Genomic DNA, 57,671 nt, shown 5'->3' with positions numbered 1-57,671 from the left:
CCGCACAACATGAACGGACGCAGCCGCAGCCATGGCAGCCTGAGTATCCAACCGCCATGTTACAGGCGATTGTGGGCATTGAAATCACCATCACCGAGGTGCGCGGCAAATTCAAGTTGAACCAGAACCGTTCGGTGGCCGACATGCAAGGGGTGATCGAGCACTTGGATCCGGTTAATGACGCTGAATTGTTGGCTGCCATGCAACAGGCTTTGCGCGATAAACAAGCAGCCCCTTAAGCGATGGTTCAAGCCAGGCGCAACTTAAACCCTTCGTGACTGGCCACAAACCCCAGTGATTCATAGAAACGGATGGCTGCCGGTCGCTGTTTGTCCGAAGTGAGTTGCACCAGCTGGCAACCCCGCTCCCGGGCCCGTTCAAAGGCCCAATGAAACAACTGTTGTCCCCAGCCCTGACCGCGGTGGTTGCGGTGGATGCGCACCCCTTCTATCAGGCAGCGCCAGGACCCCAAGTGGGTCAGGTATGGAATGAAGGTCAGTTGCAGCATGCCGATGACCCTTTGGTCTTGTTCAACCACCACCAATTCCTGGTTGGGGTCGCGGTCGATGTGTTCAAAGGCGGTCACATAGGCGGGGTCCAGCGGCAGCGCGGGATTTTCTCGTTGGGCGCCCAAAGGGTCGTCGGCCAACATGTGTACCAAGGCCGGTAAGTCGCTGGCTTGGGCTGTTCTGAAGTGGCTCATAAAGGTCTGTTAATACCAACTGAATGACCACTGTACAGGCTCCAATGGTCACAATCAAGCAGTCGCCCTTCAGTTGCCCAGTTTTTCCTGCAGCAGGCTGTTGATCCCGGGCCATTCATGTTGGGATATGCTGAACACCACCGAATCGCGGATGCGGCCGTCGGCCATCACCATGTGTTGGCGCAAGATGCCTTCTTGTTTGGCCCCCAGGCGCAAGATGGCGTTGCGAGATCGGTGGTTTAAATGATCGGTCATAAAAGCCACCCGATTGAAGTTCAACCCGGCAAAAGCGTGTTGCAGCATCAGTTGTTTGGCTTCGGTGTTGATGGCCGTGCGCCAATGGCTTTGGGCCAAAAAGGTGAAGCCAATTTCAGTGCGTTGATGGCCCCAATCGGTGTGCATGAAGCGGGTGGAGCCAAGCACCGTTCCAGTGGCTTGATCGATGGTGGCAAACACCAGGGCCGTGCCGGCTTGTTGGTCGGCTTGGGCCTGCTCATAAAACGACGGCAATTGATCGGGGTGGGGCACACTGGTGACCATCAGGCGCCACAACTGTCCGTCTTCGATGGCGCGGGCCAAGCTGGGCAGGTGATCCCTTTGCAGGGGCTCCAAACGGACATGATTGCCGCTTAAGGTGATGGGTTCAAAACGCATGCTCACCTCACTCTGACCACACCGCCAGCTCATTGCCGCTGGGATCCTTGAAGTGAAAGCGGCGACCGCCGGGAAAGCTGAAAATGTCCTGACAAATCTCCCCGCCCGCGGCGATGACTGCTTGGTGGGTTTGTTCCAGGTCATTGCTGTAGAACACCACCAACACGCTGCCGTTGGCGGGCTGGGCACTCAAATCAGAGGCATAAAAGCCACCGTCGAGACCGGCCTCGTGGCTGAAGGCCGTGTATTCTGGGCCGTAATCGGTGAACTGCCAGTTGAACACTTTGGCATAAAACGCTTTGGTAAGATCCAGGTCAGAGGCTGGCAATTCGAGGTAGTTAATTTTCAGGTGCTGATTCATGATTTTTAGGGGTTGAAGAAGCAGGGAGCTGTGGGTGACGCAACAGGTGGCGCTCGACCCATTGGAACGGGCTTTGCAAAACCGGCCGTTCGGCCAGTTGTTTGACTTGATAACCCAACCACCGGGCCAGTTTGATCGCGGGGCCATCGACCCAGCGGGTGACCCAATGGGCCAGCAGCAGACACAATGGGATACCGGTGAGCAGCACCCATGTGAAAGCCCAACCATAGGACATCAATGGGTGCAATTGGACCATCAACCAAGAGCACCAAGTACCGATGACGAACACATGCATCACATACAAGGCATAAGAAACGTCACCGAGGTAATGCAAGCTGCGGCCATTCAACCACCGTTGAATGGAGCGGCTGTACAACACCAGGGTGAAGCCCAACCAAGCGGCCAGCATCGGATAACCCAGACCAAAACTGAAACCGCTGGGCAGCCAGCAATAAATGGTTTGGGCTTTGAGTTCGGCAGGCAAGTAAAAAGGGTAAGCTGCCAGCCACAAAAACAGCAAGCCACCGAAGGCCAAGGCGGCTTGTTTGAGGCGGGGGTTGATGTCAATGGGTAACCACTGGCGGCGTTGGATATCGGCCATGATGGCACCCAACCAAAAACCCACCAGCATGCTTTCATAGAACAGCCACACCAACAACAGCAACACCAAGAAACGGTATTTGAAGGCACTGAACAACAGCAAAAACGCAAACACCAACAAGGAACCATACAGTTCATAGCCAATGGTCCACAAGGGGTTGTTGTAGACCGTACCCTGGCTGAATGACTGGGTGAACAGGTCGGTGAAGAAAACCTTTAAATCCAGTTCACCTTGCCACCACAAACTGAGCCACAAGTCAGAACCGGTCAGGGTGGCTGCAGGGGTGTTTTGGAACCAACCGAAATACCAGAACAAGGCATACAACGACATGGAAAACCACACCAGGCCACCAAGGCGAATGGGCCGTTTGGCGGTCATTTCCAAAGTTTTGGCCAGGCCCACTGGTTGCCCCAGGTAGCGCAGGCTCAAGACATAGCCACTGAGGATAAAAAACACCGAAACGGCGAGTTGACCGGCCACCAACAAGCCCAATGGTGGGTAAAAAAACCACGCTTCCAAGGTCGGCAAGTGGCTGGCTGATTTGGGTTGGTCGCCGAAGATCACAAACGGCAGGAAAGAGGCCATGAAGTGCACAATCACCACCACCATGGCGGCCACCCCGCGCAAGGAATCCAAATGTCTGTGTCGAGTGTGGGACATGGGGTCTCGGTTGATCAACCCTTGGATTTTAGCCGATGCCTGAAGGCCTCACAACCGCTGTGTGGGAGACACCGGTTGGTCCGACTCAGATTCAGGACAATCAGCGGCACTGACCGCAGGCAAGCGGGCTTGCAGCGCTTGATAGGTGGGGTGTTCGGCGCCCATTTCGGCCTTTAAAGGCCGCAACAGGCAGGCCGTTGCCCGTTGTTGCTCTGGCTGGGTGGCGGTCATGCTGTCGACAAACAATTGGGCGTAAACCACCCGTTGGTCGGTTTCAGGCAGCTGTGCCGAGCGGATGCGCAAGGCCTGTTGGGCCGCTTCAAGGGCCAGCTCAAGCTGGTCGTTGGCCAAGCCCCATTCGGCTTGCACCATCCAAGTCACCGCGGTCAACAAGTGGTCTTCACCCAACTGCTCGGTGCGCAGCTTGAGGGCGGTTTCCAGCCACCCTTTGGCCTCATCGAACTGCCCCAAAAACACCTGCATGCGGGCCATGTTGGTGATGGCATAGGCGATGCGCACATGACTCAGTTGGTGGGCGTTGTGTTGGGCCGTGTAGGATTGGGTGAACCAATCCAACGCTTGGGCATATTGCCCCTGGTCGTAAGCGGTCAGCCCCAGGTTGTGCATCATGGCGCCCAATTCAGGATGGCCCTCACCCAACATTTGGGTCTGGATGCGCAAGGCTTCACTGAACAAAGCCGCCGCCGCGGCCGATTCATTTTGCAGGCGTTTGACCAAACCCAGGTTGTTCAAGACCCGGGTGTATTTCACCGAATCTTTCAGGCCACTGGCCTCAAAGCCTTGCAACGCCAAGTCATAATGCGCCACAGCCGCCTTCAGATCGCCCAATTCATAGTGGGTGGCACCCAAGCGGTTGTGGGCGTCGGCGGTCAGGAAATGGTCGTTGCCCAAATGGGCTTGGCGCGATTGCACCACTTGCGAAAGTTTACTCAAAGCCGGTTCAAATTGACCCTGGGCATAATCCAACACACCCAAGGCCGACAGGCTTTTCAAGGTGCTGTGGTGATCGGGCCCCAGACGCGCCAAATTGCTGTTGTAGGCCCTTTGGTAGTGCACCGCCACCTGGGCAAAATCACCGGTGGACCAATACACGTTGCCCAACAGGTGATTGATGTCGGCTTGCAACTGCTGCAACTTGAACAGGCCGCTGTCTGGTTGTTGTTGGTTCAAGGTTTGTTCGGCTTGGGTCAAGGTGGCAATGGCGGCATCGCTGCGCCCCAGTTGGTACTGCAAGGTCCCGGTCAACAGCCCCAACTTCATCGCTGTGCTGACATCGATGTTGGCCTGGGGGTGCTGTTGATGGAATTGTTCAAGCAGGCCCAGGGCGGGACCCAAATCCCCTTTGCGCAACAGCAATTCGGCCTGGACCATGGCGGTGGCCAGGGCCTCATGCGGCTGTTTGTCGTAGGCCAAAGCCGCGGCCTGATCCAACAAGGATTCGGCTTGGGTGACGTCACTCATGTTCAGATAAACCAGCCCCAAGGTTTCATACAAGCGGGCTTTGGTGGCCGGTTCTTGGTTGAATTGTTGGTGCAGCTGTTGGGTGGAATAATCCAGCAGGTCCTTGACATTGACGATGTCCGATTGATTCAACAAGGGATCAGACACCTTGAACACATCGACCAAAAAGTTGGTCACGGCGCTGACCCGTTGTTGTTCTTGTTGGGTGGCCAGCAGGGCGGCACTGAGTTCTTCAGAGCGTTTGAACAACAAGCCGGTCAACAACAACAAGGACCCCAGAAACAGGATCGACACCACCACCCCGGCGGTGTGCCGCTGGGTGAATTTTTTGATGCGGTAACCAATCCGGTCTGGGCGGGCTTTGATGGGGTGGTGATTCAGGTAGCGCCCCAAATCATCGGCCAATTGTTGGGCCGAAGCATAACGCCGCTCGGGGTCTTTGTGGATGGCCTTGGCCAGGATGGCGTCCAATTCACCAGACAATTGTTTGCGCAACTGACCTTGTTGTTGGTTGATCACCGCTGAGGCCAAGATGTTTTGGCTGGCCAGGGGCGGTACTTTCTCGGTGATCTGCCGACTGGCCTCGGCCAGGTCATTGTTTTTGATTTGATAGGGCAATTGACCGCTCAACAAGTAATACAACAACAGGCCCAGCGAATACACGTCACTGGCGGTGGTGATGGTCTGGCCCCTGATTTGTTCGGGGCTGGCATAGGCCAGGGTCATCATGTAACCGGAGACCGTGACTTCTTCGCTGGCATCCAGGTCTTCCAGTTTGGCCAGGCCAAAATCCAACAGTTTGGCGGTGCCGCTGTGGTCCACCATGATGTTACTGGGTTTGATGTCGCGGTGGATGATCAGTGACTGGTGTAAGGTGGCCACCGCCTCACAAATTTGCACAAACAAGCGGATCCGTTGTTTCACGCTGAGCCGGGCTTGGTCACAATACTGGTCGATGTGTTGGCCATCGATGTACTCGACCACCAAATACGGGATGTTGTCGGCTGACACACCGCCTTCGTACAAGCGTTCAATGTGGGGGTGGTTGAGGCTCAACAGCATCCGCAGTTCGTTGTTGAAACTGTTCAACACCATGCTGGAGTAACGGCCGGATGGGGCCATTTTCAGGGCCACCAAATGCTCAAAATCTTCTTCGGCTTTGCGCGCCAAATAGACATCGCCCAGCCCCCCAGCGCCCAACGGCCGAATGATCTCATAACCACCAATTTGCTGGGGGATGGCCGGTTCGTCACTCAAATCCAAGCCAGCCACCGGCTCATCCAGCACCGAAGAGGCGGTGCGATGTGAGTCCAACAAGGCTTTGAGGGAGTCGGTTAAGTCAGGGTGCCGGGCACTGATCTCGGCCAACTTTTGATCTTGTTGGTCGGCAGCGGCGTTGATGATTTGATCAAACAAGTCCCATTGCAGGTCCCAATCGGGATCGGCCGAATCTGTGCGGTTGTTCTCGTTCTCGCTCATTGTCATTGATTATCGCATAATTTTTATCTCGGGCTGCGTTACAATAAAACCATGGACTCGCTTGACCAGACCCGATCCCAAGTCACTGCTTTGCTGATTCGCGATGACATCAGTGATGCGGACAAACAAAATCAGTTGTTGAACCTGATATATGTGGAGCTGCGCCGCATGGCCCAGGCCAAAATGCACGCCGAGCGGGCCAACCACACCTTGACCCCCACGGCTTTGGTGCATGAAGCCTACCTGAGACTGGTCAATCAACCCAACCTGAACTGGAATTCGAAACGGCATTTTTTTGCCGCCGTGGCCGAATCCATGCGCCGCATCCTGATTGAATCAGCGCGGGCCAAAGCCAGCCTCAAACGCGGTGCCAATGCCCCCCACACCGGCGACATCAACGTCGCCTTGGAAGATGGTTTCGAAGGCGAGGTGCTGGCCTTGGATCGGGCCTTGTCGCAACTGGAAGAAAAAGACTCCATGATGGCGGATGTCGTCAAGTTGCGGTATTTTTCCGGTTTGAATGTGGAGCAGACGGCGATGGCTTTGAACACCTCTGCCCGCACCGTCAATCGCCTGTGGACCGCAGCTCGGGCGTGGCTGATCAGTCAAATGCAGTAACCTCAACTTCATCGGCTGCTGACAATTCGGGCACCCTGCGGTGACTGGGTGTGATTGCTGACTGCCCATTCCCCAACAGGCTGGCACCCGGTGCCGCCGCCACAGCGATGCCCTGAACTGATTTGATTGGCCGGTTCTACTTTGCCATGCGCAAAAACCCAGGCAATCGCGCCAAATTTTTTTCTGTTGTGCATACACCGCACCGCTGCCAGGGCTGTGGTGGCTTGGGTTTTTGGCTATAATGTGCGCTTTTTCGACGGCGCAGAATCAACAAACATGAAAATCGTTGCCAGCAAAGGCCAAGGGCCGGTCCTGAATGTGCTGCATGGCTGGGGCATGAATGCCCATTTGTTTGATGATTGGTCAGCCGACCTGTCAAGGCATTTTCAAGTGAACCTGATTGATCTGCCGGGTCATGGTTTGAACCACCAGGAACGGCTGTCTGTGGACCTGGCCGAACTGGCCGCAGAGGCTGCTGAGTTACCCACGGGCACTTGGTTGGGTTGGTCGATGGGTGGTTTGTTGGCACTGAACCTGGCCTTGCGGCATCCGGCCTGCGTCGAACGATTGATCATGTTGTGTGCCACCCCGTGCTTTGTGCGCCGTGATCATTGGCCTCACGGCACCGAGCAGGCGGTGCTGCAACAATTTGCCGCCCAGCTGCAACTGGATGTGAAAAAAACCATACAACGCTTTCTGGCACTGGAAGTCATGGGTGTGGATGACGAGCGCGGCCAACTCAGGGTGCTGCAACAAAAAGTATTCGAACGGCCCCTGCCCAGCACCCAGGCATTGTCTGCCGGCTTGGCCTTGTTGCAACAGGCCGATTTGACTGAGGCATTGAAAAACCTGCAGCCACCCTCATTATGGATCAGTGGTCGGCGCGATCGTTTGGTGTTGCCAGCGGCCATGGCCCAGGCGGCAGAAATGTGTGGCGGCCAGCACCAGTTGATGCGAGGTTCCGGGCATGCCCCGTTCATCAGACAAGCCGAGGAATTGACTGCCCTGGTCACCAACCAAATCTTAGACCCCAAGCCATGAGTTTAGAGCACCCATTGATTCAAGCGGCTTTTGATGCCGCCGCGAAACAATACGAACAACACGCGGTGTTGCAAAAAGAGTCCTTGTCGCGTTTGTTGGAGCGCCTGGATGATGACCATCAATTGCAGCCGGGCCAAATATTGGACTTGGGTTGCGGCACCGGTTGGGCGGTGCCTGAATTGTTAGAACGTTACCCGCAAGCGCAAATCATCGCCGCTGATTTTGCCCCTTCCATGATTGCCCAGGTTCCGGCCGGGCCACAGGTTGAGGGTCGGGTCACCGACGCCCATGCAATCGACGTGCACGCGCAAAGTTGTGACCTGGTATTTTCCAATCTGATGCTGCAATGGTGTGATGAAACCACCGTCTTGCAAGAAATCAAGCGGGCCCTGAAACCCGGTGGCTTCTTGCATTTGACCACCATGGGCGAACACACCTTGCATGAATTGAAAACCGCTTGGGCTCAGATCGATGACCAACCGCACGTCAATCAATTCGTGCCAGCGGCCCAAATCGCGGATTTGACCCTGCAACAAGGCTTCACCGAGGTGATCGCCGATTCCGAATTCATTACCATGACCTATGCCAATGTGGTGGACCTGATGCGGGACCTGAAAAACATCGGTGCGCACAACGTTGACCACCAAAGACCGCGAGGTTTGACCTCACCCAAAGTGATCAAGCAATTGACTGAACACTTCGCTGAATTTCGCACCGCCGATGGGCTTTATCCGGCGACCTATGAACTGGTTTACCTCAGGGCCCGCAAACCCGGCGAAGACAAAGGTTTGCCCGTCAAGATCAAGTCTTAACCAATCGCTGGTATGGCCTGCTTGTACTTTTTGGCTTTGGCTTGGTAAGCGATCGGTTGTCTGAGCTGCGCCAACAAGCTTTGACTGGTTTGCGCCGTGATGTGGTAATCACGTTGTTGCAGCATGGCCAGCAGGTCCAGGGTCCAGCTTTCGGCTTGGTGGTTGATGATGAAACCATGGGGCAGCAGGTGGTGCGGCGCATCCAACAAATACGGCACCAGCACCCGATCCTCGGTGCCATTGCTGTGACATTTGATCACATCCACCCGCGACAGGTTTTGGCTTTTGACCAGACTCAGCAAGGGTTCGACAGCAACCGGTATGTGTGATTCAGCTGATGGCGTGGACAACAAGCTTGCCAGGCTCAAGTCGGCTGGGTGCAGGAACAGCTGGCCTGGGCCGGACTCATCTGAAACCGCTGCCGCCACGGTTTCAATCCGTGGTTTTTCCTGCAGCCCCTCCCGGGTCGCTGCCAGATTGAATTGCATGCGCTCAAAGGCAGCTGGGTGAGGCTCAATGGCCATCACCGTGCCCAACCGATTCAACACCGTTGCCGCCAGCGCGGCATGGATGCCGACATGGGCTCCGATGTCAATAAACACCCCCTCTGCAGGTAAGGCGTTCAGCAACCATTGGCGTTCTTGTTGATGCCAGCCGGCCGGGAAAAAAACCACGCTGCGCTCGGCTTGACTGTCGTGTAAGTGACAACGCAATCGCATCTCGCCCAAGGTCAGATCCAATGCCGTGTCGGTTTGTCGCAGCACCCGACTGCGCAAGCAAGCCGCGGTGATTTTGCCCAGCCAATTGGCGGGCAAGCGTTGGCACCAATCAACCTGGCGCGAGATGGCGGCGGACGGTTGATGGGTGCCAAAGGGTTTCATTCGTTGGGTTCAGAGCTTGCGCCCCAATTTTTTCTCAATTTGTTTCTTTTCCCATTGGGTGCCAAATGAGCCAAAGAACTCAAACGCCACCAGGCCATGGATCACCAAACCGGCGAACCAGCCCAGCACCAGCCAGGGAATTTTGGGGTGATCAAACTTGCCGGTGATGAAAAACGCCAGCATGAACACGGCGAACATGAATAAATGGCCGTAAAATTCTTTGATGCCTTTGACGTGGTTGATGGCCGCTTCTTCTTCGGCGGTGACTTGGGCGCCCGCACCATTGTGGTCGGTGTTCGGATCGGTTTCGGCATCGATGATGCGTTGGGGATGGTCGTTCATGGAAGAATCTCCTGTGTTGGGTTGAAAAGTGTTGATGTCCACTTCAAAAACAGCGGCCAAGGCTTTGGCAGACTCCAAACTGGGTTGTCCACCGCGCTCAATGCGCTGAATGGTTCTGACCGACAAGTCAGTCAGTTCAGCCACCTGCTCTTGTGACCAACCCCGTTGTAATCTGAGTTTGCGTAAAATCATGGGTGCTCCGATGTTTTTCAAGTTCGGCCATTGTCCCAGGCCCAACCGCTTTGCAACACGACAACCCCCCGTCATGTCGGGTTGTTGTCAGGTCATTATAATCCTTTGTTTTCATCCTGTGTTCATTCTCAGTACAATATCGCCCATGAAGCAAACGGACTGGAATGAAATCATCAAACCACTGGGCATCGATGCCGCCACTTGGCAACAAGCCATGGAAGCCACCGACCGGGTGGTGCAATTGACCACGACGGCGGGGACTTACTGGCTGAAGAAAGCCGCCCCGGCGCGCGGGATATTTCGCTACCATGCCTTGAACTTGTTCAGTTGGTTGCTGCGTTTACCGTTGCTCAAAGCGGTGCCACAACCCGGCGGTCAGGCGGCGATTGCCAATGAAGTCAAGCGCCTCCAAACTTTGATGGCAGCCGGCGTCCCGGTGGCGCCCCTGGTGGCCCATGCCGATGATTGGTTGTTGATCAAAGACGTCGGCACCTCGATCATTCGAGCCATGAAAAACCCCCGCACCGAACAGCCACGACGTCAGGCCTTGTTCCAGGCTTGTCTGCAGGCCATCAAAGCCGTGCACCAACAAGGCCAATACCTGTCTCAAGCCTTTATTCGCAACCTGTTGTTACAGGACGCCGAGTCCTTGTCGGTGGCCTTCATTGATTTTGAAGACGATCCCTTGACAGTGATGTCGGTGGCCGAAGCCCAAGCCCGTGATGTGTTGTTGCTGGTCAACTCCACAGCCCGTTTTTTTGTCAACGACACGGCCTTCTTCCAGTCCGCCATCGAACAGTTCATGCAAGGTCACGATGCGGCGATGATCGATGCCTTGCGCACCACAGCCAATCGCATGCAATGGATCAGCCGGGTGCCGTTTCAGGGACTGTTGGGCCATGATTACCAAAAGTTGAAAGTGGGCATCCTGGCATTGAAAGACCTGTGATCAGGGTTTGGGTGCTTGACCGATTTTCAAGCCAAACAACAAGCGCAACACCGCCGAACGGCGAATGATTTCATAAGCCAGCGCACAGCCGCCAAAAGTCAGCCCAATCACCAGCAACGGTTGGGAGACCGGACCGAAGTCCCGCAAGGCATAGGCGGCCACGATGATCAGGGTCTGGTGCAAAATGTAATAGGGATACACCGCTTGATTCAAATACCGCAGCCACGGGTGGTTGCGGTTGCAGTGGTGGTGGGCCAGGCCCAATATGGCAAAAATCCAGGCCCAGCGGTTGGCAAACACCAGCAACCGTTCCAACAAAAACCAGACACCGTTGGGGGCCTCATGTCCGGCCAGATAATGCCGGTGGTAGTAACTGATCAGCCCCGCATAAGCGACCACCGCGAGGAGCAAGAAGTGATGGCGGTGGCGGCTGACTTGTTGCCAAAAACGCGGTTCCCAGCCCAGCAAAAAGCCCCAACACAGAAAACTGAAACCCAAGGCTTTGCGGGTACCCTCGGCATCGTCAGGAAACATCAGCCATTGCAACAGCGACATGAGCAGTACCAAAGCGGCAAACAAGGGCCAAATCGACCAGCGGCGAAACGGTGCACACAACCAGGGCATCAATTTAAGCGCATGGCAAATGCCAGACAACAACAGCAGATACATGGAGAAAAACCACAGCTCACGGATGTACCACAGGTGGTTGACATCGACATGGGGAAAGATGCCCGATGGGTAATTGACAAAGTAGGGGTGTGACAAATCCAGAAAAGCCTGATAAAAATCGCCGTAACTGATGGCTGGTAAATCGCCTTTGCTGAGCATCTCAATGTACAGCTGTGGGGGTACCACCACCCAGATACCAAACAACAAAGGTACCCACAAACGCAGGGTGCGCAGGCCAATGAATCGCGCCACCGTGGTGCGGCTGAGGAAGAAGCGGATGGCGATGCCTGAAATCAAAAACAACAACGGCAAACGCCATTGATTGACCAGAATCATCACGCTTTGCAGCCACGAGGATTGGTGAGGTGATTTATAATGGTAGCCCCAATCAGCCACATACAGCATGCCCACATGGTAAAAAATCAACAAGGCAAACACCGCCACCCGCAACCAGTCCAAATCATGCCTTCTGCCCGGTTGGTCGTGCCCAGTTAAATCATAGTTGCTCATGTTGTGGTGTCTCCTTCTGTGGTTCTGATAAACCGCCAGCTTAGCGGGCCAAGTCTCCTGCATCCAGCGACTTGGGACGAACGTCCTTGGCTCAGGGACCAATGGCGCCAGGCATGAGCCAACCGCCAGTTACAAGCCAACCTCAAGCTGCGGGCCAACCGATGTTCAACACCCGCGCATGGTGGCAGTTTTGGTTGGTGGTGTGGGCGCTGGGGGTGATGTTCGCGATCAACAACAGCCTCACCGTGACGGCCGATTTAAGCCGCAACGGGGTGCCATTCAAGGCATGGCAGCCGTATGCCTGGGAATTTTCCAGCCTGTTCAGTTTTTGGTTGTTGTACTTTGGGGTGTTTGCCTGGCACCGCCGTTGGCCCTTGCTGCACCGCAATTGGCCACGCCATGTGCTGTGGCATTTGTTGGCCTCAGTGGTGTTTTCCATCGGCCATGTGGTGTTGATGGTGCTGATGCGTCATGGGATTTATTGGGCCCTTGGGGACAGCTATGATTTTGGCCAGTGGGGCCTTGAGTTGTGGTACGAATACCGCAAAGACGTCGTCACCTATTTTGTCTTTGTGCTGATTCTGGCCACCTATGGCCATTATTTGGCCCAACAAAACAACGGCAAACTGACCGAGACCGAGCAGCGGATCCAGGTGAAAAACAAACACGGGGTGTTTTGGCTGGAACACGACGACATCATCACCGTTGAATCCGGTGGCAACTATGTCTACTTTCAAACCCCTGATCGGGTGTTGTCCAATCGCGGCACCATGGCGCAAGTGGCCCAATCCCTCGACCCCAAGCGTTTTTTGCGGGTGCACCGATCATTCATCGTCAATTTGTCCCATGTGCAGAAACTGCATAAGAATGCCAAAGAGTCAACTGAGTTGTGTTTAAAAAATGGTCAGGTGGTGCCGGTGTCGAAAAAGTACCGCGCCGATTTGTTGGCGGCCTTGTCCCTTTAGGATGAAATTTTGCTAAAATAAAAGCATGAAAAAAGTCTTTGTCGATGAAATGATCACCTGGGTGGTGCAAGCCCGAAATGTGTTGGAAGAGGCCAACATTCCTTGTTTCCTCAAAAATGAATTCTCCGGCAACCTGGCCGGTGAGGTGCCGTTCACCGAAACCTGGCCTGAACTGTGGATCCACCGCGATCGCGATGAGGCCGAAGCCAAAGCCTTGTTGCAACCCTTGCGAGCAAGCCGCTTGGCACAAACGGATGACGACCTGTCACATCCGGCTTGGGATTGTCCCCAATGCGGGGAGCAGAACGAAGGTCAATTTGCCTTGTGTTGGTCCTGTGGCACCATCCATGAAGCCACCGCCTGAAGCAACCGTAAAAATCCGCGCTTCACATCATACTCATCATCAAAAACCCACAAAATGCCGCATTGCTGCGTTGTAAGGTGGGATCGACGTGTTGTTTCATGGCCAGAATCTGGGCCCGGTATTCGGCATAAAATGACCAGCTGGGCTGCGGTTTGTAAACCAGATCAGGCAATTCAAAATGGGCGATCACACCTTTGGCGGTGGTGGGTTTGACAAACACCTCATCATCGGGTTTGACATAATTCGGCAGGATGGTCATTAAGGACCACTTGGCCAGTTTTTGCTGGCGCAACAAGTCCAACATGGCATCAAACCCCTGCTGCTGGTTGCCATGGAGTTGTTCATACAGGGCTTCGCTCAAACGATCGACATCGCCACCGGGAAGGGACTTGGCCCAATCCCTGAATTTGGGCTTTTCAAACATCGACACCATGGAAGAACGGCTGACTTGTTTGATCATGTTGTCCACGATGATGTGGGGTTTGTTGAATTCGAGTTCAGCAAATGCGCTTTGACATTGTTCAATGCGCTGTGACATTTGGTGCTTTTTGCCGATTTTTGCCATCTCAGGGTCGTCAAACCCCAATGGATACAGTTGCAAAAATTGCGCTTCAGCGTCTTTCAGTTTGTCTAAATTCATGGAAAATCTCTCGGCTTCGTCATCCTCGGGCTTGACCCGGGGATCCATTTTTTAATTTACAATTAATTTGCTCAATGAACTTAAGTCATAGATACTTCGTTAATGGACCTTGAATCTATCACAAAACTTGATGAACTGGAGAGAAAAGGATATCTGTAGCAATTAAGAAACTTGGCCAGATACCCTACATGTCATGTTTTTTGGAGTACTGGTGTTCGACAGATAGGATCTCAAATTATTGCCAGTGGAACCATGACATTCAATAAAATCAATAACCAAATCATAGTTATCACCAATGACCATGTGTATGTAGGGCATTTAACGAGTAAAAGACTGTTCATTGATACAGAGTGTCAGATTGGAGGAGCTACCATTGATTTAGAGGATTGTTTAATATCCAGACAAAAAGAATCAGATTTGGCCACATTCAGAATTTCTGAAATCACCCTCAACCAAGCAGGCGCCACATATCCAGCCACAACACAGTGGCCTCCCAATAGATTAAAGAAAGGTGATCGATTTATTTGTGGCGGATATCCAGGATTAGGAAGGAATGAGGAAACCTCTCCAATAAAATCGGATTTTGTTTCGTTTTTTTGTGGCGTAACTGAGATCAAAGAAGACGTTTCAATGATTCAATTTGATATGTAAAATTCCTCTTGGCCACAGGGTATTTCATTGGATGAGGCATACAGTTATTTACTTGAATCTATGCAAGTAGATCTGGTTTCTATCAAAGATAAATCATTACTTGGAGGCAAGAGTAGTGGACCTGTCTTTCGATTTGTTGATACTCCAATTTTTAGGCTTGAAGCAGTGGGATTTATTTTTCAGTCATATTACTCTGAAATTTTACTTGCTACTTAGTCAAATCACATAAACAAAATGGATATGTGGTTGTAAGGACGCCAAATATCCAAAATTATATGGATCCCCGGGTCAAGCCCGAGGATGATGAAGAAAAGTTTGATTGGATGGTTTCACCCTTCTGTTTATAGATGTGGTCCATTACAATAATTGAATTTTCATAAAAGCCCATCCCATGACTGAAAAAGCCCATTTTGAAACCCTGGCCATCCAGGCCACCGAACCCAAAGACGATGGCACCGGGGCGGTGGCCAATGCCATCCACCCGTCCACCACCTTTCGGCGGGAGGCCGATGGCAGTTTTGCCAGTGGCTTCATTTATTCCCGCAAACACAATCCCAACCGCCAATTGTTGGAATCGGCCATGGCCCAAATCGAAGGTGGCAGTCGGGCTTTTGCGTTTGCTTCGGGCATGGCCGCGATCAACACCGTGCTGCAATCATTGCAATCAGGTGATCATGTGATTGTGCCGGATGACGCCTATTATGAATTGCGCCGCACCATGGGCGAGTTGTTCATCAATTGGGGCTTGTCGCATGACCAAGTGGACATGACCGACCTGGCTGCGGTCAAAGCGGCACTGCGACCGAACACCCGCTTGGTGTGGATTGAATCACCTTCCAATCCCTTGTTAAAAGTCACTGACATCCAAGCCGTGGCCGATTTGGCACATGGCCACGATGCGCTGTGTGTGGTGGACAACACCTGGTGCACACCGCTGTTGCAACGGCCGCTTGAATTGGGCGCCGATGCGGTGATGTATTCGACCACCAAATATTTTGGTGGGCATTCAGACTCGCTCAGTGGGGCGCTGGTGGTGGGGGCCAACACGCCGGAAGATTTCGTGGCCCGTTTGGCCAACATCCAAAATTTGAGTGGGGCGGTGCCTTCTGCGTTTGACAGCTGGCTGATCACCCGTGGCATCAAAACTTTGAAACTGCGGCTTGAACAACAGGTCCGCAACGCCCAACAACTGGCCACTTTTTTGGCCGCCCACCCAGCCGTTAAACAAGTGCACTTTCCTGATTTACCCAGCCATCCACAGCATGCATTGGCGCAACGCCAAATGCCAGCCGGTTGCGGTGCCATGTTGTCGGTCCAACTGGGACAAGGGCAGACCGAGGCGCTGGCTTTGATCAGCCGCATGCATTGTTTCACCCCAGCCACTTCACTGGGCGGGGTGGAAAGCCTGGTCGAGCATCGGCGCTCGGTTGAAGGCCCGGCCAGCACCACACCAGCAGATTTGATCCGCATATCTGTGGGCATTGAACACATCGATGATTTGATCGCCGACTGGCAACAAGCGCTGGGCTGAGCCAGCGCCCTTGATTGGGGTTACTGCTGCAGTTCGTTGATCTTGTGCCGCTCTTGTTGAATCAGTTTCATGATCTTGTGGCACAAGCCCATTTTTTCTTCGCCTTGAAAGGAAGCCCTGACCCATTCCCGCTGTAAATAGCGGATGCGCTTTTTGATGGTCTTGGCCTGTTGGTTGGCTTGGTTGCGTGATTTCAGTTGCTCGATGTATGGATTAGACATGGTTATTCCCCTTGGATTCTCAACACCCTGATATTGTCCGATTGTTATCGATGAATGGCTGCTGTGTTTATCGGTGGTGCCTGTAAGAAAATCTCGATGGGCGTGAAAAAAAGTGAATTTTTGCTTGCATGTGGGCTCTAAGTGCTACATTATTAGCATAGTGCTACAAATTTAACACCATGAAATCAACCGAAATATACCACCAACTCAGTCGCCGTGAACGGCAGATCATGGACATCATCTTTGCCCACCAACAGGCTTCGGCCCAGGACGTGATGACAAACTTGCCCAACCCCCCCAGCTATTCCGCCGTGCGGGCCATGCTCAGCCGCTTGGTCAACAAAGGCTGCCTGAGCTTCCACCAACAAGGGGCCAAATACATTTACGAGGCCACGGTGGACACCGACGAAGCGCAGCAAAGTGCCTTGAAAAACATCACCAAGACGTTCTTCAATGACTCTCCGGCGGCGGCGGTTTGTGCCTTGTTGGGCATGGAAAAAGCGGGCCTGAATGAGCAGGAGTTGCAACAAATCATGGATCAATTGGCCGCGGCCAAAAAGCGGGGTGAATGATGGACAGTTTGGCATTTTTACTCAATCCCTGGTGGCAGCTGTTGTTGAAAATGATCCTGTTGTGTGGTCTGTTGCGGTGGCTCAGTGGCCTGCGTCTGACCGCCGGCTCCCAAGCCTGGGTGTGGCGCATCGGTTTTTTGGTGCTGTTGTTGCTGCCCTGGTTGCATCAATCATTGGCCTTGTTACCCATTCCCCTGTGGTCCGCTGAATTGACTTTGGTCGGCACGGTGGATCAGCCAACCGCCTCAAGCGCGATGCGGGTGGTAGCCGCGGCCAATGAGGCCTGGTCCGCAGGGTGGCTGCTTGGCTTCATTTGGGCCGCAGTGGCCGGTTTATTGTTGCTGCAACTGGGTCGCCAGTTGCGGCATTGGCAGCGGCTCACCCAGTCAGCCCGCGAGGTCGATGACGCGGTCACTTTGGCCCTGGTCAATGGCTGTATGCAACAACTGACTTTGTCACGGCAGCCCCGCATCAAAACTCATCCTGAGTTGCACAGTCCTTGCACCTGGGGGCTCTTGCGACCGGTGATCCTGATCCCTGAATCCATGCGCCAACAAGACGCTTTGCGGGTGGTGTTGTTACACGAAATGGCCCACATCAAACGCGGCGATTGGGGCTGGTTGATGACCGCCCAAGTGGTCACGGCTTGTTGTTGGTTCAATCCCTTGATGTGGTGGATCAAAGCCCGCATGATCAACAGTTTTGAAACCGCCTGCGATGACCTGGTGTTGCAACAAAACATCAAACCCAGTGTGTATGCGGAGACCCTGATGGGTTTTCATCCGCAAACCGCCGCTTCTCTGACCCTGGTGACGGCCATGATGGCACAACCCAGTGTGCTGTATCAACGCCTTCACCTCATTCTCAACCCCCAACTCAGGAGTCAATCCATGCCCCAGAAAACACACCATTTGTTATTGGCCTCGGCCACCGTGGCCACCGCTTTGATGGCGGTTTCGCAATTCACCACCGCCCATGAAGTTCCGGCCACCCCAGCGGCCATTCATGAACTCAGCCCCAGCGAGCCGCTGGTTACGCAGCTTCATCCCGAGCCGGCGACCCCACCCACCAGGCCCCACCTGGTAACCGAGCCGGTGTTGCACCCAACCGCGCCACCGCGGCCTGAAGTGGCCCGTTTCCCAGCCACAGATGGTCGTTTACCAACGCCGCCCAAGCCCCATGTGGATGCGTACGTGGCAGGGGTCACAGCGGCCGTGCCGCCGGCTTTACCCGTGTTGCATGCCAACGCCGCCCACCGATCGGCGCCAGTGATGGCCGGTCAAGTGGCGGAAAAAATCAACAGCCAGGCCAGGATGTTGCGGATCGAAGCCGAGAAGCACCGTCAATCGCAACAGGCCAAAGCCGCGGAATTGAGGCAGCATCAACACCTGAGTAAAGCGGCTTTGAAACGACAGTTGGCCGACTTGGAACGCCAAAAACAACGCCTGATTGCGGAGCAAAAACGCCGCGAAGCCGAGTTGTTGGCTTTGGTTCAGCGGGAACAGCAGCAGTCTCACGCTGAGCTGCAGCGGTTGCAGCACGCCCAAGAAAAACTGCAAAGGGAAGCCAAAGAAGCCGCTAATGATCAAAGGTGATGATCCATTGAATGACGGATTCACAGGGCCTGGTGACAGGCCCTTTTTTGTGGCAAACAACACCGCCGGTGGCGTGGCTGTGGTTTAGAATGGATGCCTCACACCGATAAGAGGTTTTTTGGAGCATAGATACACCGCCATTTTGGCTGAAATTTGGCTGCTTTTTTCGCCATTTGCGAGAGGAGAAATTGTATGATCAAATCACCTTGCTGGCACTGGCCAATTTGTTGCTGGTCTGTCCTGTGCTCATCGTGTCTTTGTTGGTGTCTGCGGCCTTGTTTCTGATGTCTTATTAATTGGCTTTTGAAGTGCTGCACAGTGTCTCCAGTGGTCAGCTGACTTATGGTGATGGCCGGGTTGATGAAATTGATGACACCATCGGTTTCAAAGCGATTGCCATGGGTGTGGTGCAAATCGCCCTCTATTTGTTTGTGTTCAGAACCGATCCGCCGCTGGGTCTGGCGTTGCTGATATTGACCACCGTGGTGACCCCGGCATACTTGATGTTGTTGTGCATAACCCAAAGTCTGGTGGCCGCCTTTAACCCGCTTAACTTGTCCTCTGTGATGGGTCGAATTGGTTTTGAATACCTGGTTTTGCTGTTGTTTTTCCTGCTGTGCGGGGCGCTGAATTTGTTGCTGCGATATTAACTGAGCCAATGGCTGCCAAGGGTGCTGGGTGTCGTGATCGTTGCCTGGGTGTTGTATTTTCTGTTGGTGCTCACTTTTTTGGTGATTGGTTATGTGATGTATCGCCATGCCGATGAACTCGGGCATGACACGGTGGACACCGAAACCGTGGCCGACCAAACCTCCCACCCAGAGGATCCGATCAAGGACCGGGTGATTGAATTGATTGCGGCCAACCAGGCAAAAGAGGCCATCGACATCATTGAGGAAATGCAGGCTGAAGAGGGGCGGCACGACCTGGACCCATATTGGGCCCAAGCCCAATCCATGGTGGTGAGTCAGGGGCGGCAACGACCGGCTGATCAGTTGCAAGCATTGGTGGCAGAAGGGCGGTTTAAGGCCGCCATGGACATGTATGACTCTTATGTGGATGACGGACATTCATTGAAACCCCAAAGGCCAATACCCTGACTTGGATGATTGAACAAGCGTTCAGTAAAAATCAATTCAAAGCGGTGCTTAAATTGTGCCGGGATTTTGACAATAAATACCCACTGGAGCATGAGCAAATCGTCAGCAATATGTTCTTGGTGGCCAAAATACATTGTCAAAACAAACGCATTGACCAGGGCCTGTTAACACCAAATGAAAGACCACTGTTCAGGCTGCAAAGGTCACAATCAAGGCGCGAATCGCGTGGTTTGGTCATTCCAATCGAGCGGTGAGCAACGCAGGGTGTGACCTTTGCAGCCTGAACCCATGGGGCTGGGTCTTATTTTCCACCCCTCAGCGTTATTCAGTCGCTCATGTGGAGTGACCACACTTCACGACTGATGCCTTGATGGCTGAAAAATACGATCCAGCAGTCGCCTTGCAGTTAGTGTTAACAGGCCCTAGGCCAAGGCATTGTTGCAATCAACAATCGATCGTTACCAGGCAACCGCCAACACCCAAGCCCTTGGCTCCTACCTGAAAGGCATCGACATGATGGGGTGATTGGCTGATAAGGAAAACCAGCCACAATGATCTGTTATAAAAACCAAATATGGGGTGTTGAGGCAATCCAAAACACCCCTTTACAGACAGATTCAGTTGCTGTCAGCAGTTGCTGTTATATTCCATAACCAATCCTGTGAGAACCATTTGAGCGTGATGAATGGCGCCATCATCATTGCTGGTCCTTCGCAAATGCATGTAAGCGGCAAACACTTGATTGATGGCAGATTCCAAGTTATTGCATTCACTTGCGCTGTAGTTTTTTAATAACTCCAATTGTGAATCTAGATCCACAGCATATTGCTCAATGAATTGATCAAATATGGGATCACTGAAAAACAAAGCTTCCAAAGCATCGTCGCTCAAGTTCTTGTTGATGAATTCAGGGTCATTATTTGCGCCCATGATTAAACTGCGATTTTCACCAATGATCAGTTGACCTTGGTCTGTGGAAACAATGATTTCTAGACTGGCGGTCTTTTTGGCATGGGTATTGTGATTGATCACATAAATCACACCAAAAGACTCATTGAGCTTTTTGGAATGGTGAACTTGATGAATCCGGGAAACAGCGTTGTTTTGGAAGTGTTTGGTGTCAGTTTGGTTGTCTTTAGCCTGGGTCAGGAATGACAGCATGACCAATGAGACGATGAATATTTTTTTCATGTTTATTCTCTTTAATGTGTTGAATCTAGAGGGTTGAGACATGGTCCCAACCCATTGATGAATGAGATCAGCAATTCTGAGAATGCTCATGCATTAAAAATCCCACTTCAATTCGATGAGTCTCGGCAGCATCATCGTTACCCATGCGCTTGGCCACAAAATATTGTTGCATGTGAAAACTGATGGAATTTGCTAACAGGGTGCACTCGCTGTCGCTGTAGCCTTTGTTAAACACACCTGCATCATCCAAAGCGTTGTTCATACTTTCCAAAGGCATGTTGTTGAAAAACTGAGCAATCAGGCCAGATTTGGAGACATTTGATTTTTCATCACCATACAGACTGTGACTGAAAAAATGCTCGATGCCATCATTGGTGATCAGTTGTCCGTCTTTGGTGGTGATGACCATTTCAGAGTATTGCTGTGATTTTTTGTCTGTCACAAAAATGACATTGACAAACTCACCTGTTTCTTGGTTGATAAAATTGTAATGTAGCTTGAGTTTTGTGCCGGTATCAAAAATCATCATTTCTTGGCGGCTGTCTGGCTGTTGTTGTTCTTGGTATGCAATGGGGTAATCTTCGATTGTTGAAGCGAAGACATTGAAGCTCAAAATGAGCCATAAAGTGCTGATTCGTAATTTCATGGTGTATCTCCTTAAATGTAATTAAAAAAAGTGTGTTCTTGGCACACCCAGTCATTATGAGAGTGGGTCTTTGTGAATGTTTTTGATTTAAGGACGGTGTTTTTAATCAACGGGTCAAAGCCGCTCAATAAGGGCTGCGATCCATTCAAGAGGCGGTGTTGTCCGCATACCTCAAATCATGGTCCGAAATTTGAAAACAAATGTTTTTAGACCTTTCCATAATGAGAGCAGCCCAACAATGGGTGACTTTAAGAATTAACAAACCAAGGAGAAAAAACATGATAAAGAAAGCATTATTAGTATGTGTATTGACCTGTGCAGCATTGATGGTTGGACTGGGCACGAAAGCCCAGGCTGGCACCTATCAATCTTGTGCTCATGAATTCGACATCTATGAAATATCAATCATTGAACATGATTGGGCCAGCAACAATTTACCGGCTCCCCAGGTCAGACCATATTGGCAGGAAATGGTTGTTTCCAGAAGGGCCTTTGAGTTGTGCATGATGTTGTGATTTGAATGGCAGGTAAGTCATTGATCAATCAAAGCCATTGATCAATGACCTTGATGTGGGGATTGTTGTTTTCAAATGATTTCCTACCCAATCAAGGATTGTTTGTATTGTTTGGGAGTTTGATTAAACTGGGCTTTGAAACAATATGAAAAGTAAGAAAGGGAATTGAAACCACATTCGTCAGAGACTTGGCTGACTTGGAGGCCATCTGCCAACAAGTTTTTGGCTTTGGTGAGGCGATATCCCCGCAAATAATCCATGGGGTTTTGGTCAATCAAAGCTTTGAGCTTTCGTTGTAATTGACGGTCACTGACTGACATTTGTGATGCCATTTTGCTTCTATTTAATAACGGATCACTGAAATTTTCTTCGATGATGGTGTTGAGCTTGTCGACAAACTCTTGATCTTTTTTGGGTAGTTTTATGCGGTTGGCCTGTCCTTGATCGAGCAAAATAGAGGCCTTTTTCTTGAGGATGTTTCTGATTGATATGATGTTTTCAATCCTGATCAACAGTTCGTCTCGATCAAAGGGTTTGGTCATGTAACTGTCGATGTTTTCTTGCCAGCCTTTGATGCGGTTGGATTTGTCATTCAATGCTGTCAACAACAACAATGGAATGTGTGAGGTTTTTTCATCTGACCTGATGGCTCGACAGACTCCAAAGCCGTCCATGAGAGGCATCATGACATCACAAACCACCATATCAGGAATGAATTCAGTGGCTTGGTTAATGCCTACTTGGCCATTTTCAGCCTCAAGGCAATGGTATTGCTCTTGCAAAATTCCAACGATGAAGCGCCTCATGTCGTGGTTGTCCTCAATGACCAGGATGGTGTCTTTACCAGAAACCAAAGGGTCGTTATTTGGATCAGTCACTGTGGCCATTTCAGGGTCTATGGCATCTTTGGTCAGTTGGGAAAGTAATGAGCCAGTGGCATAAGGTTGGGCCGCCAGTTCATGCTCGTCGCTCAATGGAAATTGGATGCAAAATTCTGCACCATGTCCCAAATCACTGTTGATGAGAATTTGTCCGTGGTTGATCTTGACCATTTCATCCACCACTGCCAAACCGATGCCGACCCCATCAACTTGTGCGTGTTGATCCAATCGATTGAACATTTTAAATACTTCAGACTGTTGTTCTCTTGATAAGCCAGGTCCTTGGTCTTTAACCCGCAGTAAGAATTGATTGTTTTCAATGAGGGCAGATACTTTAATGGTGCTGTGGGTAGGTGAGTATTTGATGGCGTTGGAAACCAAATTGCCTAATATCGCATCCAGACATTGATCAGTCACTGTAATCAAAGCATCTTCATTATTTTCTAAAATCAACGAGATGTGTTTATTTTCAGCCACATGTTGAAATGATTCGATGATCGACATGACCGCTTCGGCTGTTTTTTGTTGGTGGAACTGAACCTTGTCGAAGGAAGAAACTTTGGCAATCTGCAATAGCTGTTCAACCAATGAAAGCAATCGGTTGGCATTTTTGTTGATGAGCTTTAAGCTGCTGAGAGAAGATCGGCTGGCGGATTTGTTGATCAATTCATTGATGGGGCCGAGGATCAGCGTTAATGGCGTTCTGAATTCATGAGAAATGTGAGAGAACAATTCGTTTTTTTTGGCCAACAGGGATTCCACCATCACTTTTTGAGTGTTTAATTCTCGAGTTTTTTCATCAACTTCTGTTTGCAGTAATTGGGCCAGTTTGGCATTGGCGCTGATTTTGCGGTGGACCAACCATCCCAAAACAGAAAAGAACAACACCACGTAAGTTGTTTTGGCCCACCAAGTCAGCCAGGGTGCAGGGTGAATCTTGAGTTTGATTGATTTCACCGGTCCAAAAGTGGCTTGGTTGGGCAGTTGGCTTTTGACTTCAAACCAATATTCCCCGGGATCGATGTTGGTGTAGCTGACCTGTCTGTTGTAGGCATCGGCCTCATACCATTTTGGATCGAACCCCACCAGCCTGTGGGCGTAAGTAATTTTTTTGGACTGGTTGTAATCAAACGCATTGAATTCAAATCCAAAAACCGACTCCTGGTGCCCCAAATTCAATACCTGCAATTCATTGATTGGCTGGTTGAGGGTGAAGTTGTGAACCTGGTTACCGGGCTGAACAGTCGATGAGAAAAGCTTGAAAGCAGTCAGGGCAACTGGCAGGGGTTGTTGCTTTGTCATGACTTGCTCTGGAACAAAATGGTTCAAGCCTTTGCGACCACCAAATATCAGTGAACCATCGAGGTGTCGGTGTGATGAAGACAGCAAGAAAAAGTTACTTTGCAGGCCATCTGGCTCTTGAAACAGAACATGGCTGTGGTTCTTTGGATTAAGCTGAATCAGCCCACGACTGGTGCCCAACCACATTTCATCGCCTTTGACTTCTTGACTGTATATGGTCACCATGTCATTTTGATCGTCAGTGAACTTGTGGTGCTGCAGCAGTTCACCTTGCCTGCTGAAGTGCATCAGACCATGGTTGTTGACCGCCACAAAAAGACCGTCCAGATGGGTTAATACTGAAGTGACATCCAGATTCGGTAGTTGATCATTGATCACCTTCAATGGCTTTAATGTGGTCGGCTGATCCATGACATATAGGCCATTTGAGGTGTTAAAAATCCACTCGTTTTGGTAACGCGTGTGGTTGTAAAACTTAACCCCGTCTAACCATGCTTTGCCCAGTTTTATGCGATGAGAAGTTGCTTGTACTTGATCAAATAGATACAACCCATCACGGGTACCAAACAAGGTTTTGGAAGTGGAGTATGGGGCAGCAAAATAGGTGTTTATGGGCGGTAAAGCACCTGGCAAGCGATTGATTTTGAGGGTTTGGCTGTCCAGCAAATTAACCCCTTTGGCGGTCAGCACCCACCAATTTCTGGCATCCATCGGTGTGATGCCATAAACAAAATCAAAGACCAATGTGTCCGGATCATCCGGTTGATGGTTGATCAATGTGCAGTCACCGGTTTGCCAATTGCTTTTGATGATGCCTCGTTCAGTGCCCAGCCAGAGTGCTGACTGGTCGGCATGTATGCCCATCACCACATCACTTAGGGCGCAATTTAATGGCTTGGAAAATCGATCCATCAGACCAAATTTTTGCGCTGGAAGGTGGCTGTGACTCACCCCATTATTGAAGGTGCCTAACCAGAGGTTGTTGTGTTGATCAATAAACGAGCTGAGCACATGCGGATCACTGATGGCGTTCCTGTTATGAGGGTCATGTTTGAACTGGGTCAAGTGTTTGGTTTGTGGGTCTAATCGAAACAATCCCTGATGCAATGTGCCGATGTAAGCCATGCCTATTTGGTCAGCCACCAGGGTCAGTGATTTGTGAGTAAGTACGGCGCTTATTGAGCTTGAATTTTTTTGCCTGTCATGCAGCATCCAAGTGCCGTTATCTGCTGCCAGCATAAGTTGCCCAGTATTGAGTAACAGCAAGTCATTGACAGGGCCTTGCCAAGTGTCTGGTAAGACGCTTTTGAGCATGGCAGTTGGTTCTTCTAAAATAAACAATCCCGCACTGCTGCCCACGAACCATTGATGATTGATGGACTTGATCCAGCGCAGCGCACCATGTTCTTTGGTGTGGGCTGTTTTAAGGATGCGTTGTTCCTTCAAATCCACCCATACCAAGGCGTGTTCGCTGAGCAGTATCAACTGGTCATGGTCTTTGAAACCGATGTCTGTCCAGCGAGTCTCTCCCACCACTTCTTGGCTGTTGAAACGGGGTATGAATTGTCCAGAGTGCTGTTGGTAGACGTGCTCACTGTCGGTGATGAACCACAAATTTTGATCCCAATCTGAGCGCATTTTTAAAACACCCAAATTAGGTTTGTCAGGATCTAAAGGCTGTTTTCTGGCCAGGTGACCATCGTAGTAATACAAACCGTCAAAAGCCGAACCCAGCCAAATCATACCGGTTTGATCTTGGGCGATGGTGCGCACCACCTGTATGTTGTTTTCTGCCAAGTCGGTGGTTAAGTGATGAAAGCGTGTACTGGATTTGGCCGCGCAAACTGAAAGCAAACCGAACAACAAGAGCAGCACTCGTTGTGGGTTTGATCGATGGACAAGTCGGGGTGATAAAAGCTGAATCAATTCACTTGCTTAACCAAATAGGGATGACTTGCCGGATGTTTTGTTTTGCAAGCAAACCAAAACAAAAGCATGGCGATGAGTCATTTAATGGTTTTCTCCATATCATTAGATTTAGGTGGATCAATTCACCAAACAATCCTTCGAGCTGGATGGTGAATCAAATGGAATATACCACAATTGGTCACCACAGAACAGCAGCGTGCGGGCAGTAGAGAAAATTTGGCTCGGAATCGGACATCACCAAGGATGCTCATCCTTGATCATGATATGAGGATCAATTGAGGCATTTCCTCAGCTGAAATCGAGTGATGAGCAGCCACGCCGTTAAGGGGTGGCTGCGTCATTGGCTCATTTTGGTTTTAGGCCGCGATCAATCGTTGTCTGGCGGTACTGGTTGGACAATTACCACGCAGTCTTCGGCGGTGTGGGTGGGGGCCAATTGTCCTGATTGGCCTTGCTTGTGCAAGGGTTGACCCGAATTGGGCGGCTCAGGGCAGTTGGTCACGATGGCGGGTGGCTGGATCATGGTGTATTCAACGCCATTGTGTAGGCATCTGCCATCCGGCCGCAAGTCTTGTTCTCCATCTCTGATTGGGAAACCCAATGAAACTGTGGTACACAACAGCAAGCCACTGGTTAAGATCAATGTTTTCATGATTTTTCTCCTTGTTAGGTTGTCACTTCAGTCATCCAAGCCGCCACTGAATCCATGAACAGTTGGCGTCAATTTGTGTTTATTCGTGACTGACAGTTGCCTATGTTAATGCAGTGCTGAGGTCCATGTGAACAAAAAAAGGACTCAGATTTAAAAAATAAGGACATTAAGGGATTTCAACGTCGATGGTACTGCCGTGATAACGGAAGTGGCCAACAATTTTATGGTCAAACAGCATGTCATCCAATTTGGGCCCCCAGCCGATGTTGTGCACGATTTTAAAGCGACCTGAGTCGGCTTTGATGTCGCTGACGATGCCAATGTGTGGCAGGCCATTGTGATTCAAGCGCCAGGTCACCAAATCCCCTGGCTGGTAATCATTGGGGTCTTGGGTGATTGGCAGCACCGTGCCATGGCGCTGAAAGAAGGTTTCCAGGTTGGGCACCCGCCGGTGATCGATGTTGGTGTCTGGGCGGCTCAAGCCCCAGTTCTTGGGGTATAGCGCGAAATTCGCCGCCATGTCTTCATGCACCAATTGTTGCAGATCGGTGCCCAGGGCACGGTAAGCGCGGATGATGACATCGGTACACACCCCGCGACCGGGATCCACATCGCCATTGGGGTAATCGATGCTGCGGTAAGCCCCGTCATAAATGACCCGGTGTTGCAGCCGTTCTTTGGCAGCCTCGACCAAGGGGTTGGCCCAAAGGGTTGAGGAAAAAAACAACAAGATAATGATTCGCATGGTGGTTTTGACCAAAGGGTTCAGCAAAAATTCAACGGCAATGGCGTGCTCCGCTGCTTAGGGATCGAATCCATCGGCAAAGATCAGATCATCAGGTGGTCCACAGGGGTTGGTGATGGACAAACCGTCATCGGGGGTGATTCGATTGGCCTCATCAAACACATCATCGTTGTTGTTATTGGTGCCGGGGTCTGAATCGGCCAGGTTTCCAGTGAAAGTCACACCGCAGCCATTGACAGTGGGCAAGGTGGTTGGCATGCCTTGGTGATTCCCATTGGAGTTGGTGGTGGTGTGCAACACAAACAAGCCTCCCCCATATCCTTCAGAACTGAAATTGCCTTTGGATTGTTGCCTTGCATGGTTATCCACAAAAGTCACGTTGTTCAGAGTCAGGCTGCCGCTGCGAATGAACAAGCCACCACCAAAACCAGCGGCATAACGGCGAATGGCACCAAATCCAGGCACTCCGCCATTCAATGTGCCACCGCCGCCGAATCCGCCATCCCCATTGGGGCCATAGTAGCTGTACCCGGCACCCCCTCCAAAGCCACCATCGCCAGATGTGCCATCATAGCTGCCACCACCGCCTGCACCAAAGCCACCGTGGCCAGCAGTTCCCTTGGCCGAGTATTCACCACCCAGGCCAAATGTGGTGTCATCCAGTTGGTAATTGCCATACCCTCCATAGCCGGTGGTGACAAATGTGGCGTGCCCCAATAAACCCCCGCCTCCACCATAATGGCCATCTCCAAACAGGCCACCACCGCCATATCCACTGCCACCAAAAAAGCCGCCAACGGACACAGAGTTTTCAATTGAAACGTCTTGCATGGTCACTTGACCATCATGAATGAACAGGGCACCTCCAAAGCCAGCTCCCCTGCCACCAGCCCGGGATGTGCCACCCTCAGCCCATCCGTTGATGACATCGATTCCTTGGATGGTGACTTGGCCTGATTTGATGAACAAGGGCCGGTACATTTCATAGCCATCAATCGCACGGCGGGTGGCATCACTGTGGATGGTCACATCCGAATCAATCAGGCGTTTCATCACCCCACTCAGGGTGACATCAGTTTGTAATTCAATGGCATCGGGACCTGGGTTGGTGTTGGCTTGCAGGATGGCCCAACTCAAGGTGTTGGGGTCGAGTCCGGTGCCATCATCATTGCTTGAAGTGACCGGATAAGTTGCTGCATGACACAGGTTGGTAGTCAAAGTCAGGGTGATGGCAGCAACCAATGAATGTTTGGCCAAAGTGCGGTTCAATGTGGTTCTTTGCATGAGACAAGTCCTTGGTTGGTTATGATCCCAGTTCAGCATCATTTAAGCAGTTTTGCCCTGAAATCACAAGCGCCAGAACAGCCATCAACCATTGCGGGTGCCAAGCACCTGCGATTCGCAATCTTGGTCTGGTCAATCAGCCAGCTCTATCTGGCCAATGAACTGGCCCAATGTTCCATCAAAGAACGGTTTCAAACCCCAGTTCAAGTCGCGGCACAGGCCTATAGATCCTGATTGTCAGGGTCAAAATCATCGGCAAAGATCAGATCGTCATCAATCACCCCGTCGGCCTCACTTGGCCACCCCAAAGCCAAGCGCGGATCACTCGTATCGACCGTGACCGTGAACTGTTCGGGCCCCTCAGTGATGCCGTCTGGCAGCGATGTGAATGAGATGGACGCGGTGATTGAAGGGCCGCCAATTTGCCCTGAGCCCATAGGCAATGAGCCACTGGTGAAGTCTTGGCCATTCACCTCGCCGTTCACCGACCAATTGAAGTCCAACACATCATTGGCAGGCACATCCAAAGTCAATTCAAAAACAACGTCCTCACCTTCCTGCCAAACCGGGTTGAGGGCATTGATGGTGATGGTGGGTTGACCGTAGCCAGCAATCGCATGATCATGCAAAAAATTCATGCCGTCGTCATACACATTGAAAGTCGTGGGTGGGCTGGTGCCAGCCATACTGGGTTCAAACGACACCTTGACAAAAGTGGATTCGCCGGCCCCCAATGTGGTGGCAGAGATGTTTTGCAACAAGGTGAAATCATTGTTCGTTTGAGACAATTGAACGTTGGACAAATTCAACGGTGCCAGGCCGATGTTTTTCAGTTCAAATGTTTGGTTGATTTTGCTGCCACCATTCACCGCAATGAATCCAAAGTCGGTGTTGTCGGTGGATGAAGGGCTTTGGTCACCGGATTCAATGACCACACCATCACCCAGAACTTGCAGTACCGGGGCTTGGGGGATGCCCTCTGCGGCAACCACAAACTCATAAGGAGACTCATCCGGATCGTCGCTTTGAATCACCACCGTGGCTGAATCCACACCCAAACTGCTTGGGCTGAAACCCACGGTGAAAGTCACCACTTGGGCTTGTTCGATCACGGTGGTATGGGGTTGCGATGTGATGCTGAATTGACCTGTGTTGTTTTGCAATTCCACCATTGGCACACCGGTTAAACTCAAATCGCTCAGTCCGGTGTTGGTGATGGCAAAAGTGCGGGTGATGGTCTGACCCAAGATTTGCGCCGATCCCATGGCGGTGAAATCATCGGGATTGGGTGTGACATCACCATCCAGAATCACCATGCCATTGCCGGAGATCTCAATGTCTGGCTCGGTACCGGGGCAGAAATCGCTGATCGAAACCCCATTGAGGGGGCTGATGACATTGGCCAGGTCGAACAGGTCATCATTGTTGTTGTTGGCTCCAGGGTCCGAGGCCGCCTGATTGCCCGTAAACTCAATGCCACAGGCTGTGATCGTTGATAAAGTCGATGGCATGCCTTGTTGGTTGCCATTGGTGTTGTTGGTGGTGTGCAACACAAATAAGGCGCCACCCAGTCCATCTGAAGCCACACCTGGTCTGTTGGAGTCCAATGCTTCGTTGTTGCTGAAAGTCACCCCCAGCAAGTTGACGGTTCCTGAGCGAATGAACAGCCCCCCGCCCAAACCAGCGGCCAGTTGTTGGTTACCCCCAAAGCCAGCAGTTCCATGGCGTGATGCATAACTGGTGGCCTTACCACCGCCGCCGCCAAAGCCGCCATCTCCTGCGTAATAGGTGCAATAGGTGCCACCATAAGAGGCACAGTTGTAATCATAGGTGAAGCCGCCACCGCCCCCGAAACCGCCGTGGCCACCTGCGTTGTAGTCGCCGTTGCCGCCACCGGCACCGAACCCACCGTTTTGTCCCGCTGAGTTGTTGGCTGCTTGGCCGCCTTCACCAAACATGGGATCAGGGCTTTGGTACAGGCCATAACCTCCATAACCGCCCAAAAAACCAGCAGCGGACGAGCCAAACAGGCCGCCGCCTCCATACAAACCATGACCGAACAAGCCGCCACCGCCACGACAATAAAGGCCTTGATCCATACACCGATCTCTGTTGCCACCAACGGCTGTGGAGTGGCTGATTTCAACGTCAATCAAATCCACTTCGCCATCATAAATGAACAATCCGCCGCCCATCCCAGCACCGTATCCGCCCACTCGACTGCTGCCACCTTGGGCCAGGCCATTGCTGATGGTGACAGCATTGATTTCGACTTGACCTGATTTGATGAACAGGGGTCGGTAACGGAAGTTCCCAAAAATGGTTCTGCGGCTGTTGTCAGGCCCGATGCTGATCGCTGAATCAACCAGCCTTTTCATCACCCCGGTGAATGTGACATCGGTGCTCAATTCAATGGCATTGGGTCCAGGGACAGCATTGGCTTGGGCGATGGCCCAGCTCAAAGTGTTCTCGGTCAGTCCGGTGCCATCATCTGCGGGTTCTGAAACCGTGAAAGGCGGCATGCCCGAAAAGCCTTGTGCTGCCACCATGAAATCAAATGGAGACTCATCGCTGTCATTGTTCTGGATCACCACAGTGGCTGCATCATAACCCGCGGTTAACGGGTTGAACGTGACTTCAAAGGTGGTCGATTCACCGGTGCTCAAGGAGCTTGAAGCCGGTTGTGCGGTGATGCTGAATTGGCCGTTGTTGTTTTGCAATTCAATGCTTGGCGTGCCAGTCAAGTCAAGCGTTTGGTTGCCGATGTTGGTGATCGAGAAGGTGCGGCTCAATGGGGCTCCCATGATTTGGGCATTGCCCAGCAAAGTGAAGTCACCTTGATCGGGTGATGCATCGCCATCGGCAATGATTTCGGCATTGCCAGTGATCACAATTTCTTGCTCAGGAAACAAACAAGGGTCGGACAAGGACAGGCCATTGTCAGGTGCGATTCGATCAGCCAAGTCAAAAACATCGTTGTTGTTGTTGGCAGCTGCTGGGTCGGTGGCCGCTGAATTGGCAGTGAATGTCACCCCACAACCCGTGACATCGGGCATTGAGGACGGCATGCCCTGGTCGTTGCCGTTGGTGTTGTTCAATGTGTGCATCACAAACAGACCACCACCCAAGCCATCAGCGCCTCCACCTTGCTGTTGCGCGTGGTTGTTGGCCAAGGTGACGTTGGTCAGACTCAATTGACCACTGCGCACAAAAATCCCACCACCTAGACCTGCAGCGAAAATGCCTTGACCGCCAAATCCAGGGGTTCCATTGGTGAACGCGGAGCCACCACCGGCTCCAAAACCACCGTCACCGGCAACGCCATAATAAGCACTGCCACCGCCGCCGCCAAAACCACCATGGCCGGCATTGCCCAAATAGCTGCCACCGCCACCGCCACCAAAACCTCCTGGCTGGCCTGGCCCATTGTAAGAATAGTCACCACCACGGCCAAATTGGCTGTCAATGTTTTGGTAATTACCATAGCCGCCATAACCGCCGTTGGAGTCAGAGGCATTGCCAAACAAGCCTCCTGCCCCGCCATTCCCTGAGTCACCAAACATGCCACCGCCACTGTAACTGAGGCCGGGGGCATTGGTGCCGCCGACGGCCACCGAATTTTGGATCGTGACATGATCTAAGGCCACTTGACCGTCGTACACAAACAAGGCACCGCCCAATCCAGCCCCCCGGCCGCCATCGCCACCACCTTCTGCCCGGCCGTTTATCAGGTTCAAACGATTGATGGTGACTTGGCCTGACTTGATGAACAAGGGTCTGAATTGGTCATCCCCGTTGATGGACCGGGTGTTGCCATCACTGGTCAAGGTCACATCCGAATCAATCAAGCGTTTCATGACACCGGTCAGGGTGATGCTGGTTTGCAGCTCAATGACATCGGCACCGGGCTGGGTGTTGGCCTGAGTTATGGCCCAACTGAGGGTGCCGGTACTCAAGCCTGTGCCATCGTCAAATGGTTGGTTCACATGAAAGGTGGCCGATTCACTGACCATGGGTACTGACAAGGCCATGGCGATGGCCGCTGTCAATGGCGATTTCTGGTTTGATGGTTTTTTATGGCTGCGTTGATTCCTTGAGAATTGGGTCATTTTCGAACTCCTTGTGATTGACTAAAGCGGCTCAGGTGGGCCCATTTAACCATTGGCGCGATGGCATCTCAAGAAAAAACCGGAATAAAATCAACCCCAAAAAAAAACCAGCCCTCAGGCTGGCTTTAACGAGGTAGATACTCGGTTCAGTCTTTCAGCACGAAAGTGACTTTCATGGCCACGCGGTATTCGGTCACTTGACCGTCTTCGACCACCACTTTTTGACTTTCGACCCAAGCGCCGGTGACATTTTTCAAGGTTTCGGCGGCCCGTTTGATGCCTTTCTCAACGGCATCCTCAAACCCTTTTTGTGAACTGGCGATGATTTCGGTGACTTTGGCTACGCTCATGGTATGACTCCTGATGTATGTGAATGGAGATTCAGGGTAGCAAAGGAATGACTTCTTTGGCCAGCGATCAGTCCTTTATTTGACTTTTTTTCACAATCTCAAGAACGCAAAAAGGCCGGAAAAAACCGGCCTTTGGTTCTGCATGAGTGGTTGTTTACCAACCGCAATCGCGGCCTTGGTTTTGCTCATCCAGCCACACTTTCAGTGGCGCAAAATAATCAACCACGGCCGAGGCATCCATCTCCCGTGAGTTGGCGATCACTTCCATGGCATCTTGCCAAGGCCGTTCGGCACCCATGGCCAACACTTTGTTCAGCTTGTCGCCTGCCGCTTGGTTGTTGTAAATGGAGCAGCGGTGCAAATCACCTTCAAATTCAGCCGCTTTACACAACTCGCGGTGGAATTGGAATTGCAGGATGTGGGCCAAAAAGTATCGGGTGTAAGGGGTGTTGCCCGGGATGTGGTATTTGGCACCCGGATCGAAATGGTCTTCGCTGCGGGCCATGGGCGCTTTCACCCCTTGGTATTGGTTGCGCAAGGCCCACCAGCCGGCGTTGTAGTCAGCCGGTGAAATGTCACCACTGAACACCTGCCAACGCCATTGATCGACCAACAAACCAAACGGCACAAAGGCAATTTTTTCCAGTGCTTTTTTCATCAGCATGCCCAAATCATTGGATGAGGCTGGGATTTCGTCAATCAAGCCAATGTCTTTCAGGTACTGTGGCGTGATGGACAAAGCCACGGTGTCACCAATCGCTTCATGGAAGCCGTCATTGGCACCGGTGCGGTACAAGATGCTCTTGTCATTGTAGGCCCGTTGATAGAAGTTGTGGCCCAATTCATGGTGGATGGTGACGAAGTCCTCGTAGTCTTCTTTGATGCACATTTTGATGCGGATGTCATCGACGTTGTCAATGTTCCAGGCACTGGCGTGACAGACCACATCGCGGTCTTGTGGCTTGGTGAATAAGGACCGCTGCCAGAAAGTTTCTGGCAATGGATCCAAGCCCAAAGAGGTGAAAAAACCTTCGGCGGTTTTGACCATTTTCTTGGCGTCGTAATCGTGCTCGGCCAACAAGGCAGTCACATCAATGGTGGAACCGGCGTCTGCCGGCTTCACCAAGTCGTACACCGCGGTCCAATCCTGGGCCCACATGTTGCCCAACAAATGGGCTGGGATCATGCCATCATCGCCCATCACCTCAGCACCGAAGTGCTCGGTCAATTTGGTGCGCACGTGGCATTGCAATGAATCATACAGGGGTTTTACCTGGGTCCACAAGCGGTCCAGTTCTTGGGGAAATTCACTGGCTGGCATGTCATAGCCGGCACGCCACATGGCGCCGGTGTCGGCAAAGCCCAATTCACGGGCCCCTTCGTTGGCCAACTCAACCATGCGTTGGTATTTGGGCCGCATGTCCGGCGACACGGTGCGCCAACCTTGCCACGCTTCTAACAAGGCTGCATGATCGCGTGACTCTGCAATGACTCGCGACAGTTGTCCCAAGTTCTTGCAATCGCCTTCAACACAGTATTTACCGGCCCCGTACATGGCTTCGAGTTTGGCCATGATTTGCGCCAATTCGGCATTTTTTTCGGCATCATCCGGTGCCGCAATGGTCAAGCCGCCTTTGATGATGTTGAGGCGCCGACGCATGTCATCAGACAAGTCCAAGGCATCGAACCGTTTGGCTTCGTTGGCAAACTTGACTGACAAAGCGCCCATTTTTTCGATGCTTTTGGCTCCCAGCCAAATGCTGTCATCGGTGATGAAGTTGGCTTGAATCCAAGCAATCCTGGCGGCGTACTCACCTTCTTCCAGGTAGGTTTTTTCCACCCGCTCCAAAAAGGCTTGGGCGTCGGCCACTGTCACGGCATCGGTGGTGGGTTTGGTGTTGTTTTGGGGTTGGCATGCGATCAAGGTCATGGCCAGCAACAAAGTCATGAGGTGTTTCATATAGAGGGTGTCCCAGTTAAAAATCGCAGTTATTCTACATCAAACCACAGTTGCTGTGGGTTATCCGCGGTCATGAGATTTGGGTGGTGGTGCCAAGCGCCACAAAAAAGCCCGCTGAAAACGGGCTATTTTTGGGGTCTCGGCTCCGGGATCAGCGTTGTCGACCGCGGCTGCTGGTTTTTTGGTCATTGGCATGCGACTTGCTGGCCGACTTGGTCTGGCTGCGGGTGCGTGATGACGACTTGCTCGATGCCGCTGGCTTGCTGCGAGTTGTTGCGCGGTTGTTGGTCGCCGGTTTGTTTTGGGTGGCGGGCCGGCTGGTGGCTGAGTGGGCACTGTTGGCAGCCCGTTGGCGGCTGGGCTGCACCGTGGGTTTACTGCGCATCACCGGTTGCGTGTTGCTGTGGTAGACCGGGGACTGGCTGTTCATCGGTTTGACTTGGGTGCGGCGTGTGGTCTGTGATGACTGCCCACTGTTGGGTCGGGTGGTGCTGTAGCGGTTCAGGCTGGTGACCGGTTGTTGCTGGCGTGCGCGGTTGTCGGTTTGCCGATGGTTGTTTTGAATCTGCCGTTGCAACTGACTGCGGCTGTTGTTGACTGCCTGTTGTCGGGTGGCCGTTGATCCCAGCTGATGGTTGGATTGAGCGGGGTTCATTGCGGCACTTTGTTGCCGGCTGCGGGGGCTTTGTCGCACCGATTGGTTGCGGCTGCTGGAGCGGGTGGTCGAGCGGCTGTTCGATCGTTGGTAGGATCGGTTGCTGCCAGCACGCTCCCGACTCACGGCCCCCGCCCGGTTGCTGCGGTATCCATTGCGTTGGTTGTGGCGGTAACTGGTAGATTTGTAGCGGTTGTTGTGGCTGTTGTTGCTTAAGCGACGCGCTTCATTGCGGGCCGAGTAGTAGCCACGCTGGGTGGGTCTGTGGTGGTAATAATTGCGGTTACGCCAGTGGTTGTACCACCAGTAATTGTCATAGTAATAACTGCTGTAACCCAGCCCAAAGCCCCAGGCATACCAGCCACCGTAATTAGACCAGCGGTGGTAAGGTGACCAAAAGCCTGGCGAACACCAGTTGGACCAGTAGGAGTAGCCGCAGTTGTGGGATGAGGAGAAATAAAAGCCCACCCGCGGGTAACGGTAAGGGCTGTAATACACGTTGCTGTAAGTCAAGCCCCAGCGGTCTGGGTAATAGTTGTAATTGTTGTAATACACCCCATCACCGACGGTGCTGTACGAACCCGACCCATAACCGTAGTAAGGGTCGTAGTTGTCATAGGCGTAATAATCGTCCTGATAATACACATCTTCTTCGGCATCATAGCGGTGGTTGTGGACACTGCATGAGGCCAGGAATAAGGTCAAAAGTGGTATCAGCAATTTCATGATCTTCTCATCATTGGTTATTCAACACCATCATACTACTGGGCACAGGCTGAATAAAAGCTGAATTGATGGGTGTTATGCCCTCATGACAAACAATTCTGACACAAAGGTGTTATCCGGCAGAAAAATCGGTTTAAATACCGCTTTTGTTTGCCTTGACGGGGTGTCACATGACCGAAGAAAACTGGGCCAAAGGGTTGATCTTGTCTTTGATCACGGTGTTGTTCTGGAGCACCCTGCCCATCGCGTTGAAAATCAGTTTGACGGCCATGGACGCCATGACCTTGACTTGGTTTCGTTTTTTGATTGCTGGTCTGATCACTGCCTTGCTGATGATGGCCTCTCGGCGGTGGCAGGAATTCAAGCGCTTGAACACATCCCAATGGTTGTGGCTTGGCTTGGCAGCAGCGATGTTGATCGGCAATTATGTGTTGTTCTTGATTGGCTTGGCCATGACTTCGCCGGCCAATGCCCAGGTGTTCATTCAAATGGCACCCCTGTTGATGACTCTTGGTGGGGTGCTGATCTTCAAAGAATCGTTCAGCCGCATGCAGCTGCTGGGCGCCACTTCGGTGGTGGTGGGTTTGGTGCTGTTTTTCAATGATCAAATCCAACAAATCTTCAACAGCGATTACACCGTGGGCATTTGGGTGATGTTCCTGGCGGCCTTGACCTGGGCCATCTATGCCCTGATCCAAAAGAAATTGGCCCGGGTGTTGTCTTCGCAAAGCATCTTGTTGTTCATTTACTTGTTTGCATCGGTGGTGTTGGTCTTTTGGAGTGACGTCTCAGGCTTCACCCACATCAGCCCCTTGCAATGGTGGGCGATTGCCTATGCCTGCATCAACACGGTGGTGGCCTATGGGGCCTTTGCCGAAGCATTGAACCATTGGAATGCTTCACGGGTGGGCATGGTGTTGGCGCTGACCCCGGTGATCACCTTGTTGTTCATCAACTTGTTTGCCCACTTTTTTCCGCATTTGCTGGCAGCCGAAACCATCCAAGGCTTGGGTTATGTGGGCATGGCATTCATCGTCAGTGGTTCGATGTTGGCCAGCCTGAAAAGACAGCCCAAATCCTGATTAGTGCCTTTCAGTAAATGTTTACATGCCCTGGCGCAGTGACCAATGGCACTGTTAATTTTTACCCCAGGTGTTTATATTAATTAGTAAGCGAAAACACTGAGGTAGCAGCATGTCAGAACAAGACAAAAAGGACGGGACCGAAGACCCGAAAAAAGAATCCGTGATCGAAGGCGAAGCGGTCACCGTTGAAGCAAGCGACGAACAGACCGTCAAAAAAGAATCCCACATCAACGCCGATTTGTTGACCCGGATTTTTGTGACCCTGTTGTTTGCCTTGATCGGTTGGTTGGCTTTGTGGGTATTTGGTTTCGTGGTGTTGGTGCAATTTGGCTTTTTGTTGATCACCGGCAACCTGAACAAAAACCTGAAGGCCTTCAACGGCGAGTTGGGCAATTACCTGTCCGACATCATCAAATACGTGGCCTTTCAAACCGAAGAAAAGCCTTTCCCTTTTCAAGGTTGGCATTACGATGACAAGAAGTCAGACCCAGGCCCCGACAATGGCGAGGCCACCAATCATTCTTAAACCCACGTTGACCCAAACGTTTTTTCATTAACTCTCTGAATTGATTACGCCAGGTAAATCCTGGCGTTTTTTTTGCCCGCGTCACCAGGCGCAAAAATAAATGCCCCCAACAGTGGCTGCCTGCGCACAGTCCTTGTAAGATAACCACTGTTTTTTTGGTCATGAAAGGCATGAAAACTTACGATTTAAAAGGCTATACCCTGGTGCTGGAAAAGGTGGTATTTGTCAGTGCGGTGTTCACCGCCAACCACGATGAAGGCAAACAATTTAATGTGCGGCTGGTCGGTGATCTGTTGAAATTTAAATTTCCCAATCACGCCGATGCCGTAATGGCCAGAGAATTGCTGGTCAAAGCCCTGAAGGAGGTGTGAAGTGGATTTGAGTATAGAACATAAAACCGCTGTGGTCTGTGGCTCGACCCAAGGCATGGGACTGGCCATTGCCGAACAATTGGCCGCCCAAGGCGCGCGGGTGGTGATGGTGGCCCGCAACCAAGAGAAGTTACATGAAGTGGTCAAGATCTTGCCTCAGCCACATGGCCAGCAACATCAAGTGGTGGTGGCTGATTTCAGCGATCCGGCTGCGGTTAAAGCCGCCATTGAACAACACCTGGCCGCCCATCCTGAGGTGCACATCCTGGTCAACAACACCGGCGGCCCGGCCCCGGGTTTGGCCAAAGACGCCGAGATTGCGGCCTACCAAGCGGCCTTCAACCAACACCTGATCTGCAACCAAGTCTTGGCGCAAGCCACGGTGCCGGCCATGCAACAAGCCGGTTATGGCCGCATCATCAATGTCATCTCCACCTCAGTCAAGCAACCCTTGCCCAACCTGGGGGTGTCCAACACCGTGCGTGGCGCGGTGGCCAGCTGGGCCAAAACCCTGGCCAATGAGTTGGGGCAACACAACATCACGGTCAATAATGTGCTGCCAGGGGCGACCGAAACCGGGCGCTTGTCGGCCATCTTTGAAAACAAAGCCAAAAAAACCGGACAAACCGTGGCGCAGGTCATCGAGCACGAAAAAGCCATCATTCCCATGCGGCGGTTTGGCACCCCCGCCGAATTTGCCAATGTGGTGGGATTTCTGGCTTCGCCCGCCGGTGCCTACGTCAACGGGGTCAACATTCCGGTGGATGGTGGACGCACGGCATGTCTTTGATCACCATCAAGAATTATCTGGGCGGTCAGTTATTGGCCCCCGAATCGGGCACCTATTTGGATGATCATGAACCGGCCACCGGTCAGGTTTATGCCCGCACCCCACAGTCATCAGCAGCCGATCTGGACCAGGCAGTGGCTGCGGCTGAACAGTCCTTCCCCAGTTGGTCGACCACCCCCGCAGAACAGCGGGCTCAAGTGCTCAATCGCTTGGCTGATTTGATTGAGCAAAACCAAGACCGCCTGGCGCGGGCCGAAGCGATTGACAATGGCAAGCCAATTACTCTGGCGAAAAACGTCGACATCTACCGGGCGGCGGCCAACATCCGTTTTTTTGCGCAGGCCATCACCCAATTCAGCAGCGAGTCGCATGCCATGGAAAACGTGGCCATCAATTACACCTTGCGTGATCCCTTGGGCGTGGTGGCGTGCATTTCGCCATGGAATTTGCCGCTGTATTTGTTCACTTGGAAAATTGCGCCGGCCTTGGCGGTGGGCAACACGGTGATAGCCAAACCTTCAGAGATCACCCCGATGACGGCTTATTTGTTCTCCGAGTTGTGCATCGAGGCCGGTTTGCCTGCTGGGGTGTTGAACGTGTTGCATGGCACCGGTCCGGCCATTGGTGCGCCGTTGACCGAACACCCACGAATCAAAGCCGTGAGTTTCACCGGTGGTTCAGCCACCGGCACCCTGATCAAGCAAGCCACCGCCAGCCAGCACAAAAAGCTGTCTTTGGAGTTGGGTGGAAAAAACCCCACCTTGGTGTTTGCCGATTGCGACTTTGACCGCACGGTTGATGAGGTGGCCAGGTCGGCATTTGCCAATCAGGGGCAAATTTGTTTGTGCGGCTCGCGCATATACATTGAGAACGACCTGTATGAGCGGTTCACCGCGGCCTTGGTGGCTCGGGTGGAACAGTTGAAAATCGGTGATCCCTTGGATGAGGACACGCAGTTTGGTGCCTTGGTTTCCCAGGCGCACATGGACAAGGTGTTGGGCTATATTGAATTGGCCCAGCAAGAAGGCGGCACGGTGTTGACCGGTGGTCAAAGGCTTCAACTCAGTGGCCGTTGTGCCGATGGTTATTTTGTGCAGCCCACCATCATTGCTGGCTTGGACAATGCCTGCCGCACCAACCAAGAAGAAATTTTTGGCCCGGTGTGCACCGTCCAGCCATTCAGCGACGAGCAACAAGCGGTGGCCTTGGCCAACGATTCCGAATATGGTTTGGCCGCCAGTGTCTGGAGTCAAGACATCGGTCGTTGCCACCGTTTGGCCAAACAACTGAACACCGGCATCGTGTGGGTCAATTGTTGGTTGTTGCGCGATTTGCGCACCCCTTTTGGCGGCATGAAAGCCTCCGGTTCGGGTCGCGAAGGTGGCTTGGAAGCTTTGCGTTTCTTCACCGAAGCGAAGAACGTGTGCATCAAATACTGAGTCGATCGGCGCAATTTTTGTAAGTAATATGTTAAGTCCAGGTCTGCTTAACTGTACAGCAAAAACAAAGGGACTTTTGGCACATGGTTTTGAACCATGGCAATGGCTATTATGATCATACGTGCCGAAATTTCCAAAAAGTAATTGACGTACGTAAGACTTAGTAGTATAGTGATTGCATGAAGTCGTTGAAATCAACAACACCTTTCAGGAAAATTGATCGAAACGATGCAAGCTTTGGAGTTACAGAAATTTCCTCCCCTAACGCTTTTTAACTCTCTGATTTCTGTAACTCCACCCTCTTTATTAATTCCAGCTCTTAGTGGCCTTGTTGTGATTGTTCACATCGCGAGGGAACGTGGCCCAGTGAACCCAGGCACACATCGCTTTTCTTACAATGACTGATTTTCAATGTCATGGGTCACCACGCATTTGTGTGATTGGGCCTCCTCTTATTGTTTTTTCCAACCCAACCCAAATATGCGGTCACCGTCCTTGCGCTTTTTATTATATACTGAAAACCGCATGACAGCTCAACCTATTTTTTTAACTTTTTTTTAACCGGATGAAACCCAGGCTTATGGATGATTTTGCCATCGAAGTGATGGAAGTCGAGGACGCCGAACCCTTGGCGGGGGCGTTGTTTCAGCGGGCTTTTGGTGATTCCATCCCGAATTTTCCGCGGCATTTTATTTTATCGGCATCCGGATCTGATGCCAGGCATTCGACTTTGGGCTACGTGCACTTCACCCGCCACCAAGACATGTACCTCGGTGGTGGCATGTGTGTTGACCCCCAAGCTCTGCGGCGCCTGCCCAAAACCTGTCGCCAACAGCTCAACGAGCAAGGTGGGGTGGCTTTTTGCTTGTTGTCTCAAGCGGTCAAGCGGCTGGATGATGCGCCTGCCGTGTTCGGTCATGTGGGTCATCAAGGGGCCTACAAAATTGACTTGGCCGTGGGCTTCGAACCCACCCAATTCCCACATTTGATCGTCTATTGGCAGCAACCATTGAGCCAGGCAGCACAGCAAGACATCATCCAGCGGGCCCATGAAGTGGGGCCTTTTTGATGCCGGGACATGACAGCGAGTCTTGGGGCCATGTGATGAAATGGCAACAACACGGTCTATTGAGGTCCGAGAGCAACAGGAATCCACATGAAATATGATTATGATTTACTGGTGATTGGCGCTGGATCAGGCGGTGTTCGGGCCGCCCGCATCGCCGCCGGTCATGGCAAAAAAGTGGCCATTTGTGAAGCCGATCAAGTCGGTGGCACGTGTGTCATCCGCGGTTGTGTGCCGAAAAAGCTGATGGTCTATGCCTCGCAATACAACAAGCTGTTCAAAGCCGCCAAAACTTTCGGCTGGGACATCGACAGCCGCTTTGATTGGCCCACCTTGCTGCACAACAAAAATGCCGAAATCAATCGGCTCAATGGCATTTATTTGAATTTACTGGCCAATGCCGGGGTGGCATTGATTGAAGGACATGGATCGTTCATTGACCCGCACACGGTGGACATCGCGGGCAAGTCTTACAGCGCTGAACACATCTTGATTGCCACCGGTGGTCGACCCAGTGTGCCAGACATTCCGGGCAGTGAACACGTCATCACGTCCAACGAAGCTTTGGAGTTGCCGGCCCTGCCTGAGTCCATCACCATCAATGGCGGTGGCTACATTGCGGTGGAATTTGCGGGCATTTTCAATGCCCTGGGTGTGGCCGTCAACTTGGTTTACCGAGGCCCACAGATCTTGCGGGGTTTTGATGCCGAAGTGGCGGCCTTTGCGCAGCAGTCATTTGCCGAGGCCGGGGTTCAGGTGATGACCGACACCGAAATTTTGGCCGTTGAAAGCACCGCCAGTGGTTTGTTGTGCCAAACCAACCAAGGGCCGTTGGCATCCGAAGTGGTGATGTTTGCCACCGGCCGCCAAGCCAACACCGACCGCTTGAACTTGGCCGCGGCCGGCATCGCCACCCAGGCCAATGGCCAAGTGGTGGTAGACCGTGAACAACGCACTTCAGTGGCCAACGTGTTTGCCGTGGGCGATGTGTGCAATCAGGACAATTTGACCCCAGTGGCCATCCGCGAAGGGCATTATCTGGTGGATCGATTGTATGCCGGTGGCCAGCAATTTCCAGAATACGACCACATCCCAACCACCGTGTTTTCCCAGCCCGAAATTGGCACCTGTGGCTTGACCGAAGCCGATGCACGACACCAATACCCCAACATCGAATGTTTCACCAGCACCTTTCGCGCCATGAAATACGCCATGAGCGAAGTGTCAGAAAAAACCTTCATGAAGATCGTGGTCAATGCCGACACCGATCAGGTGTTGGGCATGCATGTGGTCGGCGCCGACGGGGGCGAAATGATCCAAGGTTTCGCGGTGGCACTGAAGCAAGGTTTAACCAAAACCCAATTGAATCGAACCATTGGTATTCACCCCACTTCAGCCGAAGAATTTGTGACCTTATGATGCTTTTTTGGTCCCCATCAAACGATCCCACAGGGCCGTGGTGAAGGCATAATTGACCTGTCCGTTTTGGTGATGTCTGACGTGATAAGCCGAGGCAGAGAGCAGCCTGGCTAAAGTCCGGTTTGCGCGGAGTTGGAAATTGGAATGGATGAAAATGGTGAACACCATGCCCATGATGTGTAGACTGAACGCCACCCCCAAACTCAGAGGCAACAGCAATATGAACAATGGGGCGGTGATCCCAATCAAGACAGCCTCAACAGGGTGAACACTGTACGCGGTCCAAGGGGTGACGCGGGTTGATCGATGGTGAACGGCATGCACGGAACTGAAAGTGCGGCCATGTAACAGGCGGTGAACCCAGTAAGAATACGTTTCATAAAACAGCGCAAACAACAGCACTTGCCAGGCAAACAAGCCCCAGCCAGCGGGCCAGATGCCGCTGTACCACCAACGCGTCATTAAACTGCAAGCAGCCAACACCAGACAGGTGATCAAGCCTTGTTTGATTTCACGTTTGACTTGGCCCGCCTTCAAAGGGCGGTTGTCGACATGTTGACCCATTTGTTGGTGTTCGGTCAGCCATTTGAAAAAGCATGAAAAAAAACATGAAGCGGTGACATAAGTGATGATGTTGACCACAGCTGACATCAGCAAGGCAATGGACCAATGGGCCTGAAGCCAGAACTCAATGGTTTGATGCAATAATTCAATCACAGTTGTGCCACCGCCCAATTGAGGTTTTGTCGGGCTTGCAGTTCGAGCCGTTGTTCAAAGTGATCGGTTTGAAAGATGCGAGATTGCTGTAAAAATCCATTGAGCAGGGCTTTGCGTTTGCGTCGATAGAGGAAATTCGGCACCCAGCGGTATTCTTGCCTGATCCATGTTTCATATTGGGCGTACAGGTCGTGGCTGGCCCCCAAAATGGACAAGTCGACATCGACCATGATCGCCTGGTCATTGGTGGTGGTCGGCGCTTGGTGGCAGGTGGCCATGATCAAGTCATGCACCCGCCCCTTGGCTGCGTCAGCCGCCTGGTTCTGGCTCATGAACTGATCGGCCCACTGGGCACTGTCGGCTTCGTTGTGGCTGGAATAGGGCCGGTAAATGGCGTCATGAAACCACAATGCCAGTTCAATTTCATGCGGCCGATCGGCCAAGTCCACCACCGCATCCAGGTGCCGCAAAGTGGCCTCGATGTGTGCGGCGGTGTGGTAATGCCGGTGGGGTTCGGCATGCGCTTGGCACAGGGCCACAAAAGTCGTTTGGTGAGCCTCCCAAGCCCAGGTGTTCATCAATTGTTGCCAGCGGTGCTGGCTCAGCATGGTGATATCGACTCCACGGTTTCAGACAAGGCGCTGACTGACGCATTGGACACTTCGACGGTGATGTGGCATTGGTTCATGATGATGTCCATAATAAATCCAAGGATGATGCTCAAGTAAGCCCAATAGGCCGTTGAATGGTCGCCAACAAAGCAGCCAGTTGATCCACGTGTTGCCAATCGTTGTTACAGACAAAACGGGGTAATTCCCAGCGGTCGTGGTCACGGGTCACGGCTTCGGCCACGGTGGTGAAGGCCGCTTGCAGGCCGATTTCAGGACCCAGCTTGGGCAAATATTCATGCCGCAAGTAGTCGCTGAAATTACCATAAGGATAAGCAAAATAAGCACCACCTTCCCGCTCGCCCAACAATTGCTGTAAATGGTTTTGGGCCTGCTTGATTTGTTGGTCACAGGCAGCGCGGTCATTGATGCAGCGAAAGGAATCGTCGTTGTGGTTTTGATTGTCCAGCACCCCGTGGTTGTGATCCCAACTGTGGTTGGCAATCGACATCAAACCCGATTGTTGCGCTGGTTGCCACCATTCATCGGTCCACCAGCCCTGCCCAATCAGGCATTTTTCATCAAGGATGGTACGGGCCGCCGGGGAAACAATCACAAAATTGGTCATGTGCGCCACCTGACCAGTGTTTTGCCGGTGTTCTTGCAGTAGGGTCAGGAAACCTTTTTGTGGTCCGTGAAAGGGGTGATCCACGTCGTAATAGTCAAACCATGTGCCGTCATCACAAGTCAGCACCACGGCTTGGTGCACCGCGTCGTCCTCCGCCTCACCGCGGTGCCAGGCCATGAGTTGGTTCATGGTGATGACTTGCCAACCCAATCGGTGGATCAATTGCAGGTCTGCTTGCAGCGCCACATGGTCGTTGCTTTGATAGTCATTACCATTGATGTTGTTGGCATGGTAGGTCAGAATGGGAACAGACATGGCGGCGCTCTGGTGGATCACAACATGCCGGTTTCTAATTTGGCTTCCTCTGACATCATCGATTGGTCCCAGGGCGGGTCAAACACAATGCGACAATCCACTGAGTTGATTTCCGGGATCAGTTTGATTTTGGCCGCCGCGTCGGACACCAATACATCACCCATGCCACAACCCGGAGCGGTCAAAGTCATGTCAATTTGTACCGTGTAGCCCGCTTGGTCTGCTGCCGGTTCGACGGCACATTCATACACCAAACCCAATTCCACGATGCTGACTGGAATCTCAGGATCATACACCGTGCGCAACTGGTCCCAAACCGCCTGTTCCACATCGGCTTGGGTGGCATTTTCAGGCAGGGTTGGTGGCGGCAAGGGTTCTTTGCCCAATGCATCGGCATTGTGCCCCAGGATCATGAACATGCTGCCATCGACAAAGATGGTGAAGCTGCCGCCCAAGGCCTGGGTGATGTAACCCACCACACCGGCCGGTAATTCGATGGTTTCACCGGTGGGAACGGTGATCGCTTCCACATCGCGGGTGAGTTTAAAGGGTTCACTGGTCAAACTGTACATGGGTTTTTGCGACCTTTTGTGGGTCAATGCTGTCTATCAATACAAGCGGTGAATTTTAACATGCCACAGGTGAGCTTGGGCACAATTTCCAAGTGCTGGCCAGACAGCAATCAACCATGCCCAGGTGCGGGATCCTGCGCTCGGCCTGGGGATGCTGACTTTTGACACATCCAAAGCCTGGGCGATCCTGTATAATCACCGATCTCTTGACGCCAATTGGTCAGCCTGGTTTGCAATCAAGACCATGGCTTGAAATCATTGAATTCGTCATTACGTATAGCGCCGGTAAACAAGCCGTTTTCAGCCGCCAAAACACACAGGTCATTTATGGAACAAAACACAATTGAACTCACCACCGCGTTTCAGCGCACCCGAGAAGCCATTGGCACCCAAATTTTGGGCCAACAAAAACTGGTCGACCGCTTATTGATCGCCCTGCTGTCTCATGGTCATTTGTTGGTGGAAGGGGCGCCTGGTTTGGCCAAAACCACCGCCATCAAGGTGCTGTCAGAATGCATTGAAGGTGATTTTCACCGCATCCAATTCACCCCCGACTTGTTGCCTGCTGACTTGACCGGAACCGATGTTTATCATGCCGAATCGGCCACTTTTGAATTCCAAAAAGGTCCGTTGTTTCACAACCTGGTGTTGGCCGATGAGGTCAACCGGGCCCCAGCCAAAGTGCAGTCGGCTCTGTTGGAAGCGATGGGTGAACAACAAATCACGGTTGGTAAAACCACCTATGATTTGCCGCAATTGTTTTTGGTCATGGCCACCCAAAACCCGATCGAACAAGAAGGCACCTATCCCTTGCCAGAAGCCCAACTGGACCGGTTTTTGATGCATGTAACGATTGGTTATCCGGAAGCCAAAACTGAATTGGACATCCTGAAATTGGCCCAGAAAAAAGATTTGGCCGAATTCAATCACCGCACCGAGCACCAAACCCTGTTGACCCAAGCGCAGATTTTTGCGGCCCAAAAACACATCCTCAATCTGTTCGTGGCGGACAATTTGGAACAATACATGGTGGCTTTGATTCTGGCCACCCGCGACCCCGGCAAGTACGACGCCAGCCTGGAGCAACAAATCGCTTTTGGCGGCTCACCCAGGGCCACCATCGCCTTGGATCGTTGCGCCCGTGCCCAGGCTTTTTTGCAGGGTCGGGACCATTTGTTGCCGGAGGACATCCATGCCGTGATCCACGATGTGCTGCGGCACCGCATCATCCTGTCATTTGAAGCCGAAGCCGAAGGTTTGACAGTGGATCAGGTGATTGACCAGTTATTGGCCACCGTGCCATTGCCTTGAGGTCAGCTGATTGATGTCTGCGGCCGTGGAACAACAAGCCAAAACCCAGGTCACCGCCAAAGCCATGGTGGCCACCCGCCATCACGCCAGACAATTCAATCTCAGCAGCATCAAAAAAGCCACCTCAGCCATCTCTGGTTTGCACGATTCCCGCTTTCGGGGTCGCGGCATGGACTACCTGGAGTCGCGCATCTATCAAGCCGGTGACGACATCCGCAACATGGATTGGCGGGTCACCGCGCGCACCGGCGATGCCCACACCAAATTGTTTCAAGAGGAACGCGAACGCCCCACTTATTTGGTGGTGGACACCAACAGCGGCATGCAGTTTGGCACCAAAACACAATTCAAGTCGGTGCTGGCCAGCCAAGTGGCGGCTTTATTGGGTTGGTCCTCGGTGTTGCAGGGAGACCGCATCGGTGTGTTGACCTATGGCATCCATGGCGTACACATCGTCAAAGCCACGGCCGGCAAGCGGGGCATGATGGGTATGATGTCACACCTGATCCAAGCCAATGAGCCGGTGGCCGATAGGCACCAAGAGCCAGAACAACACGACTTGGACCAAGCTTTGAAACAGTTGCGCACCATCATCCGGCCTGGCAGTTTGGTGTTGGTGATCAGTGACTTTTATGCACTGGGTGCGGATGCCAAGAAACATTTGTTGCAACTGCGCAAACACAACGATGTGCTGGGCATCAAGATCAGTGATCCGTTCGAAAACCAAATGCCCAAACCGGCTTTATACGGGGTGCAAACGGCCCAACGGGCACGGGTGCTGGACAGCAAAAACCAACGCATTCAAGACCGACTCAAAAGCAAACAAAGCGCCCACATTCAGGCCTTGAAAGAACACATCATCAAAGCCGGGGTTCCGCTGATTCCAGTGCAAACCAACGACCCTTGGGTCAACGTCCTGAAAAATGGTTTGGGCAACCCTTCACTGGCCTTCAGTCATTGGCTGGGGGGGCTGGGCTGATGCAAGGTTTGGCGCCAGATGCCTTGCCGTTGCGGGATCTGAAGTTGCCCGCTGAACCCGGGTTTTGGCCGCTGGCACCGGGCTGGTGGGTGGTCATGGTGTTGCTCACGGTGTTGCTGCTCGGGCTGTTTTATTGGTGGCGTCGCTACCGACAGAAAAAACAACGATGGGCGCAAATCGAGCAACAGCTGACGGCCATTGAATTGGCTTATGATGAACACCAAGATCGCCAACATTTGCTCACTGAATTATCGGCCTTTTTGCGCCGCTTTGTGCGTTTTCAGCTGCAACAAAAACGCGCTTCCAGCCTGGCCGGCGAGGCTTGGCTGCGTCACTTGGACGCCTTGCAACCTGGGGCTTTTGCTGGCTACGAACAGGCGCTGACCGAGGGCGTGTATGCCCCGCAGTTTGACTGTGATGTGGAACATTTGCTGCAAACCACCCGCCAATTCATCAAGCGCCATGTGCTGGGACGCCCGGCCAAGACCCCGACGGAGGTGGCCGATGTATAGCGTGTACTGGCCCTGGGTCTTCGCTTTGCTGCCGCTGCCGTTGTTGGTCCGATGGTTGCCGCGGGTGCGACAAGCCAGCATCACCACCATCCGGGCGCCGTTTTTACAAGATTTATTTGGGCGCAAACAAGCCCAGTTGCAACAGCGGGGCCGGTGGCTTAATGGCTTGCCGTGGCTGCTGTTGTTGCTGGCGGTCAGTCGCCCACAATGGATCGGCGAACCGATGCCCTTGCCCATCGAAGGTCGGGATTTGATGTTGGCCATCGACATTTCAGGCAGCATGGAACAAAAAGACATGCTGATCAATGGCCAGGCGGTGGACCGTTTGACCGCGGTGAAGAAAGTGGCGGGCGAGTTCATTGATCGGCGGGTCGGCGACCGCATTGGTTTGATCTTATTTGGTGAGAATGCCTACCTACAAGCGCCCTTGACTTTTGATCGGGCCACGGTGAAAACCTTGTTGAATGAGGCGGCCATTGGGCTGGCCGGTAAGTCCACAGCGATCGGTGACTCCATCGGGTTGGCGGTGAAAAAAGCCCGCGAAACCGAAGACAACAACCGCATTCTGATCGTGCTCACCGATGGGCAAAACACCGCCGGGGCCATTGAGCCTTTGAAGGCCGCGGAACTGGCCCGCGCCGAATCCCTGAAAATATACACCATTGGCGTCGGTGCCGATGAGATGGTGGTCAACAGCTTTTTTGGTGGGCAAAGACGCATCAACCCTTCGGCCGATTTGGACGAAGCCTCATTGCGCCGCATTGCGGCGATTACCGAAGGCCGGTATTTCAGGGCCCGCGACACCGAAGAGTTGGAGCAGATTTATGAATTGTTGGATGAGCTGGAACCGCTGGCCGAAGAGGAGCAGTTTTATCGGCCCACCGATGAATTGTTTTTTTGGCCCTTATTCGGTTCACTCATGACCCTGTGGTTGACCTTGTGGTTGAGGCGCTTGTGATGATTTCAGAAATTGTTTGGAGCCAATTTCATTTTCTGCGCCCAGCCTGGCTGTGGTTGTTGCTGCCGGGTGCCTTGGTGTTGTATTTTTGGCTCAACAACAGCAGCCGACAGGATGGCTGGCAACAAAGTTGTGACCCCGAATTGTTGCAAGCCATGCAGTTACAGTCGGCCGCCAATGCCAGTCGCTGGTTGTGGTTGTATTGGCCCATCATGGTGCTGACGGTACTGGCTTTGGCCGGTCCCGCGGTGCGGCAGATGCCGGTGCCCATGGTCAAGAACCAGTCGGCCCTGATCGTGGCCCTGGACGTGTCCAAGAGCATGTTGGCTGACGACCTCAAGCCGTCGCGTTTGCAGCGCGCCAAATTCACCATCCAAGACCTGTTGGTAAATCGCCAGGATGGGCAAACCGCTTTGGTGGTTTATTCAGGCGATGCGTTTGTGGTCACGCCGTTGACCGATGACACCGAAACCATCGTGGCTTTACTGGATGTGCTCAACCCCAGCATCATGCCGGTCAGCGGTACCAACACCGTGGCGGCCCTGGACAAAGCGACTGACTTGTTGACCCAAGCCGGCGTTACCCAAGGCCAGATTTTGTTGGTCACCGACCGCATTGACCTGTACAAAACCAAAGACCGACTGCGCGAAGTCAGCGATCGAGGCACCACCGTGCACGTGTTGGCAGTGGGCACGGCTGAAGGGGCGCCGATCCCGACCAACCAAGGCTTTTTGAAAGATTTACGCGGTCAAATCGTCATCCCACAAGTCGATTACCCGGCCTTACAAGAAGCCGCCAAAATTGGCCAGGGTCGTTTCAATGTGTTGTCCAACTCGGTGCCAGAAAATTTGTTCTATGAAGTGAATGGTGAGGCCGATGGGGCTGCCGCCGAAGACGATGAATTGGGCGGTGAAAACTTCATTGATGAGGGGCCTTTATTGGCTTTGTTGGTGGTGCCCATGCTGGCCTTGTTGTATCGTCGGGGCATTCTCATGGTGTGGTGTGTGGGTTTGCTGTTACACACCGAATCGACACTGGCCTGGACTTGGGATGACTTGTGGTTGAATCAGGACCAACAGGCCCACCGCAAGCTGGATTCGGCCCCCAAAGAGGCTTTTGAACAAGCAAAAAATCCGGACATCAAAGCCGCGGCGGCTTATAAGAACCAGGACTACCAGCGGGCCAGTCAATTGTATGGTGATGGTGCTGACAACCTGGCGAACCATTACAACCACGGCAATGCTTTGGCCCGCAGTGGCGATTTGGCAGGGGCGTTGGCCAGCTATGAGCAGGCGTTGGGCCATGACCCCAATGATGAAGACACGTTGTACAACAAGCGCTTGGTGGAAAAGGCCTTGCAACAGCAGCAGGAACAAGAACAACAAAACCAGCAGAACTCAAATCAGCAGAACGCGGAACAGCAAGAGCAGCAGGATCAGCAAGATCAGCAAAACCAACAAAACCAAGAAAACCAGTCCAGTTCAGAACAAGAGCAACAAGAACAGCAACAACAAGCCCAACAAGACCAGCAAAACGAAGCCGAACAACAAGCCCAAGAAAAACAGGACGCAGCCGCGGCCCAAGAAGCGGCTGAACAGGACCAAGAAGAACCACAGGAAATCGAGCTCACGCCTGAAGAGAAAGCGCTGGACGCGGAAGAAAAACAGGCCATGGAACAGTGGCTCAGAAGAATCAAAGACGACCCCGGTGGACTGATGCGCAGAAAATTCCTGTATCAGTACCACAAACGCAACCAAGACGGTGAAAGTTATGACCAACAAACCACAGAAGACTGGTGACGCCATGTCACGGTCAGTGACTGGCATCATCGCGCTGTCCTTGCTGCTGCTCAGCAGCTGGGCTCAAGCAGCCATCAAAGCGGCGGTGGATCGCTCCACGGTGTTGTTTGGCGAATCCCTGACATTGACCATCACGGCCGATAAAAACACCAACAGCCAACCGGATTTCACCTTGTTGGATGCGGTTTTTCACGTGGGCCAAACCGGCAAATCTTCCTCCACCCAAATCATCAATGGTGAAGTCAATACCCAAACCACTTGGCAGGTGTTGTTGGTGCCTAAGTCATTGGGAACCCACCTGATTCCACCGTTGGAAGTGGATGGTGAGCGCACCGAAACCATCAAAATCACCGTCAACAAGCCCGACCCCAATGCCCAGGCCAAAGGCGATTTGTTCATTGAGTTGGAGACCAACAAAGACAGCGCTTATGTGCAGGAAGAAATTTTGCTGACGGTGCGGCTGATGTACGCCATCAACCTCAAGAATGGGGCTTTGACTGAGCCCGGTGGTGATGGGGTGATTGTGCAACAAATCAGCAAAGGGGCCAACTACACCACACAACGAGATGGCAAAACCTACCAGGTGTTGGAGCGCAAATACGCCATTTATGCCGAAAACAGCGGACCATTGACCCTCAACCCGTTGGTTTTTGAAGGCGAGGTCACCGACAACAGCCGCCAGTCTTTTGGTTTGTTTCAACGCGGTCGACCGGTGCGTCACGTGTCCGAAATGCTGGACTTGGAAATCAAACAAATTCCGCCCGAATTCGTCAACCAGGCCTGGATCCCAGCCCGGCAAGTGACCCTGCAACAAAGCTGGTCACAAGACCAACCGTATCGGGTCGGCGAACCGATCACCCGCACCATCAACCTGACGGTGGCTGGACAGGCCGAAACCCAACTGCCAGAGCTGCAATTGGCTGACATCGATGGGGCCAAAATTTACCAAGACAAAACCGACACCATCACCCGCCAGGACGGGCAACAATTGATTTCATCCAAGGTCATCAAATATGCCATCATACCCACCCGCCAAGGGTTGTTGGAGATCCCGGAATTCACCCTGGATTGGTTTGATACCACCAGCCAAAGCGGCAAAGTGGCACGCATCCCGGCCACCACACTGGCGGTGGCGGCGGCCGATGCCAGCACCGTACAAGCTCCACAAGCGGTGGACTTCAACCCACCAGCCATTCAACCCACGGCGGTGCCCATTGGTGAGCTGGTGAGCCCTGAGGCGACTGGGTCTGCGTTTGTCTGGCAGGTCTTGACGGTGGTGTTCGCGGCGTTGTGGCTGTTCACGGTCATGCTCTGGTGGCGACGACCGGCACGCCGAGTCCACGCCAGCGCAGCTGAGGCGGCCCCCAACAACCCAGTGGCCATCAATTCGTTGGCCCAGGCGACCCCCAGTGAAGTACAACAGACCTTGATTAATTGGTGGAATCAGGCACATGAGCAACGGGTCACCAACTTGGGTCAAATCAGCGCCCAGTTGGCCGACGGTGAACCCAAAGCGGCGATCGATGCTTTACAACAACAGCTGTATGGGGCGGCGACGACCACCGCCGAGCCGCAGCCTTGGCCGGTTTGGATCAAACAAGGCTTGTTACATCCGCACAGCCAGCAAGCGCCCAAGGCCGTGGGCTTACCCGGCCTGTATGATTGAGTATCGGGTTTTGCAAACCGCGCTGAACGCGGTAAAATAGCGGCCTTTCAGTCATTAACCGAGATCACCATGGGAAGAGCCTACCAAAACCGCAAAGAATCGATGGCCAAAACTTCGGATGCCAACGCCAAGGTATACAGCAAGTTCAGCCGGGAAATTTATGTGTGTGCCAAAGCCGGCGGCGCCGATCCGGATGCCAATTTGGCTTTGCGCAGTTTGTTGGACCGGGCCAAAAAAGCCCAGGTGCCGGCCCATGTGATCAAAAACGCCTTGGACAAGTCGCAAGGTGCCGGCGGCGAAGATTTCGCCGTGGCCCGCTACGAAGGCTATGGCCCGGGCGGGTGCATGGTGATTGTGGATTGTTTGACCGACAACCCCAACCGCACCTTTGGCGATGTGCGCCTGTGTTTCACCAAAACCGACAGCAAAATCGGCACCCAAGGCACCGTGATGCACATGTTTGATCATGCCGCCATCCTGGTGTTTGACGGGGATGACGAAGACACCATTCTGGAGGTTTTGATGGACGCCGATGTGGACGTCACGGACATTGAATCAGAAGACGGTAAAATCTCTGTGTTCACCCCCCACACCGAATATTTCAAGGCCAAACAAGCCATTCAAGACGCGGTTGAAGGGGTTAATTTTGAGGTCGATGAAATTCAATTCATTCCACAAACCACCACCGCCATTGGGGCCGACGACCTGCCCAATTTCGAAAAATTCATTGCCATGTTGGATGAGTTGGACGACGTGCAAAACGTGTTCCACAATGCCGAAATCTGAGTTTCACTGCAGATGCATTGACCTTCAAGCCGCCCGCCGTTGCTCAGCCAGCTGGCGAAAGCGACGCAACAAGGCCGTGGCCTCTGGACAGGGTCTGAGTGCCTCAATCATGGCCTTGGGACTGTGGTCCTCCTGGCGCAATTCTGGGCTCCGGGTTTCGATGTAATGCTGGGTGATCGTGGGGTTCCATTCGGGGTGAAATTGCAGCCCCCAAATGACTTGCTCGGCATGAAACGCGTGGTGCTCATCCAAGGCACAATGGCCCAGTAAAGTGGCGCTCTGAGGCAAACGGGTGGCCACCTGTAAGTGTGAAGCCAGGGTGTCAATGGCACCCAGCGGCGCAATGGGTCCGAGCAAGGGATCATCGGCTGCGGCCGCACTCATACTGAAGCGACTGAGCCCCAGGTTCCTGCCATGAGGGTTGTAAGCCACCTGCCCGCCCAACAAATCCACCAACAGTTGATGGCCAAAACAGACCCCCAAAGTGGGGATGTGGTGGGCCAGGCTGGCTTGCAGCCAAGCTTGGGTCTTTCTCAGCCAATCATCCTGGTCGGTGACCATGGCCGCCGAGCCGGTGATGATGACGCCGGTCAATTGCTCCGCAGCTTCGGCCATGGCCGGTAAGGGCTCGTGGCGATGCACGTTGATGACTTGGGCTTGGTCCAATTGCATGGCGTCACAGAACATCCGCGAAAACGGTCCGAAAGCACGTTGTGCTGAGGGCACCGGATCACCGGTTTGGATGATCAAATACATGGTCAGTGGTGTTGAAAATCGGGTGGTGCCAGGCGCATCGCTTCTTCCAATGAGGTGCTGCCGGCTTTGAGCAAATGGGAGATGGCAATGCGCAGCGGCATCATGCCCTGCTCATAGGCCGCCGCCGCGACTTTCTCAGAAGGCACGTCATTGCGGATCAAACGCCGGACTTGGTTGTGAATCGGCATCATCTCAAACACCCCAGAACGGCCGTGATAACCGGTGTTGCGACACTCATCGCAGCCTTTGGCCTCAAACAATTCCTTGGGTGGCTGGATGTCAAATGGGTGCACCATGGAGACCCATTTCTCGGCGTCCACCTTGGTGGGTGATTTGCAGTGTGGGCACAACAAACGAATCAGGCGTTGGGCCAAAACCCCGGCCAATGTACTGCGCAACAGGTAATCGGGAACCCCCAAATCCAACAAGCGGTTGATGCTGGAGGGGGCGTCGTTGGTGTGCAATGTGGACAGCACCAAGTGACCGGTCAAAGAGGCTTGCACGGCCATTTGAGCGGTCTCCAAATCACGGATCTCACCGATCATGATGATGTCCGGATCTTGGCGCATCAAAGTCCGCACCCCGTCGGCGAAATGCAGCCCGATTTTGGGGTTGACCTGCATTTGATTCAAGATCGGATCGACCATTTCAATGGGGTCTTCGACGGTGGACACATTGACTTCTGGGGTGGCCAGTTTTTTCAGGGTGGAATACAAAGTGGTGGTTTTACCCGAGCCGGTGGGCCCGGTGACCAACACGATGCCGTGCGGTCGGTCGATCATTTGCCGCCATTGTTCGGCCTCGGTTTCACTGAAGCCCAAGTCTTGGTAGTTGACCACCACCGCGTCCGGATCGAAAATCCGCATCACACATTTTTCACCAAAAGTGGTGGGCATGGTGGAGACCCGCAATTCAATTTCGCGGTTGCCTTGGGACACGGTTTTGATGCGGCCGTCTTGTGGTCGCCGTTTTTCTGCCACATCGATGCGCGACAGGATTTTGATGCGGCTGATCACCGCCGCCATCACCGCCGGTGGCAAGTCGTAGACCTTCAACAATTTGCCGTCGATGCGAAAGCGGATCAGGCAATTGTCGCGTTTGGGTTCCAAGTGGATGTCACTGGCCCGTTGATCAAAGGCGTATTGCAACAACCAATCAACCAAACCAATGACGTGCTGATCGTCGGCATTGAGGTCTTTTTTGCCGCCCAATTTGACCAGTTGCTCGAGGTTGAGCACGGGGTCATTGCTTTTTGACTTGTGCAGCTTTTTGGCGCCCTGGACCTGACGGTTGACGCCATAGAACTCAAACAACAGGCGTTGGATGTCAATCGGATTGGCATGCACCCGCTTGATTTTCTGGCGATGTATCTTTTGGATGTCAATGATCCACGCGGTGTTTTTGGGGTCAGCCACCGCGATCACGATCTCACCGGTGTCCACCGCTACCGGCAGGATCTGGTGCTGCCGGGCGTAAGCTTGTGAAATGACCTGGGTGACTTGATTGACGTTGATCTTGGTCGGGTCAATTTTCAGGTAATCCAATTTGTTGATTTTGGCCACCCATTGGGTCAAAAACTCCATGGTGATGGGCTTGCCGGTCTGGATGTTGGTCAGCTTGTTGTCCACAATGGAGATGTAGGGATGGACCGAGGCAGAGGTCACCGAAGATTTCTCCAACAACTTGGCAAATTCTTTTTGTGAGATGATTTTGGCCTGCAGCCATTGCTTGGCAATGGTGGCCATGAAGTTGGTGCTTGTTTTACTCGCTGCGGGCATCAAACAGTTGATCCAGGTTGGTTTGATTCAATATTGTAGCGGAAGTACCCGCCAGATAACAGTCATTCGCCATCAGCATCAACACATGGCTGCAGTGGTGTTTGATAACTTCCAAATCATGGCAAACCATCACCACGCAGCGTTGTTGGCTGTATTCAGCAAACACCTTAAGGATCTGTTGACGGTAGACCACATCCAAGTGATTCAAAGGTTCGTCCAACAACAAAAAGTCCGATTGTTGGGCCAAACAGGTGGCGATTTCTACTTTGCGCCGTTCGCCACCGGACAATTTAAGGATGGAGCGGTCTGCCAGGTGGCTGATGCCACAGGTCTCAAGGGCTGCGGTGGTGATGGCTTGATCTTGTTGCTTTTTGCTGCGCCAAGGAAAGCGGCCCATGCCCACCGCATCGCGCACCGAAAACGCCAAACAGGGTTCTTGGTCTTGCAACAAAAAACTGACTTGCTGGGCCCGCGCGGCGATGTCCAGCTCAAACAGGTTGTGCCCGGCCACTTGCACCCGCCCTTGACGTGGCTGGCTGATGCCCGCCATGGTTTGCAACAGGGTGGTTTTGCCGACCCCGTTTTGTCCGACCACGGCCCAAAACTCACCGGGCTTGAAGGCCGCGTTGAGGTCTTTGAACACCGTGAGGTTGTCTTGATGCAGGTGCAAGCCTTCGATGGTCAGCATCACACCCTCCGATTGAGCCACAAAAACACCGGCACACCAATCATGGCAGTAAAAATACCCACCGGTAATTGCAGGGGACTCATCACCGTCCGCGCCAAGGTGTCGGCAGCCAGCAAAAAACAGGCCCCAACCAACAAACACATGGGGATCAATTGCCGGTGTTGATAGCCCGCCATCATCCGCACCAGGTGGGGAATGATCAAGCCCACGAAGCCAATGGTGCCGGCTTGGGCCACGGCCATGGAGGTCAACAGGGCCGTGATGATGAACACCAGCAAATTGATGCGGTGGGCATTGACCCCAGATTTGATGGCAAACAACTCACCCCGGGCCAACAGGTCCAGGGCCCGGTGCCGCCGGAACA

Annotated in this window: 56 protein-coding genes (2 of these 56 running past the window's edge); 28 read left to right on the top strand and 28 right to left on the bottom strand. The window is 52.7% G+C overall.

Annotation, left to right across the window (positions count from 1 at the left end):
- Positions 1–239 carry the final stretch of an FMN-binding negative transcriptional regulator gene (locus K7G70_RS00755; protein WP_223786679.1) on the top strand. 364 nt of this gene lie to the left of the window's left edge, so only the last 239 of its 603 coding nucleotides appear in the window; its start codon lies off the left edge, out of view; its stop codon occupies positions 237–239.
- A gap of 8 nt (positions 240–247) precedes the next feature.
- Here the strand turns inward: K7G70_RS00755 and K7G70_RS00750 are convergent, their stop codons facing one another.
- The 5 genes from K7G70_RS00750 to K7G70_RS00730 all read right to left on the bottom strand — a co-directional run bounded on the left by K7G70_RS00750 (position 248) and on the right by K7G70_RS00730 (position 5,940).
- On the bottom strand, positions 248–703 hold the full coding sequence (locus K7G70_RS00750; RefSeq protein ID WP_223786678.1) for a GNAT family N-acetyltransferase: 456 nt from the start codon (positions 701–703) through the stop codon (positions 248–250).
- A gap of 69 nt (positions 704–772) precedes the next feature.
- The gene (locus tag K7G70_RS00745) at positions 773–1,357 is read right to left on the bottom strand and encodes a GNAT family N-acetyltransferase (protein ID WP_223786677.1); all 585 of its coding nucleotides are present in this window, start codon (positions 1,355–1,357) and stop codon (positions 773–775) included.
- A 7-nt stretch (positions 1,358–1,364) separates the two neighbouring features.
- A complete protein-coding gene (locus K7G70_RS00740) occupies positions 1,365–1,718 on the bottom strand; it encodes a VOC family protein (protein ID WP_223786676.1) in 354 nt (117 codons plus the stop codon).
- Positions 1,696–2,979, bottom strand: a complete 1,284-nt coding sequence (locus K7G70_RS00735) for an acyltransferase family protein (RefSeq protein ID WP_223786675.1) — start codon at positions 2,977–2,979, stop codon at positions 1,696–1,698. The genes K7G70_RS00740 and K7G70_RS00735 overlap by 23 nt, the downstream gene beginning before the upstream one ends.
- Before the next feature lie 48 nt (positions 2,980–3,027).
- On the bottom strand, positions 3,028–5,940 hold the full coding sequence (locus K7G70_RS00730; RefSeq protein ID WP_223786674.1) for a serine/threonine-protein kinase: 2,913 nt from the start codon (positions 5,938–5,940) through the stop codon (positions 3,028–3,030).
- A gap of 51 nt (positions 5,941–5,991) precedes the next feature.
- Here K7G70_RS00730 and K7G70_RS00725 point away from each other — a divergent pair, with 51 nt between their 5' ends.
- The 3 genes from K7G70_RS00725 (at position 5,992) to bioC (ending at position 8,411) form a co-directional block, all read left to right on the top strand.
- Positions 5,992–6,558: an ECF-type sigma factor gene (locus K7G70_RS00725; protein WP_223786673.1), complete on the top strand. Its 567-nt coding sequence runs from the start codon at positions 5,992–5,994 to the stop codon at positions 6,556–6,558.
- Between the two features lie 276 nt (positions 6,559–6,834).
- Positions 6,835–7,599, top strand: coding sequence for a pimeloyl-ACP methyl ester esterase BioH (bioH, locus tag K7G70_RS00720; RefSeq protein WP_223786672.1), 765 nt, complete (start codon positions 6,835–6,837; stop codon positions 7,597–7,599).
- Positions 7,596–8,411: a malonyl-ACP O-methyltransferase BioC gene (gene bioC / locus K7G70_RS00715; protein ID WP_223786671.1), complete on the top strand. Its 816-nt coding sequence runs from the start codon at positions 7,596–7,598 to the stop codon at positions 8,409–8,411. Before bioH ends, bioC begins: the two co-directional genes overlap by 4 nt.
- Here bioC and K7G70_RS00710 read toward each other — a convergent pair.
- The gene (locus tag K7G70_RS00710; RefSeq protein ID WP_223786670.1) at positions 8,408–9,292 is read right to left on the bottom strand and encodes an FkbM family methyltransferase; all 885 of its coding nucleotides are present in this window, start codon (positions 9,290–9,292) and stop codon (positions 8,408–8,410) included. The two genes, bioC and K7G70_RS00710, sit on opposite strands and share 4 nt — an antisense overlap.
- Before the next feature lie 9 nt (positions 9,293–9,301).
- A complete protein-coding gene (locus K7G70_RS00705) occupies positions 9,302–9,826 on the bottom strand; it encodes a helix-turn-helix domain-containing protein (protein WP_223786669.1) in 525 nt (174 codons plus the stop codon).
- 145 nt (positions 9,827–9,971) lie between these two features.
- Here K7G70_RS00705 and K7G70_RS00700 point away from each other — a divergent pair, with 145 nt between their 5' ends.
- Positions 9,972–10,775 (top strand): protein kinase family protein, encoded by an 804-nt coding sequence (locus tag K7G70_RS00700; RefSeq protein WP_223786668.1) that lies wholly within the window; start codon positions 9,972–9,974, stop codon positions 10,773–10,775.
- Here K7G70_RS00700 and K7G70_RS00695 read toward each other — a convergent pair whose 3' ends face one another.
- Entirely contained in the window at positions 10,776–11,954 is a 1,179-nt protein-coding gene (locus K7G70_RS00695; RefSeq protein ID WP_223786667.1) for an acyltransferase family protein, read from the bottom strand.
- Between the two features lie 113 nt (positions 11,955–12,067).
- On the opposite strand from K7G70_RS00695, the gene K7G70_RS00690 reads away from it, so the two are divergent.
- Positions 12,068–12,919 carry a LytR/AlgR family response regulator transcription factor gene (locus K7G70_RS00690; protein ID WP_223786666.1) on the top strand — a complete coding sequence of 284 codons (852 nt, stop codon included), beginning with the start codon at positions 12,068–12,070 and terminating at the stop codon, positions 12,917–12,919.
- A 25-nt stretch (positions 12,920–12,944) separates the two neighbouring features.
- Positions 12,945–13,283, top strand: a complete 339-nt coding sequence (locus tag K7G70_RS00685; protein ID WP_223786665.1) for a putative signal transducing protein — start codon at positions 12,945–12,947, stop codon at positions 13,281–13,283.
- 22 nt (positions 13,284–13,305) lie between these two features.
- Here K7G70_RS00685 and K7G70_RS00680 read toward each other — a convergent pair whose 3' ends face one another.
- Positions 13,306–13,923, bottom strand: a complete 618-nt coding sequence (locus K7G70_RS00680) for a hypothetical protein (RefSeq protein WP_223786664.1) — start codon at positions 13,921–13,923, stop codon at positions 13,306–13,308.
- Between the two features lie 252 nt (positions 13,924–14,175).
- Here K7G70_RS00680 and K7G70_RS00675 point away from each other — a divergent pair, with 252 nt between their 5' ends.
- Both K7G70_RS00675 and K7G70_RS00670 read left to right on the top strand, forming a co-directional pair.
- On the top strand, positions 14,176–14,574 hold the full coding sequence (locus K7G70_RS00675; protein ID WP_223786663.1) for a S1 family serine peptidase: 399 nt from the start codon (positions 14,176–14,178) through the stop codon (positions 14,572–14,574).
- Positions 14,575–14,965: 391 nt separating this feature from the next.
- Positions 14,966–16,105 carry a trans-sulfuration enzyme family protein gene (locus tag K7G70_RS00670; protein WP_223786662.1) on the top strand — a complete coding sequence of 380 codons (1,140 nt, stop codon included), beginning with the start codon at positions 14,966–14,968 and terminating at the stop codon, positions 16,103–16,105.
- Positions 16,106–16,125: 20 nt separating this feature from the next.
- On the opposite strand, the gene K7G70_RS00665 is transcribed toward K7G70_RS00670, so the two are convergent.
- Positions 16,126–16,326 (bottom strand): hypothetical protein, encoded by a 201-nt coding sequence (locus K7G70_RS00665; protein WP_223786661.1) that lies wholly within the window; start codon positions 16,324–16,326, stop codon positions 16,126–16,128.
- Between the two features lie 179 nt (positions 16,327–16,505).
- Between K7G70_RS00665 and K7G70_RS00660 the strand changes: the two genes are divergently transcribed.
- The 4 genes from K7G70_RS00660 to K7G70_RS00645 all read left to right on the top strand — a co-directional run bounded on the left by K7G70_RS00660 (position 16,506) and on the right by K7G70_RS00645 (position 19,593).
- Positions 16,506–16,898 carry a BlaI/MecI/CopY family transcriptional regulator gene (locus tag K7G70_RS00660; RefSeq protein ID WP_223786660.1) on the top strand — a complete coding sequence of 131 codons (393 nt, stop codon included), beginning with the start codon at positions 16,506–16,508 and terminating at the stop codon, positions 16,896–16,898.
- Positions 16,895–18,493: a M56 family metallopeptidase gene (locus tag K7G70_RS00655; protein ID WP_223786659.1), complete on the top strand. Its 1,599-nt coding sequence runs from the start codon at positions 16,895–16,897 to the stop codon at positions 18,491–18,493. Before K7G70_RS00660 ends, K7G70_RS00655 begins: the two co-directional genes overlap by 4 nt.
- 296 nt (positions 18,494–18,789) lie before the next feature.
- Positions 18,790–19,143 (top strand): hypothetical protein, encoded by a 354-nt coding sequence (locus K7G70_RS00650; RefSeq protein WP_223786658.1) that lies wholly within the window; start codon positions 18,790–18,792, stop codon positions 19,141–19,143.
- Positions 19,144–19,176: 33 nt separating this feature from the next.
- Complete coding sequence (locus K7G70_RS00645; protein ID WP_223786657.1) at positions 19,177–19,593, top strand: hypothetical protein; 417 nt, start codon at positions 19,177–19,179, stop codon at positions 19,591–19,593.
- Between the two features lie 627 nt (positions 19,594–20,220).
- Here K7G70_RS00645 and K7G70_RS00640 read toward each other — a convergent pair.
- Both K7G70_RS00640 and K7G70_RS00635 read right to left on the bottom strand, forming a co-directional pair.
- Entirely contained in the window at positions 20,221–20,874 is a 654-nt protein-coding gene (locus K7G70_RS00640) for a hypothetical protein (RefSeq protein WP_223786656.1), read from the bottom strand.
- Entirely contained in the window at positions 20,852–21,310 is a 459-nt protein-coding gene (locus K7G70_RS00635; RefSeq protein WP_223786655.1) for a hypothetical protein, read from the bottom strand. Before K7G70_RS00635 ends, K7G70_RS00640 begins: the two co-directional genes overlap by 23 nt.
- A gap of 398 nt (positions 21,311–21,708) precedes the next feature.
- On the opposite strand from K7G70_RS00635, the gene K7G70_RS00630 reads away from it, so the two are divergent.
- On the top strand, positions 21,709–21,945 hold the full coding sequence (locus K7G70_RS00630) for a hypothetical protein (protein WP_223786654.1): 237 nt from the start codon (positions 21,709–21,711) through the stop codon (positions 21,943–21,945).
- Positions 21,946–22,028: 83 nt separating this feature from the next.
- On the opposite strand, the gene K7G70_RS00625 is transcribed toward K7G70_RS00630, so the two are convergent.
- The 8 genes from K7G70_RS00625 to K7G70_RS00590 form a co-directional block, all read right to left on the bottom strand.
- Entirely contained in the window at positions 22,029–25,925 is a 3,897-nt protein-coding gene (locus K7G70_RS00625; RefSeq protein ID WP_223786653.1) for a response regulator, read from the bottom strand.
- Positions 25,926–26,424: 499 nt separating this feature from the next.
- A complete protein-coding gene (locus K7G70_RS00620) occupies positions 26,425–26,709 on the bottom strand; it encodes a hypothetical protein (protein WP_223786652.1) in 285 nt (94 codons plus the stop codon).
- Positions 26,710–26,875: 166 nt separating this feature from the next.
- A complete protein-coding gene (locus K7G70_RS00615) occupies positions 26,876–27,454 on the bottom strand; it encodes a DUF1287 domain-containing protein (RefSeq protein WP_223786651.1) in 579 nt (192 codons plus the stop codon).
- 57 nt (positions 27,455–27,511) lie between these two features.
- Positions 27,512–28,738 (bottom strand): hypothetical protein, encoded by a 1,227-nt coding sequence (locus K7G70_RS00610; protein ID WP_223786650.1) that lies wholly within the window; start codon positions 28,736–28,738, stop codon positions 27,512–27,514.
- Between the two features lie 221 nt (positions 28,739–28,959).
- Positions 28,960–32,847: a choice-of-anchor D domain-containing protein gene (locus K7G70_RS00605; RefSeq protein WP_223786649.1), complete on the bottom strand. Its 3,888-nt coding sequence runs from the start codon at positions 32,845–32,847 to the stop codon at positions 28,960–28,962.
- Positions 32,848–32,993: 146 nt separating this feature from the next.
- On the bottom strand, positions 32,994–33,197 hold the full coding sequence (locus K7G70_RS00600; protein ID WP_223786648.1) for a dodecin family protein: 204 nt from the start codon (positions 33,195–33,197) through the stop codon (positions 32,994–32,996).
- Positions 33,198–33,351: 154 nt separating this feature from the next.
- Entirely contained in the window at positions 33,352–35,157 is a 1,806-nt protein-coding gene (locus K7G70_RS00595) for a M2 family metallopeptidase (RefSeq protein ID WP_223786647.1), read from the bottom strand.
- A 151-nt stretch (positions 35,158–35,308) separates the two neighbouring features.
- Positions 35,309–36,538 (bottom strand): hypothetical protein, encoded by a 1,230-nt coding sequence (locus K7G70_RS00590; RefSeq protein WP_223786646.1) that lies wholly within the window; start codon positions 36,536–36,538, stop codon positions 35,309–35,311.
- 170 nt (positions 36,539–36,708) lie between these two features.
- On the opposite strand from K7G70_RS00590, the gene K7G70_RS00585 reads away from it, so the two are divergent.
- From K7G70_RS00585 to gorA, 7 genes are all read left to right on the top strand, one after another.
- A complete protein-coding gene (locus K7G70_RS00585; protein WP_223786645.1) occupies positions 36,709–37,620 on the top strand; it encodes a DMT family transporter in 912 nt (303 codons plus the stop codon).
- Between the two features lie 112 nt (positions 37,621–37,732).
- Positions 37,733–38,149, top strand: coding sequence for a DUF4389 domain-containing protein (locus tag K7G70_RS00580; protein WP_223786644.1), 417 nt, complete (start codon positions 37,733–37,735; stop codon positions 38,147–38,149).
- A 170-nt stretch (positions 38,150–38,319) separates the two neighbouring features.
- On the top strand, positions 38,320–38,520 hold the full coding sequence (locus K7G70_RS00575) for a hypothetical protein (RefSeq protein ID WP_223786643.1): 201 nt from the start codon (positions 38,320–38,322) through the stop codon (positions 38,518–38,520).
- 1 nt (position 38,521) lies between these two features.
- Positions 38,522–39,310, top strand: coding sequence for an SDR family oxidoreductase (locus tag K7G70_RS00570; RefSeq protein ID WP_223786642.1), 789 nt, complete (start codon positions 38,522–38,524; stop codon positions 39,308–39,310).
- Entirely contained in the window at positions 39,301–40,749 is a 1,449-nt protein-coding gene (locus K7G70_RS00565; protein ID WP_223786641.1) for an aldehyde dehydrogenase, read from the top strand. The genes K7G70_RS00570 and K7G70_RS00565 overlap by 10 nt, the downstream gene beginning before the upstream one ends.
- A gap of 580 nt (positions 40,750–41,329) precedes the next feature.
- The gene (locus tag K7G70_RS00560; protein WP_223786640.1) at positions 41,330–41,818 is read left to right on the top strand and encodes a hypothetical protein; all 489 of its coding nucleotides are present in this window, start codon (positions 41,330–41,332) and stop codon (positions 41,816–41,818) included.
- Between the two features lie 87 nt (positions 41,819–41,905).
- Entirely contained in the window at positions 41,906–43,234 is a 1,329-nt protein-coding gene (gorA, locus tag K7G70_RS00555; RefSeq protein ID WP_223786639.1) for a glutathione-disulfide reductase, read from the top strand.
- On the opposite strand, the gene K7G70_RS18025 is transcribed toward gorA, so the two are convergent.
- The 4 genes from K7G70_RS18025 to sufT form a co-directional block, all read right to left on the bottom strand.
- Positions 43,229–43,951, bottom strand: coding sequence for a sterol desaturase family protein (locus tag K7G70_RS18025; RefSeq protein ID WP_223786638.1), 723 nt, complete (start codon positions 43,949–43,951; stop codon positions 43,229–43,231). The two genes, gorA and K7G70_RS18025, sit on opposite strands and share 6 nt — an antisense overlap.
- Positions 43,948–44,559 carry an HD domain-containing protein gene (locus K7G70_RS00545; protein ID WP_223786637.1) on the bottom strand — a complete coding sequence of 204 codons (612 nt, stop codon included), beginning with the start codon at positions 44,557–44,559 and terminating at the stop codon, positions 43,948–43,950. The genes K7G70_RS18025 and K7G70_RS00545 overlap by 4 nt, the downstream gene beginning before the upstream one ends.
- A 112-nt stretch (positions 44,560–44,671) precedes the next feature.
- Positions 44,672–45,502, bottom strand: coding sequence for a polysaccharide deacetylase family protein (locus tag K7G70_RS00540; RefSeq protein WP_223786636.1), 831 nt, complete (start codon positions 45,500–45,502; stop codon positions 44,672–44,674).
- Between the two features lie 17 nt (positions 45,503–45,519).
- Positions 45,520–46,074 (bottom strand): putative Fe-S cluster assembly protein SufT, encoded by a 555-nt coding sequence (gene sufT / locus K7G70_RS00535; RefSeq protein WP_223786635.1) that lies wholly within the window; start codon positions 46,072–46,074, stop codon positions 45,520–45,522.
- Positions 46,075–46,401: 327 nt separating this feature from the next.
- Between sufT and K7G70_RS00530 the strand changes: the two genes are divergently transcribed.
- The 7 genes from K7G70_RS00530 (at position 46,402) to K7G70_RS00500 (ending at position 54,085) form a co-directional block, all read left to right on the top strand.
- Positions 46,402–47,385 (top strand): AAA family ATPase, encoded by a 984-nt coding sequence (locus K7G70_RS00530; RefSeq protein WP_223786634.1) that lies wholly within the window; start codon positions 46,402–46,404, stop codon positions 47,383–47,385.
- A 13-nt stretch (positions 47,386–47,398) separates the two neighbouring features.
- A complete protein-coding gene (locus tag K7G70_RS00525; RefSeq protein WP_223786633.1) occupies positions 47,399–48,364 on the top strand; it encodes a DUF58 domain-containing protein in 966 nt (321 codons plus the stop codon).
- The gene (locus K7G70_RS00520) at positions 48,364–48,876 is read left to right on the top strand and encodes a DUF4381 domain-containing protein (RefSeq protein WP_223786632.1); all 513 of its coding nucleotides are present in this window, start codon (positions 48,364–48,366) and stop codon (positions 48,874–48,876) included. Before K7G70_RS00525 ends, K7G70_RS00520 begins: the two co-directional genes overlap by 1 nt.
- Positions 48,869–49,834 (top strand): vWA domain-containing protein, encoded by a 966-nt coding sequence (locus K7G70_RS00515; RefSeq protein ID WP_223786631.1) that lies wholly within the window; start codon positions 48,869–48,871, stop codon positions 49,832–49,834. The genes K7G70_RS00520 and K7G70_RS00515 overlap by 8 nt, the downstream gene beginning before the upstream one ends.
- A complete protein-coding gene (locus K7G70_RS00510) occupies positions 49,834–51,633 on the top strand; it encodes a vWA domain-containing protein (RefSeq protein WP_223786630.1) in 1,800 nt (599 codons plus the stop codon). Before K7G70_RS00515 ends, K7G70_RS00510 begins: the two co-directional genes overlap by 1 nt.
- A gap of 4 nt (positions 51,634–51,637) precedes the next feature.
- Positions 51,638–53,299 carry a BatD family protein gene (locus K7G70_RS00505; RefSeq protein ID WP_223786629.1) on the top strand — a complete coding sequence of 554 codons (1,662 nt, stop codon included), beginning with the start codon at positions 51,638–51,640 and terminating at the stop codon, positions 53,297–53,299.
- 69 nt (positions 53,300–53,368) lie between these two features.
- Positions 53,369–54,085, top strand: coding sequence for a YebC/PmpR family DNA-binding transcriptional regulator (locus K7G70_RS00500; protein WP_223786628.1), 717 nt, complete (start codon positions 53,369–53,371; stop codon positions 54,083–54,085).
- 24 nt (positions 54,086–54,109) lie between these two features.
- On the opposite strand, the gene K7G70_RS00495 is transcribed toward K7G70_RS00500, so the two are convergent.
- The 4 genes in view from K7G70_RS00495 to K7G70_RS00480 are tightly spaced (at most 2 nt apart) and all read right to left on the bottom strand, a layout consistent with a single transcriptional unit that may run on beyond the window.
- A complete protein-coding gene (locus K7G70_RS00495; protein ID WP_223786627.1) occupies positions 54,110–54,841 on the bottom strand; it encodes a glutamine amidotransferase in 732 nt (243 codons plus the stop codon).
- A 2-nt stretch (positions 54,842–54,843) separates the two neighbouring features.
- Complete coding sequence (locus K7G70_RS00490; protein ID WP_223786626.1) at positions 54,844–56,619, bottom strand: GspE/PulE family protein; 1,776 nt, start codon at positions 56,617–56,619, stop codon at positions 54,844–54,846.
- Positions 56,603–57,307: an ABC transporter ATP-binding protein gene (locus K7G70_RS00485; RefSeq protein WP_223786625.1), complete on the bottom strand. Its 705-nt coding sequence runs from the start codon at positions 57,305–57,307 to the stop codon at positions 56,603–56,605. Before K7G70_RS00485 ends, K7G70_RS00490 begins: the two co-directional genes overlap by 17 nt.
- On the bottom strand, positions 57,307–57,671 hold the 3' portion of the coding sequence (locus K7G70_RS00480; protein WP_223786624.1) for a FecCD family ABC transporter permease. Its footprint extends 598 nt past the window's final position; 365 of the gene's 963 nt are visible here — the last part of the coding sequence; its start codon lies beyond the right edge, outside the window; the stop codon is at positions 57,307–57,309. Before K7G70_RS00480 ends, K7G70_RS00485 begins: the two co-directional genes overlap by 1 nt.

The sequence above is a fragment of the Marinicella meishanensis genome (genome assembly GCF_019931145.1).
GTDB classification, from domain to species: domain Bacteria; phylum Pseudomonadota; class Gammaproteobacteria; order Xanthomonadales; family Marinicellaceae; genus Marinicella; species Marinicella meishanensis.
The sequence above is the reverse complement of the archived record's forward strand: the minus strand, read 5'-3'. Positions and strand labels throughout refer to the sequence as shown.

Bases quoted from the DNA above. Each gene is read 5' to 3' on its own strand.
- sufT (WP_223786635.1), bottom strand. From the start codon at position 46,074: ATGTACAGTTTGACCAGTGAACCCTTTAAACTCACCCGCGATGTGGAA.
- K7G70_RS00530 (WP_223786634.1), top strand. From the start codon at position 46,402: ATGGAACAAAACACAATTGAACTCACCACCGCGTTTCAGCGCACCCGA.
- K7G70_RS00725 (WP_223786673.1), top strand. From the start codon at position 5,992: ATGGACTCGCTTGACCAGACCCGATCCCAAGTCACTGCTTTGCTGATT.
- K7G70_RS00520 (WP_223786632.1), top strand. From the start codon at position 48,364: ATGCAAGGTTTGGCGCCAGATGCCTTGCCGTTGCGGGATCTGAAGTTG.
- K7G70_RS00685 (WP_223786665.1), top strand. From the start codon at position 12,945: ATGAAAAAAGTCTTTGTCGATGAAATGATCACCTGGGTGGTGCAAGCC.
- K7G70_RS00575 (WP_223786643.1), top strand. From the start codon at position 38,320: ATGAAAACTTACGATTTAAAAGGCTATACCCTGGTGCTGGAAAAGGTG.
- K7G70_RS00500 (WP_223786628.1), top strand. From the start codon at position 53,369: ATGGGAAGAGCCTACCAAAACCGCAAAGAATCGATGGCCAAAACTTCG.
- K7G70_RS00490 (WP_223786626.1), bottom strand. From the start codon at position 56,619: ATGCCCGCAGCGAGTAAAACAAGCACCAACTTCATGGCCACCATTGCC.
- K7G70_RS00740 (WP_223786676.1), bottom strand. From the start codon at position 1,718: ATGAATCAGCACCTGAAAATTAACTACCTCGAATTGCCAGCCTCTGAC.
- K7G70_RS00655 (WP_223786659.1), top strand. From the start codon at position 16,895: ATGATGGACAGTTTGGCATTTTTACTCAATCCCTGGTGGCAGCTGTTG.
- K7G70_RS00680 (WP_223786664.1), bottom strand. From the start codon at position 13,923: ATGAATTTAGACAAACTGAAAGACGCTGAAGCGCAATTTTTGCAACTG.
- K7G70_RS00675 (WP_223786663.1), top strand. From the start codon at position 14,176: ATGACATTCAATAAAATCAATAACCAAATCATAGTTATCACCAATGAC.
- K7G70_RS00710 (WP_223786670.1), bottom strand. From the start codon at position 9,292: ATGAAACCCTTTGGCACCCATCAACCGTCCGCCGCCATCTCGCGCCAG.
- K7G70_RS00615 (WP_223786651.1), bottom strand. From the start codon at position 27,454: ATGCGAATCATTATCTTGTTGTTTTTTTCCTCAACCCTTTGGGCCAAC.
- K7G70_RS00605 (WP_223786649.1), bottom strand. From the start codon at position 32,847: ATGACCCAATTCTCAAGGAATCAACGCAGCCATAAAAAACCATCAAAC.
- K7G70_RS00665 (WP_223786661.1), bottom strand. From the start codon at position 16,326: ATGTCTAATCCATACATCGAGCAACTGAAATCACGCAACCAAGCCAAC.
- K7G70_RS00560 (WP_223786640.1), top strand. From the start codon at position 41,330: ATGGATGATTTTGCCATCGAAGTGATGGAAGTCGAGGACGCCGAACCC.
- bioC (WP_223786671.1), top strand. From the start codon at position 7,596: ATGAGTTTAGAGCACCCATTGATTCAAGCGGCTTTTGATGCCGCCGCG.
- K7G70_RS00540 (WP_223786636.1), bottom strand. From the start codon at position 45,502: ATGTCTGTTCCCATTCTGACCTACCATGCCAACAACATCAATGGTAAT.
- K7G70_RS00515 (WP_223786631.1), top strand. From the start codon at position 48,869: ATGTATAGCGTGTACTGGCCCTGGGTCTTCGCTTTGCTGCCGCTGCCG.
- K7G70_RS00525 (WP_223786633.1), top strand. From the start codon at position 47,399: ATGTCTGCGGCCGTGGAACAACAAGCCAAAACCCAGGTCACCGCCAAA.
- K7G70_RS00495 (WP_223786627.1), bottom strand. From the start codon at position 54,841: ATGTATTTGATCATCCAAACCGGTGATCCGGTGCCCTCAGCACAACGT.
- K7G70_RS00750 (WP_223786678.1), bottom strand. From the start codon at position 703: ATGAGCCACTTCAGAACAGCCCAAGCCAGCGACTTACCGGCCTTGGTA.
- K7G70_RS00565 (WP_223786641.1), top strand. From the start codon at position 39,301: ATGTCTTTGATCACCATCAAGAATTATCTGGGCGGTCAGTTATTGGCC.
- K7G70_RS00730 (WP_223786674.1), bottom strand. From the start codon at position 5,940: ATGAGCGAGAACGAGAACAACCGCACAGATTCGGCCGATCCCGATTGG.
- K7G70_RS00585 (WP_223786645.1), top strand. From the start codon at position 36,709: ATGACCGAAGAAAACTGGGCCAAAGGGTTGATCTTGTCTTTGATCACG.
- K7G70_RS00610 (WP_223786650.1), bottom strand. From the start codon at position 28,738: ATGCAAAGAACCACATTGAACCGCACTTTGGCCAAACATTCATTGGTT.
- K7G70_RS00660 (WP_223786660.1), top strand. From the start codon at position 16,506: ATGAAATCAACCGAAATATACCACCAACTCAGTCGCCGTGAACGGCAG.
- K7G70_RS00505 (WP_223786629.1), top strand. From the start codon at position 51,638: ATGTCACGGTCAGTGACTGGCATCATCGCGCTGTCCTTGCTGCTGCTC.
- K7G70_RS00705 (WP_223786669.1), bottom strand. From the start codon at position 9,826: ATGATTTTACGCAAACTCAGATTACAACGGGGTTGGTCACAAGAGCAG.
- K7G70_RS00510 (WP_223786630.1), top strand. From the start codon at position 49,834: ATGATTTCAGAAATTGTTTGGAGCCAATTTCATTTTCTGCGCCCAGCC.
- K7G70_RS00700 (WP_223786668.1), top strand. From the start codon at position 9,972: ATGAAGCAAACGGACTGGAATGAAATCATCAAACCACTGGGCATCGAT.
- K7G70_RS00735 (WP_223786675.1), bottom strand. From the start codon at position 2,979: ATGTCCCACACTCGACACAGACATTTGGATTCCTTGCGCGGGGTGGCC.
- K7G70_RS00670 (WP_223786662.1), top strand. From the start codon at position 14,966: ATGACTGAAAAAGCCCATTTTGAAACCCTGGCCATCCAGGCCACCGAA.
- K7G70_RS00545 (WP_223786637.1), bottom strand. From the start codon at position 44,559: ATGCTGAGCCAGCACCGCTGGCAACAATTGATGAACACCTGGGCTTGG.
- K7G70_RS00640 (WP_223786656.1), bottom strand. From the start codon at position 20,874: ATGAGCATTCTCAGAATTGCTGATCTCATTCATCAATGGGTTGGGACC.
- K7G70_RS00745 (WP_223786677.1), bottom strand. From the start codon at position 1,357: ATGCGTTTTGAACCCATCACCTTAAGCGGCAATCATGTCCGTTTGGAG.
- K7G70_RS00690 (WP_223786666.1), top strand. From the start codon at position 12,068: ATGAGCCAACCGCCAGTTACAAGCCAACCTCAAGCTGCGGGCCAACCG.
- K7G70_RS00620 (WP_223786652.1), bottom strand. From the start codon at position 26,709: ATGAAAACATTGATCTTAACCAGTGGCTTGCTGTTGTGTACCACAGTT.
- gorA (WP_223786639.1), top strand. From the start codon at position 41,906: ATGAAATATGATTATGATTTACTGGTGATTGGCGCTGGATCAGGCGGT.
- K7G70_RS00590 (WP_223786646.1), bottom strand. From the start codon at position 36,538: ATGAAATTGCTGATACCACTTTTGACCTTATTCCTGGCCTCATGCAGT.
- bioH (WP_223786672.1), top strand. From the start codon at position 6,835: ATGAAAATCGTTGCCAGCAAAGGCCAAGGGCCGGTCCTGAATGTGCTG.
- K7G70_RS00600 (WP_223786648.1), bottom strand. From the start codon at position 33,197: ATGAGCGTAGCCAAAGTCACCGAAATCATCGCCAGTTCACAAAAAGGG.
- K7G70_RS00485 (WP_223786625.1), bottom strand. From the start codon at position 57,307: ATGCTGACCATCGAAGGCTTGCACCTGCATCAAGACAACCTCACGGTG.
- K7G70_RS00630 (WP_223786654.1), top strand. From the start codon at position 21,709: ATGATAAAGAAAGCATTATTAGTATGTGTATTGACCTGTGCAGCATTG.
- K7G70_RS00635 (WP_223786655.1), bottom strand. From the start codon at position 21,310: ATGATTTTTGATACCGGCACAAAACTCAAGCTACATTACAATTTTATC.
- K7G70_RS00580 (WP_223786644.1), top strand. From the start codon at position 37,733: ATGTCAGAACAAGACAAAAAGGACGGGACCGAAGACCCGAAAAAAGAA.
- K7G70_RS00695 (WP_223786667.1), bottom strand. From the start codon at position 11,954: ATGAGCAACTATGATTTAACTGGGCACGACCAACCGGGCAGAAGGCAT.
- K7G70_RS00595 (WP_223786647.1), bottom strand. From the start codon at position 35,157: ATGAAACACCTCATGACTTTGTTGCTGGCCATGACCTTGATCGCATGC.